The sequence below is a fragment of the Pseudomonas laurylsulfatiphila genome, from assembly GCF_002934665.1.
Taxonomy (GTDB): Bacteria; Pseudomonadota; Gammaproteobacteria; order Pseudomonadales; family Pseudomonadaceae; genus Aquipseudomonas; species Aquipseudomonas laurylsulfatiphila.
This window is the reverse complement of record NZ_NIRS01000003.1, coordinates 631,722-688,248: the sequence shown is the minus strand read 5'-3', so window position 1 is coordinate 688,248 and position 56,527 is coordinate 631,722. Positions and strand designations below refer to the sequence as shown.

52 protein-coding genes (1 of these 52 running past the window's edge) are annotated in these 56,527 nt (G+C 60.5%); 26 read left to right on the top strand and 26 right to left on the bottom strand.

All coding sequences use genetic code 11. The features are described from left to right. The 6 genes from CD175_RS13570 to metG all read right to left on the bottom strand — a co-directional run. A protein-coding gene (locus CD175_RS13570; protein WP_104449289.1) for an Rnf-Nqr domain containing protein crosses the window boundary here: on the bottom strand, positions 1–57 show its beginning. The gene continues 528 nt to the left of window position 1, outside the view; the window shows 57 of its 585 coding nt (coding positions 1–57); its start codon is at positions 55–57; its stop codon lies off the left edge, out of view. Then, a complete protein-coding gene (locus CD175_RS13565) occupies positions 50–661 on the bottom strand; it encodes an RnfABCDGE type electron transport complex subunit G (RefSeq protein WP_104449288.1) in 612 nt (203 codons plus the stop codon). The genes CD175_RS13570 and CD175_RS13565 overlap by 8 nt, the downstream gene beginning before the upstream one ends. After that, a complete protein-coding gene (locus tag CD175_RS13560; RefSeq protein ID WP_104449287.1) occupies positions 658–1,644 on the bottom strand; it encodes an RnfABCDGE type electron transport complex subunit D in 987 nt (328 codons plus the stop codon). Before CD175_RS13560 ends, CD175_RS13565 begins: the two co-directional genes overlap by 4 nt. Further along, positions 1,631–2,644, bottom strand: a complete 1,014-nt coding sequence (rsxB, locus tag CD175_RS13555; protein WP_104449286.1) for an electron transport complex subunit RsxB — start codon at positions 2,642–2,644, stop codon at positions 1,631–1,633. The genes CD175_RS13560 and rsxB overlap by 14 nt, the downstream gene beginning before the upstream one ends. Continuing rightward, positions 2,641–3,210 carry an electron transport complex protein RnfA gene (locus CD175_RS13550; protein WP_104449285.1) on the bottom strand — a complete coding sequence of 190 codons (570 nt, stop codon included), beginning with the start codon at positions 3,208–3,210 and terminating at the stop codon, positions 2,641–2,643. Before CD175_RS13550 ends, rsxB begins: the two co-directional genes overlap by 4 nt. 229 nt (positions 3,211–3,439) lie before the next feature. Continuing rightward, the gene (gene metG, locus CD175_RS13545; protein WP_104449284.1) at positions 3,440–5,491 is read right to left on the bottom strand and encodes a methionine--tRNA ligase; all 2,052 of its coding nucleotides are present in this window, start codon (positions 5,489–5,491) and stop codon (positions 3,440–3,442) included. Positions 5,492–5,712: 221 nt separating this feature from the next. Between metG and apbC the strand changes: the two genes are divergently transcribed. Beyond that, on the top strand, positions 5,713–6,807 hold the full coding sequence (apbC, locus tag CD175_RS13540; RefSeq protein WP_015096679.1) for an iron-sulfur cluster carrier protein ApbC: 1,095 nt from the start codon (positions 5,713–5,715) through the stop codon (positions 6,805–6,807). A gap of 95 nt (positions 6,808–6,902) precedes the next feature. Here the strand turns inward: apbC and CD175_RS13535 are convergent, their stop codons facing one another. Then, positions 6,903–7,661 (bottom strand): SDR family oxidoreductase, encoded by a 759-nt coding sequence (locus CD175_RS13535; protein WP_104449283.1) that lies wholly within the window; start codon positions 7,659–7,661, stop codon positions 6,903–6,905. Between the two features lie 166 nt (positions 7,662–7,827). On the opposite strand from CD175_RS13535, the gene CD175_RS13530 reads away from it, so the two are divergent. The 4 genes from CD175_RS13530 (at position 7,828) to groL (ending at position 11,340) form a co-directional block, all read left to right on the top strand. Then, complete coding sequence (locus tag CD175_RS13530; protein WP_104449282.1) at positions 7,828–8,559, top strand: HugZ family pyridoxamine 5'-phosphate oxidase; 732 nt, start codon at positions 7,828–7,830, stop codon at positions 8,557–8,559. 66 nt (positions 8,560–8,625) lie between these two features. Continuing rightward, complete coding sequence (locus tag CD175_RS13525) at positions 8,626–9,102, top strand: FxsA family protein (protein ID WP_104449281.1); 477 nt, start codon at positions 8,626–8,628, stop codon at positions 9,100–9,102. A gap of 248 nt (positions 9,103–9,350) precedes the next feature. Beyond that, positions 9,351–9,644 carry a co-chaperone GroES gene (locus CD175_RS13520; protein ID WP_007985847.1) on the top strand — a complete coding sequence of 98 codons (294 nt, stop codon included), beginning with the start codon at positions 9,351–9,353 and terminating at the stop codon, positions 9,642–9,644. 49 nt (positions 9,645–9,693) lie between these two features. Further along, entirely contained in the window at positions 9,694–11,340 is a 1,647-nt protein-coding gene (gene groL, locus CD175_RS13515) for a chaperonin GroEL (RefSeq protein ID WP_104449280.1), read from the top strand. 190 nt (positions 11,341–11,530) lie between these two features. On the opposite strand, the gene CD175_RS13510 is transcribed toward groL, so the two are convergent. Both CD175_RS13510 and CD175_RS13505 read right to left on the bottom strand, forming a co-directional pair. Continuing rightward, on the bottom strand, positions 11,531–12,274 hold the full coding sequence (locus CD175_RS13510; RefSeq protein WP_104449279.1) for a phosphatase PAP2 family protein: 744 nt from the start codon (positions 12,272–12,274) through the stop codon (positions 11,531–11,533). 54 nt (positions 12,275–12,328) lie between these two features. Then, a complete protein-coding gene (locus CD175_RS13505; protein ID WP_104449278.1) occupies positions 12,329–14,278 on the bottom strand; it encodes an LTA synthase family protein in 1,950 nt (649 codons plus the stop codon). A 202-nt stretch (positions 14,279–14,480) separates the two neighbouring features. On the opposite strand from CD175_RS13505, the gene colR reads away from it, so the two are divergent. The 5 genes from colR (at position 14,481) to CD175_RS31725 (ending at position 18,198) form a co-directional block, all read left to right on the top strand. Further along, the gene (colR, locus tag CD175_RS13500) at positions 14,481–15,164 is read left to right on the top strand and encodes a two-component system response regulator ColR (RefSeq protein WP_007978572.1); all 684 of its coding nucleotides are present in this window, start codon (positions 14,481–14,483) and stop codon (positions 15,162–15,164) included. Next, complete coding sequence (locus tag CD175_RS13495) at positions 15,154–16,428, top strand: sensor histidine kinase (RefSeq protein WP_104449277.1); 1,275 nt, start codon at positions 15,154–15,156, stop codon at positions 16,426–16,428. The genes colR and CD175_RS13495 overlap by 11 nt, the downstream gene beginning before the upstream one ends. 153 nt (positions 16,429–16,581) lie before the next feature. Then, a complete protein-coding gene (locus CD175_RS13490) occupies positions 16,582–17,250 on the top strand; it encodes a class I SAM-dependent methyltransferase (RefSeq protein ID WP_104449443.1) in 669 nt (222 codons plus the stop codon). Positions 17,251–17,254: 4 nt separating this feature from the next. Beyond that, entirely contained in the window at positions 17,255–17,968 is a 714-nt protein-coding gene (locus CD175_RS13485; RefSeq protein ID WP_104449276.1) for a lipopolysaccharide kinase InaA family protein, read from the top strand. Positions 17,969–17,970: 2 nt separating this feature from the next. Further along, positions 17,971–18,198, top strand: a complete 228-nt coding sequence (locus CD175_RS31725) for a hypothetical protein (RefSeq protein ID WP_104449275.1) — start codon at positions 17,971–17,973, stop codon at positions 18,196–18,198. Between the two features lie 192 nt (positions 18,199–18,390). Here the strand turns inward: CD175_RS31725 and CD175_RS13475 are convergent, their stop codons facing one another. The 7 genes from CD175_RS13475 to CD175_RS13445 form a co-directional block, all read right to left on the bottom strand. Then, positions 18,391–21,417 (bottom strand): multidrug efflux RND transporter permease subunit, encoded by a 3,027-nt coding sequence (locus tag CD175_RS13475; RefSeq protein WP_104449274.1) that lies wholly within the window; start codon positions 21,415–21,417, stop codon positions 18,391–18,393. A 13-nt stretch (positions 21,418–21,430) separates the two neighbouring features. After that, positions 21,431–22,579, bottom strand: a complete 1,149-nt coding sequence (locus tag CD175_RS13470) for an efflux RND transporter periplasmic adaptor subunit (RefSeq protein ID WP_104449273.1) — start codon at positions 22,577–22,579, stop codon at positions 21,431–21,433. Positions 22,580–22,814: 235 nt separating this feature from the next. Beyond that, entirely contained in the window at positions 22,815–23,915 is a 1,101-nt protein-coding gene (locus tag CD175_RS13465) for a DUF1513 domain-containing protein (protein ID WP_104449272.1), read from the bottom strand. Positions 23,916–23,929: 14 nt separating this feature from the next. Further along, a complete protein-coding gene (locus tag CD175_RS13460; protein WP_104449271.1) occupies positions 23,930–24,994 on the bottom strand; it encodes an imelysin family protein in 1,065 nt (354 codons plus the stop codon). A 25-nt stretch (positions 24,995–25,019) separates the two neighbouring features. After that, complete coding sequence (locus tag CD175_RS13455; RefSeq protein WP_104449270.1) at positions 25,020–26,447, bottom strand: di-heme oxidoreductase family protein; 1,428 nt, start codon at positions 26,445–26,447, stop codon at positions 25,020–25,022. A gap of 292 nt (positions 26,448–26,739) precedes the next feature. Beyond that, positions 26,740–28,083 carry an imelysin family protein gene (locus tag CD175_RS13450; RefSeq protein ID WP_104449269.1) on the bottom strand — a complete coding sequence of 448 codons (1,344 nt, stop codon included), beginning with the start codon at positions 28,081–28,083 and terminating at the stop codon, positions 26,740–26,742. Between the two features lie 233 nt (positions 28,084–28,316). After that, entirely contained in the window at positions 28,317–30,368 is a 2,052-nt protein-coding gene (locus CD175_RS13445; RefSeq protein WP_104449268.1) for a putative bifunctional diguanylate cyclase/phosphodiesterase, read from the bottom strand. Between the two features lie 1,372 nt (positions 30,369–31,740). Between CD175_RS13445 and CD175_RS13425 the strand changes: the two genes are divergently transcribed. Then, on the top strand, positions 31,741–32,004 hold the full coding sequence (locus CD175_RS13425) for a DUF6124 family protein (RefSeq protein WP_104449442.1): 264 nt from the start codon (positions 31,741–31,743) through the stop codon (positions 32,002–32,004). Positions 32,005–32,183: 179 nt separating this feature from the next. On the opposite strand, the gene CD175_RS13420 is transcribed toward CD175_RS13425, so the two are convergent. The 3 genes from CD175_RS13420 to CD175_RS13410 all read right to left on the bottom strand — a co-directional run bounded on the left by CD175_RS13420 (position 32,184) and on the right by CD175_RS13410 (position 33,955). Then, positions 32,184–32,780, bottom strand: coding sequence for a superoxide dismutase (locus tag CD175_RS13420; RefSeq protein WP_008022038.1), 597 nt, complete (start codon positions 32,778–32,780; stop codon positions 32,184–32,186). 164 nt (positions 32,781–32,944) lie between these two features. Further along, positions 32,945–33,547: a LysE/ArgO family amino acid transporter gene (locus tag CD175_RS13415; RefSeq protein WP_015096661.1), complete on the bottom strand. Its 603-nt coding sequence runs from the start codon at positions 33,545–33,547 to the stop codon at positions 32,945–32,947. Between the two features lie 6 nt (positions 33,548–33,553). Continuing rightward, entirely contained in the window at positions 33,554–33,955 is a 402-nt protein-coding gene (locus CD175_RS13410) for an ACT domain-containing protein (RefSeq protein WP_104449266.1), read from the bottom strand. Positions 33,956–34,051: 96 nt separating this feature from the next. Between CD175_RS13410 and CD175_RS13405 the strand changes: the two genes are divergently transcribed. The 4 genes from CD175_RS13405 (at position 34,052) to CD175_RS13390 (ending at position 37,924) form a co-directional block, all read left to right on the top strand. Beyond that, a complete protein-coding gene (locus CD175_RS13405; protein ID WP_007978530.1) occupies positions 34,052–34,945 on the top strand; it encodes a LysR family transcriptional regulator ArgP in 894 nt (297 codons plus the stop codon). A 54-nt stretch (positions 34,946–34,999) separates the two neighbouring features. Continuing rightward, a complete protein-coding gene (locus CD175_RS13400) occupies positions 35,000–35,992 on the top strand; it encodes an NAD-dependent epimerase/dehydratase family protein (RefSeq protein ID WP_104449265.1) in 993 nt (330 codons plus the stop codon). Positions 35,993–36,108: 116 nt separating this feature from the next. Further along, complete coding sequence (locus CD175_RS13395; protein ID WP_104449264.1) at positions 36,109–36,981, top strand: ATPase; 873 nt, start codon at positions 36,109–36,111, stop codon at positions 36,979–36,981. A gap of 94 nt (positions 36,982–37,075) precedes the next feature. Beyond that, a complete protein-coding gene (locus CD175_RS13390) occupies positions 37,076–37,924 on the top strand; it encodes a cache domain-containing protein (protein ID WP_104449263.1) in 849 nt (282 codons plus the stop codon). Between the two features lie 104 nt (positions 37,925–38,028). Here the strand turns inward: CD175_RS13390 and CD175_RS13385 are convergent, their stop codons facing one another. Further along, complete coding sequence (locus tag CD175_RS13385) at positions 38,029–39,546, bottom strand: MDR family MFS transporter (protein ID WP_104449262.1); 1,518 nt, start codon at positions 39,544–39,546, stop codon at positions 38,029–38,031. 78 nt (positions 39,547–39,624) lie between these two features. After that, positions 39,625–40,818: a 4-hydroxybenzoate 3-monooxygenase gene (pobA, locus tag CD175_RS13380; protein WP_104449261.1), complete on the bottom strand. Its 1,194-nt coding sequence runs from the start codon at positions 40,816–40,818 to the stop codon at positions 39,625–39,627. A gap of 182 nt (positions 40,819–41,000) precedes the next feature. Between pobA and CD175_RS13375 the strand changes: the two genes are divergently transcribed. Continuing rightward, on the top strand, positions 41,001–41,897 hold the full coding sequence (locus CD175_RS13375) for a helix-turn-helix domain-containing protein (protein ID WP_104449260.1): 897 nt from the start codon (positions 41,001–41,003) through the stop codon (positions 41,895–41,897). A 9-nt stretch (positions 41,898–41,906) separates the two neighbouring features. On the opposite strand, the gene CD175_RS13370 is transcribed toward CD175_RS13375, so the two are convergent. Both CD175_RS13370 and CD175_RS13360 read right to left on the bottom strand, forming a co-directional pair. Then, a complete protein-coding gene (locus tag CD175_RS13370) occupies positions 41,907–42,128 on the bottom strand; it encodes a hypothetical protein (protein WP_057713469.1) in 222 nt (73 codons plus the stop codon). 150 nt (positions 42,129–42,278) lie between these two features. Then, on the bottom strand, positions 42,279–43,184 hold the full coding sequence (locus CD175_RS13360) for a LysR family transcriptional regulator (protein ID WP_205886334.1): 906 nt from the start codon (positions 43,182–43,184) through the stop codon (positions 42,279–42,281). Between the two features lie 222 nt (positions 43,185–43,406). Here CD175_RS13360 and CD175_RS13355 point away from each other — a divergent pair, with 222 nt between their 5' ends. Next, positions 43,407–44,291, top strand: coding sequence for an MBL fold metallo-hydrolase (locus CD175_RS13355; protein WP_104449258.1), 885 nt, complete (start codon positions 43,407–43,409; stop codon positions 44,289–44,291). Between the two features lie 207 nt (positions 44,292–44,498). Further along, complete coding sequence (locus tag CD175_RS13350; protein WP_104449257.1) at positions 44,499–45,113, top strand: NAD(P)-dependent oxidoreductase; 615 nt, start codon at positions 44,499–44,501, stop codon at positions 45,111–45,113. Positions 45,114–45,216: 103 nt separating this feature from the next. Here CD175_RS13350 and CD175_RS13345 read toward each other — a convergent pair whose 3' ends face one another. Then, positions 45,217–46,098 carry a LysR substrate-binding domain-containing protein gene (locus CD175_RS13345; RefSeq protein WP_007978506.1) on the bottom strand — a complete coding sequence of 294 codons (882 nt, stop codon included), beginning with the start codon at positions 46,096–46,098 and terminating at the stop codon, positions 45,217–45,219. 159 nt (positions 46,099–46,257) lie between these two features. On the opposite strand from CD175_RS13345, the gene CD175_RS13340 reads away from it, so the two are divergent. The 6 genes from CD175_RS13340 (at position 46,258) to CD175_RS13315 (ending at position 53,774) form a co-directional block, all read left to right on the top strand. Continuing rightward, entirely contained in the window at positions 46,258–47,895 is a 1,638-nt protein-coding gene (locus tag CD175_RS13340; protein WP_104449256.1) for a 5-guanidino-2-oxopentanoate decarboxylase, read from the top strand. Beyond that, positions 47,892–49,340, top strand: coding sequence for an aldehyde dehydrogenase family protein (locus CD175_RS13335; protein WP_104449255.1), 1,449 nt, complete (start codon positions 47,892–47,894; stop codon positions 49,338–49,340). Before CD175_RS13340 ends, CD175_RS13335 begins: the two co-directional genes overlap by 4 nt. A gap of 297 nt (positions 49,341–49,637) precedes the next feature. Then, on the top strand, positions 49,638–50,741 hold the full coding sequence (locus CD175_RS13330) for an ABC transporter substrate-binding protein (RefSeq protein WP_104449254.1): 1,104 nt from the start codon (positions 49,638–49,640) through the stop codon (positions 50,739–50,741). 205 nt (positions 50,742–50,946) lie between these two features. Then, positions 50,947–51,855: an ABC transporter permease gene (locus CD175_RS13325; protein ID WP_104449253.1), complete on the top strand. Its 909-nt coding sequence runs from the start codon at positions 50,947–50,949 to the stop codon at positions 51,853–51,855. Next, positions 51,852–52,700: an ABC transporter permease gene (locus CD175_RS13320; protein WP_007986104.1), complete on the top strand. Its 849-nt coding sequence runs from the start codon at positions 51,852–51,854 to the stop codon at positions 52,698–52,700. The genes CD175_RS13325 and CD175_RS13320 overlap by 4 nt, the downstream gene beginning before the upstream one ends. A gap of 18 nt (positions 52,701–52,718) precedes the next feature. Then, positions 52,719–53,774 carry an ABC transporter ATP-binding protein gene (locus tag CD175_RS13315; protein ID WP_007978493.1) on the top strand — a complete coding sequence of 352 codons (1,056 nt, stop codon included), beginning with the start codon at positions 52,719–52,721 and terminating at the stop codon, positions 53,772–53,774. A gap of 147 nt (positions 53,775–53,921) precedes the next feature. Here the strand turns inward: CD175_RS13315 and CD175_RS13310 are convergent, their stop codons facing one another. Beyond that, complete coding sequence (locus CD175_RS13310; protein WP_104449252.1) at positions 53,922–54,851, bottom strand: AraC family transcriptional regulator; 930 nt, start codon at positions 54,849–54,851, stop codon at positions 53,922–53,924. Between the two features lie 363 nt (positions 54,852–55,214). On the opposite strand from CD175_RS13310, the gene CD175_RS13305 reads away from it, so the two are divergent. Then, a complete protein-coding gene (locus tag CD175_RS13305) occupies positions 55,215–55,568 on the top strand; it encodes a putative quinol monooxygenase (RefSeq protein ID WP_104449251.1) in 354 nt (117 codons plus the stop codon). A gap of 41 nt (positions 55,569–55,609) precedes the next feature. After that, complete coding sequence (locus CD175_RS13300) at positions 55,610–55,840, top strand: hypothetical protein (protein WP_102698409.1); 231 nt, start codon at positions 55,610–55,612, stop codon at positions 55,838–55,840. On the opposite strand, the gene CD175_RS13295 is transcribed toward CD175_RS13300, so the two are convergent. Continuing rightward, entirely contained in the window at positions 55,841–56,470 is a 630-nt protein-coding gene (locus CD175_RS13295; protein WP_095965424.1) for a flavin reductase family protein, read from the bottom strand. Positions 56,471–56,527: the final 57 nt, after the last annotated feature.

The following is a 56,527-nucleotide window of genomic DNA, read 5'->3' as shown; positions in this document are numbered from 1 at the left end:
GGCGCCGATCAGCGGCGTCAGCATCAGGGCGTTGCGCAGCGTCGATGAGTTATCCATGGGCAGGGTTCCCGAGCAATTGTTGCCGGTGTTCATCAAAGTAGCGCAAGGCATCGTGCACGGCATTGATCACTGATCTTGAAGTGATGGTCGCGCCTGCGATCTGATCGAACTGCCCCTGATCCTTTTTCAGCGCCCAACCGCTGTCACCGGGTTCTGTTCGGGATTTTCCGGAAAAAATCTGCAGCCAGCCATTGGGCCAGTCGGCGATCCGTGCCCCCAGCCCAGGTGTTTCCGACTGTTTGAGGGTTTTGACACCCAGCAACCTGCCATTGGCATCGACAGCGATCAGTAGCTCGATGGCACCCGTGTAGCCGAGGGTTTGACTGCGCAGCAACACGGCGACGGGTTGGTCGCCCCGGGTCGCCAGATAGCCACCCAGCAAGGTGCTGTTTGCCAGGGTGGTTGTTTTGATCCTGATGGGGTGGTCGAGTGGTTGATTGTCGTAGCTGTCTGCCGGTATCAGGTCGAGCAGATTCCGGCTGTCGAGCTGGCGCTGTTCCGCTGCAATGCGCGGCGCGCTGCCGAGTTGCACGAAGTACGTCACGCCCATGCCCAGTGCGGCCAACACCACCAGAAGCGTGATGCTTGATGTCCGGCTCATTGCACCTCCGGCTGTAGTCTGGCCGCCACCAACCGCTCCAGCGCCGGCACGCACAGGTTCATCAACAGCACGGCAAAGGCGATGCCGTCCGGATAACCGCCCCAGGTACGAATCAGATAAGTCAGGAGCCCGACGCCGACGCCGAACAACAATTTCGCGCCAGGGCTTCTGGCGCCGGACACCGGTTCGGTAATGATGAAGAACGCCCCCAGCATGGTCGCACCGGTCAGCAGGTGAAACAGCGGCGAGCCATGGGAGTCGGAGCCCGACCCGTTCCAGCACAGCAGGCTGATGACGAACAGGCTGGCCAGCATGCCGACCGGTGCATGCCAACTGATCACTCTTCGTTGCAGGAGAAACATTCCGCCCGCCAGAAACGCCAGGTTCACCCACTCCACACCGCGTCCGCCGTAGTGGCCGAATGCCGGATTGCCGGCAAACAGTTCATCCATGGTCAGGCTTTTGTTGATCCGCAGGCTGTCCAGCGCCGTGGCCTGCACCCACGCATCCGGTGCCTGGCCGAATCCGAACACTTGCTGCAAGCCACTCAACAGGTCCATGCCATGGGGCGATGGCCAATGGGTCATGGGTTGGGGAAAGGTCACCAGCACCAGAGCAAATCCGAGCATCGCCGGATTGAAGGGGTTTGAGCCAACGCCGCCATATAAGTGCTTGCCGAAAATCATCGCAAAAGCGGCTGCGCTGAGGGGCAGCCACCATGGGCAGTAAGGCGGCAGCGCCAGCGCCAGCAAGGTGGCACTGACCAACGCGCTACCGTCACTCAGGGTTGGCCTCAGCGGTCGTTTGCGCCATTGCACGACGGTAGCTTCAACGGCCAGCGCAGCAGCGGCCGCCAGAACCAGGTTGATCAACACGCCCCAGCCGTATAGCCAGAACGCGGCGAGCATTCCCGGCAGCGTGGCCAGAAGCACCAGCTTCATGGCCTGCTGCAGGCGCTCATCAACGGTTTCAAGGGCTGGCATGGGCGTTCACCTGGCGTTCGGCTTCGCCGAGTGCGCGCTCCAGGGCTTCGATGTGCTCCGCCGGTGCTTCGTTGGCCTGAGCCTTCTTGAGTTCGGCACGGCGCATGGCCAACTGAATCTTGGCCCGTTTCAGATCGGCATCATTTGACGACACCGTTGCGACTGTCGGCGCAGGGGCGGGTGGCGCGGCGCTTTCCAGTTGCGCCAGGTTTTGTTCGGCGTCTTCGAACTGCTGTTGCAGGACAATCAACTGCGATTGCTGTTCGAAGGTCGGTGGATGTCCGAAGGCTTTCAGCGACTTGTGCAACTGTGCCCGACTCATCGCCACATCGATCTTCGCCTTTTTCAGCGCGGCATCGGCAGTGGCGGCTTTCTGTGGGCGGACGCGCTCGAGGGCGGCCTGTACCGGGTCGACTGCCGCTTCGCTAGGTTGCGCGGCACGTTGCCGGGCCTGGCGTTCGGCGATTTTCTGTTGCTCTTCGCGCTGCAAGCGGGCATTGCGCTGTTCGAAGCGGCGCCGCGCGTGATCGCGCTTGAGGGCTCGGGCCTGCTGCGCTTGCGGTGTGAGGGCCAGCCCCCCGACAACCGGTAATACGGTGTCCAGCGGCAGCGGGCGCATTTCGATGCAGTCCACCGGGCAGGGTGCTACACAGAGGTCGCAACCGGTGCACTCATCGATGATCACCGTGTGCATCAGTTTGGCCGCCCCGACGATGGCATCGATCGGACAGGCCTGAATGCACTTGGTGCAACCGATACACTCGGCTTCTCGGATATAGGCGATCTGTGCAGGTGCCGAGCCGCGAGTGATGTCCAGCTCCAGCACCGGCACCTTCAGCAATTCAGCCAGGGCCGCGATGGTTTCGTTGCCGCCGGGTGGGCACTTGTTGATTGGCTCGCCGCTGGCAATGCCTTCGGCGTACGGCTTGCACCCGGGGTGGCCGCACTTGCCGCATTGGGTTTGCGGCAAGAGTGCGTCGATGAGTTGAATCAGACTCATGTTTTGATCAGTCCGCTGAATCCGAGAAAAACCACTGCGATCAGGCCGGCACCGATCAGGTCGATCGGCAGGCCGCGAAAGGGCAGGGGCACATCGTTGTCGGCCGTGCGTTCACGCAAATCAGTGAACAGGCTCAGCACCAGCCAGAAGCCCAGTCCTGCGCCGAGGCTCAAGGCTGTGGCGTGAAACAAGCCTTTGTCCTCCTGAGCGTTGAGCAAGGCCACGCCGAGTACGCCGGCATTGCCCAGCAGCAACGGCCAGAGGCCTTCGAAAGGCAGTGTCGAAAACACCCGCGCCAGCAGCTTCAGCAACGGGCCGATCAGCAGCACGCTCAATGGCAGAAACACAAACAGACGCAGCGCCGTCAATTGCTGCGGCATCAGCAGCCAGTGATAGAGCGCGTAGCCGAGCATGCCCACGATCAGCATCAGGCATGTCGTCGCAATGCCCAAGGCATGGACCTGACGGCGCTGGCCAGCCAACAGCGGATCGACGCCCAGCGGCCAGTGCAACACGAGGTTGTTGATCAGGGCTGCACTGATAAGCGTAAGCAGGATTTCGGTCATTGTTCGTGCCGGCAGTTTTGTAGGAGCGAGCTTGCTCGCGATGGACTCAAGAGCGCTGCGTTCAATCTATGGACACGCGTAATCGTTAACGACCATCGCGAGCGAGCTCGCTCCTACAGGAGACGCTCTAAAAAGAGTAGGCATTATCCGGCAAGGCGGGAGGGGGGGCCAGACATGAAAATCCCACAGTCGCGCCAGGCACGACTGTGGGATCGATTTGCCGCAGATCTTACTTGATGCGCTGACCCGGCTTGGCGCCGCTGTCTGGGCTGAGCAGGTAGATTTCTTCACCGCCAGGACCGGCAGCCATCACCATGCCTTCGGAGATGCCGAACTTCATTTTCCGTGGCTTGAGGTTGGCGATCATCATGGTCAGGCGGCCATCGAGCTTGGACGGGTCCGGGTAAGCGCTCTTGATCCCGGAGAACACGTTGCGTTGCTCGTCACCGATGTCCAGGGTCAGGCGCAGCAGCTTGTCGGCGCCTTCCACGTGTTCGGCCTTGACGATCAGCGCGACGCGCAAATCGACCGCCGCGAAGGTGTCGAACTCGATTTCCGGCGACAGAGGATCCTTGGCCAGTTCGCCATTGCCGGCAGGTGCGGCTTCACCGGTGTCGGTCTGGCTGGCGGTCAGGTCTTCTTTCGAGGCGTCGGTCATGGCTTGTACCTTGACCGGGTCGATGCGGGTCATCAGCGGCTTGAACTCGTTCAACTGATGGTTGGCGAGCAAGGTCGCGTGGTCGTTCCAGGTCAGCGGCGCGACGTTGAGGAACGCCTCGGCGTCGGCGGCCAGCAGCGGCAGCACAGGCTTGAGGAAGATCACCAACTGGCGGAACAGGTTGACGCCGGTGGCGCAGATGGCCTGGACTTCATCCTGCTTGCCTTCCTGCTTGTTCAGCGACCACGGAGCCTTGTCGGCGATCCACGCGTTGGCGCGGTCGGCCAGGCCCATGATCTCGCGCATGGCGCGGGCGAAGTCGCGGGCTTCGTAGGCGTCGGCAATGCCAGGCGCGGCGGCCAGGAATGCTTCGGTCAACTCAGGCGCGGCGTTGGTGTCGACCATCACGCCGGCATTGCCTTTGTGAATGAACCCGGCGCAACGGCTGGCGATGTTGACGACCTTGCCCACCAGGTCGGAGTTGACCTTCTGCACGAAGTCCTCGAGGTTCAGGTCGAGGTCGTCGACGCCACGGCCGAGCTTGGACGCGTAGTAATAGCGCAGGTATTCCGGCGACAGGTGATCCAGGTAGGTGCGGGCCTTTATGAACGTGCCGCGGGACTTGGACATCTTCTGGCCGTTGACGGTCAGGTAGCCGTGCACGTTGATCCCGGTCGGCTTGCGGTAGCCGGCGCCTTCGAGCATGGCTGGCCAGAACAGGGCGTGGAAGTTGACGATGTCCTTGCCGATGAAGTGGTACAGCTCGGCGGTGGAGTCCTTGCCCCAGAACGCGTCGAAGTTCAGTTCCGGCGTGCGGTTGCACAGGTTCTTGAAGCTGGCCATGTAGCCGATCGGTGCATCCAGCCACACGTAGAAGTACTTGCCCGGTTCGTCGGGGATCTCGAAACCGAAGTACGGCGCATCGCGGGAGATGTCCCACTGTTGCAGGCCGGCATCCAGCCATTCGGCGATCTTGTTGGCCACGGCATCCTGCAGCGTGCCGCTGCGGGTCCAGGTTTGCAGCATTGCCTGGAAGTCCGGCAGCTTGAAGAAGAAGTGCTGGGAATCCTTCAGCACCGGGGTGGCGCCGGAGATCGCCGATTTCGGATCCTTCAGGTCGGTCGGCGCGTAGGTCGCGCCGCATTTTTCGCAGTTGTCGCCGTACTGGTCTTCGGTGCCGCATTTCGGGCAGGTGCCCTTGATGAAGCGGTCGGCCAGGAACATTTTCTTTTCCGGGTCGAAATACTGGGTGATCGAGCGCGTGGCGATGTGCCCGGCGTCACGCAGTTTCAGGTAGATCTGGCTCGACAGCTCACGGTTTTCTTCGGCGTGAGTGGAGTGGAAATTGTCGAAGTCGACCAGGAAGTCGGCAAAGTCGGCGCTGTGTTCAGCCTGGACGTTGGCGATCAGTTGTTCCGGGGTGATGCCTTCCTTTTCCGCGCGCAGCATGATCGCCGAACCGTGGGCGTCGTCGGCGCAGACATAGATGCATTGATTGCCGCGGTGCTTCTGGAAGCGCACCCACATATCGGTCTGGATGTATTCCAGCATGTGGCCAAGATGGATCGAACCATTGGCATAGGGCAGGGCGCTGGTGACGAGGATCTTGCGTGGCTCGGACATGGGGCTCGGCTACTTGATGAAACGGAGGTCGGCCACTATAAAGCGCCAGCGCATATTTTTCATCCTGTGAGCCTGTTTCATTGGATGAGCAGCTAAAAAAGATCGCAGCCTTCAGCAGCTCCTACAGGGAATCGGCGTACATCTGCAGGAGCTGCCGAAGGCTGCGATCTTTTGAGGTACGATACCCATCATCTTTTCCAGTCCTGTTTTCGGAGTTGCCCATGAGCGCCGTCAATCGCGCAGCGGTGGAAGCCGTCCTTCGCCAATACACCGACCCTTACCTGAACCAGGACCCGGTCAGCGCCGGGTGCGTGCGCAACATCGACATCCAGGGCGACCGCGTCAGCGTCCAGCTCGAATTGGGGTACGCCGCCGGCCTGTTCAAGAGTGGCTGGGCGCAGATGCTGGAAATGGCCATTCAAGGTCTGGATGGCGTTTCGAGTGCCAAAGTTGATATCACCAGCGTGATTGCCGCGCACAAGGCCCAGGCGCAGATCCCGGGGCTGGCCAACGTCAAGAACGTCGTGGCCGTGGCGTCCGGCAAGGGTGGCGTGGGCAAATCCACCACCGCGGCCAACCTGGCCCTGGCCCTGGCCCGCGAAGGCGCCAAGGTCGGGATTCTCGATGCGGACATCTACGGTCCGAGCCAGGGCATCATGTTTGGTATCCCGGAGCGCACCCGACCTGAGGTCAAGGATCAGAAGTGGTTCGTTCCGCTCAAGTCCCATGGCGTCGAAGTGATGTCCATGGCCTTCCTCACCGATGACAACACACCGATGGTCTGGCGCGGTCCGATGGTCTCCGGCGCCTTGCTGCAACTGGTGACCCAAACTGCGTGGGGCGACCTGGATTACCTGGTCATCGACATGCCGCCGGGTACCGGTGACATCCAGCTGACCCTGGCGCAGAAAGTGCCGGTGGCTGGTGCAGTCATCGTGACCACTCCGCAGGACCTGGCCTTGCTGGACGCGCGCAAGGGTGTGGAGATGTTCCGCAAGGTCAACATTCCGGTGCTGGGCGTGGTGGAGAACATGGCCGTGCACATCTGCTCCAATTGCGGACATGCCGAGCATCTGTTCGGTGAGGGCGGTGGCGTGAAGCTGGCCAACCAGTATGGCGTCGAGCTGCTGGCCTCGTTGCCGCTGTCGATGGTCATCCGCGAACAGGCCGATGGCGGCAAGCCGACGGTGATCGCCGAGCCTGACAGTCAGATCGCCATGGTTTACCAGGAGCTGGCGCGTCATGTCGGTGCGCGGATCGTATTGCAGGAAGCTTTGACGCCGGCGATGCCGAATATCAGCATCAGCGACGATTGATCCCTGTTAAAAGATCGCAGCCTGCGGCAGCTCCTACACGGGATTGATGTTCACCCTGTAGGAGCTGCCGCAGGCTGCGATCTTTTGATCTTGCCTTAGATCCGCAACCCGCCATCCATCTCCAGAATCCGACCGGTGTAATAGTCGTTCTCAAAGATGTACGCCGCCGAATGGGCGATCTCTTCCGGCTTGCCCATGCGCTTGAGCGGAATGCCGGCGGTCATCTTCTCCAGCGCTTCAGGCTTCATGCCCAGGGTCATCTCGGTTTCGATGAAGCCCGGTGCAATGCCGGCCACGCGAATGCCGTAGCGCGCCAGTTCCTTGGCCCAGGTCACTGTCGCCGCAGCGACACCGGCCTTGGCCGCCGAGTAGTTGGTCTGGCCGACGTTGCCGGCACGGGAAATCGACGAGATATTGATGATCGCGCCGCTGTTGTTCAGCTCGACCATTTTCGCCGCGACTTCACGGGTGCACAGGAACACGCCGGTCAGGTTGACGTCGATGACCGCCTGCCACTGGGCCAGGCTCATCTTGGTCATTTCGCCATCCTTGACCTTGAGCAGCAGGCCGTCACGCAGGATCCCGGCATTGTTGATCAGGCCGTGGATCGCGCCGAAATCTTCGGCGACCTGGGCGACCATGTGGGTCACTTGCTCTTCATTGGCGACGTTGCACAGGTAAGCGCGGGCTTCGACACCCTTGGCCTTGCAAGCCGCGACGGCGGCGTCGAGTTTTTCCTGATTGAGGTCGACCAGGGCCAGTTTCGCGCCCTTGTCGGCGAAATACTCGGCCATGGAACGACCTAAACCCTGGCAACCGCCAGTGATAATGATTACTTTGTCAGTGAGTTGCATTCGCATGTCCCCCGGTAGCAGGTCTGAGTGGTTTCCTTGTAGAGAGCCTCTCGATCTGCGCCTGACGTGGCCCGGCTGCACATGAGAACTGCCCCCGATGGCGTGCTGGGACTTTCACCAGCAGCTTGTCCGTTTTTATGACGGATTCTATTTAAGGAGTCATAAATTGAGCGTTGAAGCGGCTAAGCATGCACGAGAATTGCTCCTCAAGGAATACCGTGGCGTGCTCTCGACGCACTCCAAGTCAATGCCCGGTTTTCCGTTCGGCTCCGTCGTGCCGTACTGCCTGGACGAGCAGGGCCGGCCGCTGATCCTGATCAGCCGCATCGCGCAGCACACGCATAATCTGCAGAAAGATCCGAAATGCTCGCTGTTCGTGGGCGAACGTGGAGCCGAGGATGTGCAAGCCGTTGGTCGCCTGACCTACCTGGCTGAAGCGCAGCAACTCGAAGACGAAGCCGCCATCGAAGCCGCTTCCGAGCGTTACTACCGCTACTTCCCGGAGTCGCAGGGTTATCACCAGGCCCACGATTTCGACTTCTGGGTGCTCAAGCCGGTGCGCCACCGTTACATCGGCGGTTTTGGCGCGATTCATTGGGTCAACGACCTGACCCTGGCCAACCCGTTCGCCGGCAAGGCCGAAGTGAGCATGGTCGAGCACATGAACGCGGATCACGCCAAGGCCATTGCCCATTACGTCGAGCTGGCCGGGCTGCCGAACAATGTGCCGGCGCAAATGGCCGGTATCGATACCGAAGGCATGCACCTGCGTATCGGCCAAAGCCTGTACTGGTTGCCGTTTCAAGCGCCTTGTAATACGCCGACACAAGTCCGCGAAGCCTTGGTTTCTCTGGCTCACGCCGAACATTGGCCGAAAAATGAAGTGGCCGACGCTTGAATTCACGAAACGGCGACGTCATCTAAGGTGGACTGGCAAGGCATTCTTGCGTTGAGGAACCATTTGATGCGCCCTTTTTTGTTGCTCTTTCTGCTGTTCCCGGTGTTGGAGCTGTTCGTATTCGTCAAGGTGGCAGGGTCTATCGGGTTTTTCCCGGCCCTGCTGCTGATCATTCTCGGCTCGATGTTCGGTGTGTTCGTGCTGCGCATCGCCGGCCTGGCCACGGCCCTGCGTGCCCGTGAAAGCATGAACCGCGGCGAGTTGCCGGCCCAGACCATGCTCGAAGGCCTGATGCTGGCATTGGCCGGTGGCCTGCTGATTCTTCCGGGTTTCATCAGCGATGTGATCGGCCTGTTCATGCTGCTGCCGTTCAGTCGCCGTCTGCTGGCGGGCAAGATGCGCCAGCGCGCCGAAGAGCAGGCCATGCGTCAGCGAGCGTTCGCCGACGACCTCCAGGCCCGTGGCGGCCCGGCACCTCGCGAACCGCTGGGCCGCGAGCCCAACGTGATCGAAGGCGAGTTCGAACACCGCGATACCAAGTAATACGCCCATCGACACGGCACCTTCGGGTGCCGTGTTCGTTTGCGGGGCATCGAGCTGAAAAATTTTCGCTACCCGCCCTTGTAATAAGCTTATGCGCCCTTATGTAACGGTCACCGCAAGGTTTCTGGCGAACACGCCAGACAGACTTCCGCGGTTCGCTTGACGAACCGCAACCGGCACCGCCGGCCTTTGTTAAACCCGCCGGGACTACACCGGCCGATGAAAACCACAATTAGGAGAGATCGACAATGAAGCTTCGTCCTCTGCATGACCGCGTCGTCATCCGTCGCAGCGAAGAAGAAAAGAAAACCGCTGGCGGTATCGTCCTGCCAGGTTCGGCTGCTGAAAAAGCCAACAGCGGCGAAATCCTCGCTGTCGGCACCGGCCGCGTACTGGAAAACGGTGAAGTGCGTGCACTGTCCGTGAAAGTGGGCGACAAGGTTGTGTTCGGTCCTTACTCCGGCAGCAACACTGTGAAAGTCGACGGCGAAGACCTGCTGGTAATGAGCGAGAACGAAATCCTCGCTGTTATCGAAGGCTGATTACCCGCTCATTTTCCCGCTACTTCAAAGTATTTAAGGAATATCGATCATGGCTGCTAAAGAAGTTAAATTCGGCGATTCCGCCCGCAAGAAAATGCTCACCGGTGTCAACGTCCTGGCTGACGCAGTAAAAGCGACCCTGGGCCCGAAAGGCCGTAACGTGATCATCGAGAAGAGCTTCGGCGCTCCGACCATCACCAAGGACGGCGTTTCCGTAGCCAAAGAAATCGAACTGGAAGACCGTTTCGAAAACATGGGCGCGCAGCTGGTCAAAGACGTTGCCTCCCGTGCCAACGATGACGCAGGCGACGGCACCACCACCGCTACCGTTCTGGCTCAATCGATCGTCAACGAAGGCCTGAAAGCCGTCGCTGCCGGCATGAACCCGATGGACCTCAAGCGCGGTATCGACAAAGCGACCATCGCGATCGTCAAAGAGCTGAAAGCCCTGTCCAAGCCATGCGCTGACACCAAGGCTATCGCTCAGGTAGGTACCATCTCCGCCAACTCCGACAACTCCATCGGCGACATCATTGCCGAAGCCATGGAAAAAGTCGGTAAAGAAGGCGTGATCACCGTTGAAGAAGGCTCGGGCCTGGAAAACGAACTGTCGGTTGTTGAAGGCATGCAGTTCGACCGTGGCTACCTGTCCCCGTACTTCGTCAACAAGCCAGAGACCATGGTCGCTGAGCTGGACGGCCCGCTGATCCTGCTGGTCGACAAGAAGATCTCGAACATCCGCGAAATGCTGCCAGTGCTGGAAGCCGTTGCCAAAGCCGGCCGTCCACTGCTGATCGTGGCCGAAGACGTTGAAGGCGAAGCCCTGGCGACTCTGGTTGTGAACAACATGCGTGGCATCGTCAAAGTCGCAGCCGTCAAGGCTCCAGGCTTCGGCGACCGTCGCAAGGCCATGCTGCAGGACATCGCCGTTCTGACCGGCGGTACCGTGATCTCCGAAGAGATCGGCCTGAGCCTGGAAAGCGCAACCCTGGATAACCTGGGCAGCGCCAAGCGCGTGACCCTGTCCAAGGAAAACACCATCATCGTTGACGGTGCTGGCGTACACGGCGACATCGAAGCACGCATCACCCAGATCCGTGCCCAGGTTGCCGAGACCTCCTCGGACTACGACCGTGAAAAACTGCAAGAGCGCCTGGCCAAGCTGTCCGGCGGCGTTGCAGTGATCAAGGTTGGCGCTGGTTCCGAAGTTGAAATGAAAGAGAAGAAAGCCCGCGTTGAAGACGCCCTGCACGCTACCCGTGCAGCCGTTGAAGAAGGCGTGGTACCTGGCGGTGGCGTGGCCCTGATCCGTGCTCTGGAAGCACTGACCGAACTGAAAGGCGACAACGCCGATCAGGACGTGGGTATCGCTGTTCTGCGTCGCGCTGTTGAAGCACCACTGCGCCAGATCGTTGCCAACTCCGGCGACGAGCCAAGCGTAGTCGTCGACAAGGTCAAGAACGGCGAAGGCAGCTTCGGCTACAACGCTGCGACTGGCGAATACGGCGACATGATCGAAATGGGCATCCTGGACCCAACCAAGGTTACCCGTTCGGCTCTGCAAGCTGCAGCCTCGATCGGCGGTCTGATCCTGACCACCGAAGCTGCTGTTGCTGATGCACCGAAGAAAGACGGCGGTGCTGGCGGCGGTATGCCAGACATGGGCGGTATGGGCGGCATGGGCGGCATGATGTAAGCCAGCTTACCCCTGTACGAAAAAACCCCGCCTGCGAAAGCAGGCGGGGTTTTTTATTGCCCGGACTTTGAAGCCCGTATCCGTTCATTGTGGGAGCGAGCCTGCTCGCGAAAGCAATGTATCAGTCAACATCATCGTTGAATGTTGAACTGCTTCGCGAGCAGGCTCGCTCCCACTTTTGATCTGTGTTTCAGACGGCTACAGGTTCTGCGCTGGCCTCGCGTTCAGCCCTCAAGGCCGGCCGATACAGAATCCAGTAATACGACCCCAGGCAAATCAGCCAGCAGAACACCGCCGTCCACACGTTATGTGAGAAAAAGTGCGCCCCCTGCAGCATCCGCCCGATGGAAAACACCGAACCCAGGGCAAATGCAAAGACAAATGCCGCACGAGCCATGCGCGGACGACGGTCACGCAGTACGAAAAACAGGGCAAACAGGGTGAAGCCGGTGGCCGCATGGCCGCCGGGCCAGCAACGTCCCGGTTTATCGGTATGCGGGCGAGGGCTCAACAGTTCGCTGTAGGTCTCATGACCGCCGAATTGCTCAAGGCTCCAAGGGCATTGCACCGCGGTCACCGCTTTCATCGGCGTGACAAAGGAGGTCGCCAGGCCCAGGGACAACACCAGGCAACCCAGTTCCCGCTTGAACGGTTTGAGCCTGACCATGAAAAACGAGGCGATGAAGCCGAGGACGGCAAACACCGAGAAGGCGATGACGACTTGCTTGGCGCGATCGTGCAGGATGTTTTCCAGGAAGTAACTGTGCCGTCCGATGAAGTCACCCGCGACCGGGTCGTAGAACAGCTTGGCAAGGTCCATGTCCAGTGAGGTCAGTTCGAGCAACACCAGAATGATCGCCGCAACGGCGGGAACCCCCAGGCACACCCAGAAGTTGAGCGGGCGCGGGGCAGGGCGGACAGCGGTTGATGACATGGTGGATCCTGAACAAAGGAAAAAGCCCCGGGGCATCAGCCCGGGGCGATTCGGTTAACGTTCGCCGACTTGACCGGCACCCTCCTTGGGCGCCTTCCAGCCAAGCAGCTGTTGCTTGAAGCCATAACTGGCGGTTTGGTAATAAGTGATGGCGCGGGTGATCAACGGGTCATTGGCGGTCGACCGGGACTCGCGGCTTTCGGTCAGCGCGTCATCGTGACGACGCAATCCCTGGCGAGGGCTCAAAATCGCCAGGTCCTTGCCGTCGAACAACCCCAGGTGCTGGTAGTTACCGACCACCACCCGTGGCGGCAGCGGGTTATCCTGCAACAGGTTACGTCCAAAGAATGTCGATTCATAATCCAGATTGAGCAGGCCGAGCAAGGTCGGCGCCAGATCGATCTGGCTGGCCAATTGTGCAGTTTCCCGAGCCTCGATCAACTTGGGTGCATAGATGAACAGCGGAATCTGATAGTTGGCGATGGGCAAGTCTTCCTTGCCGGCGCTGCCTGCGGTGTGGTCCGCGACAAAGACGAAGATTGTGTTGTCAAACCAGGGTTTCTGACGCGCCTGTTCGAGAAACTGGCCGATGGCGTAGTCGGTGTATTTCACCGCGCCGTCACGGCCGTTGCCGGACTTGATGTCGATCCGGTTGTCGGGATAGGTGTAAGGGCGATGGTTGGACGTCGTCATCAGCTGAAGCAGGAATGGCTGCTGTTTGGCATAGTCGGCATCGGCCAGTTTCAGTGTCTGATTGTAGAGATCTTCGTCTGCCATACCCCAGGCATTCTTGAAGTGAATCTCCGACTCCTCGACGCTGCTCTGGTCCACGACGCGATAACCATTGCCACTGAAGAACGCATTCATGTTGTCGAAATAACCGCGGCCACCATAGACAAACACGCTGTCATAACCTACGGCATTGAGTTGCTGGCCCAGGCTGGCAAAACCGCTTTCACGACCCACGCGCTTGACGATCGAGCGACCGGGCGTTGGCGGAATCGCCAGGGTAATGGCTTCCAGGCCGCGATCGGTGCGGGTGCCGGTGGCGTAGAAGTTATTGAAATACAGGCTCTGCTGGCGCAAGGCATCAAGGTAGGGCGTCAGATTGCGGGTGTCGCCGTTGCTGCCCATGTATTTGGCACTGAAGCTTTCAATGGTGACCAGCACGATATTGGGCTTGCGCGGTGTGCCAGGGTTATCGATTTGCCGACGGATGTCCTGCGGGTCCTGACCCACGAAGCGGGCATCGGGTTCTGCCAGTTCGGCGCGAATCTGCTGGGCAACCACTTCCGCCGGCAGCGTGCTGTAGAACTGTGGGTAGTCCAGTTCGTTGTTACGGAACGCGGCGAAGAATTGGTAGGGACCGTTGCTCGCCAGTTCGTTCTGATAGGCGTTGCCGCCTTGGGCGCGCGGGGCGTCCTGGCTGAGCAGTTGCAGGCTCAGGCCGGCGATGATCAACAAACCGAGAGCATTCAGCAGGCGGCCACGTAGCGGCGGTAACGGCGCATCGAGTGCAGCGTTGAAAGCTTTACGCAGTACAAGACTCAGGACCACGGCCAGCACGGCGAGGATGCTCAGCAGCGTGCCGATCGGGTACGACTCCAGGAGGTTGTTCAGTACTTCGTCGGAATACACCAGGTAGTCGACGGCGATGAAGTTGAAGCGAACGCCGAATTCATCCCAGAACAGCCACTCGGCCACCGCGGTGAACAGCATCGCGAACAGGCTGACGGTCAGCAGGCCTTGAAGAAACCAGCGATGGCCACGGGTGCGCCAAAGGGCCGGCGGGCACAGCAATAGATAGAGCCCCATGGGCAGTGCCGCGTAGGCAATGAAACCAAGGTCGTAGAGCAGCCCGATACCGAACACCGACAGAAATCCGCTGCCGGCCTCATCCAGATAAGTGAGGAGCAGGACTGTTCGAGTCAGAAAAAATATCGCCAGCCAGGTGCCGCTGACCAGTAACAAAAAGCGCATGGGGGCTGTCTTCAAATAGTCCATTTTCTTTATTCCTTATTATCAATCGCGTGACAGTCTTCACCGGCCGCTGTTGTCAGCGTGTGAATCGATAGTGAAAAACTTGTCAATCATACATTCTGGTTGAGCAAATTGATTCACCCACAGCCTTCCCCTAGCCGTGAGCCACACTTGGCCTTAAGCTGCGCGGGCCACGACGGCCGTTACTGTGGACGGAGAGATACCCATGCGAATTCTATTGGTTGAAGACAACCGCGATATCCTGGCCAACCTGGCCGATTACCTGGGGCTCAAAGGCTATACCGTGGATTGCGCGCAGGATGGTCTGTCGGGCCTGCATCTGGCGGCCACCGAGCATTACGACTTGATCGTGCTCGATATCATGCTGCCCGGCATCGATGGCTACACCTTGTGCAAGCGCCTGCGCGAAGATGCCCGCCGCGAAACGCCGGTGATCATGCTCACGGCTCGCGATCAATTGGATGACCGTCTGCAGGGCTTCAAGTCCGGCGCCGATGACTACCTGATCAAACCGTTCGCCCTGTCGGAACTGGCAGCGCGTATCGAAGCCGTCATGCGCCGGACCCAGGGCGGCGGGCGGCGGACCTTGCAGGTCGGCGACCTGAACTATGACCTCGACACCCTGGAAGTCACCCGCGAAGGCCGATTACTGAAACTCAACCCGGTCGGCCTGAAGTTGCTGGCCGTGTTGATGCAGAAAAGCCCTCATGTGCTGCGCCGTGAAATTCTTGAAGAAGCGCTCTGGGGCGATGACTGCCCGGACAGCGACAGCCTGCGCAGCCATGTCCACCAACTGCGCCAGGTGATCGACAAGCCGTTCGCCAAGCCATTGCTGCAAACCGTGCACGGTGTGGGGTATCGCCTGGCCGAGGGCCGTGATGGAGTTTAAGCAGAGCCTTGCTCAACGCATCATCATTGCCTTTGCGCTGATGAGCGCACTGGTGGCGGGCGCCTTTGCCATGGGCATCGTGGCGACCGTGCACCTGGTGGAGGAAAAGCTGATTTCCGCCGGTCTGGGCGGCGATTTGCAGCGCCTGTTGCTGATGGACAATGTCACGGACTGGAGCCATCGCCCCGAACCGGACCAATTGTTCTACTTCAGCAGCGGGCCAGGTGATTTCAGGTTGCCCAAGGATTTGCGGCATCTGGAGCCGGGTTTCCACGAAGTGTTCCGTGAAAACCTGTCGTACCATGCCATGGTCGAAATCGTCGACGGCCGACGTTACGTGCTGTTGCAGGACCAGAGCGACTTTGAAGAGCGTGAACGGGTGCTGTTTGCCGTGGTGCTGGTGGGTTTCGTGCTGAGCCTGGCACTGGCGGTATTTCTCGGCTGGGTGCTGGCGCGCAAGGTCATGGCGCCGGTGGTGCGGCTGGCCCGCCAGGTACGCCATCGCGATCAACTGCTGGGTTTGGCTCCCCCCTTGGCTCCGGATTATGCCGCCGACGAAGTGGGCGAGCTCGCCGTGGCCTTCGACGCCACCCTCGGGCGCTTGCGGCAGGCCCTGACCCGCGAGCGTTTGTTCACCAGCGACGTCAGCCACGAATTGCGTACACCCCTGATGATCCTGGCCAGTTCCTGCGAACTGTTGCTGGAAAACCCAGGTCTCGATCAGCGCGGTCGCGCCCAGGTCGAGCGTATTGCCCGGGCCTGTGAAGAAATGCGTGAGCTGGTGCAAACCTTCCTGATGCTGGCCCGTGCCCAGCGCGAAGACGCCAGCATGTCGCCGCAGCAGTCCTTGGGCCAGGTGGCCGAGGAACTGGTCGGTCTGTGGCGCGAACCTATCGAAAGCAAAGGGTTGGAACTGATCTTCGAACCGGGTGACCCCGAGGCCAAGGGCTACAACGCGACCTTCCTGCATGCGGTAATGGGGAACTTGCTGCGTAACGCCTTGCACTACACCGAACGGGGCTTCATTCGCCTGACACTGACGGGCACGGGATTTCTGGTCGAAGACAGCGGTGTGGGCATTCCCGAGGAAAAACGCGAGGCGATGTTCGAACCCTTCGTACGGGGCACTGAAAAACGCGGAGAGGGCTTGGGTCTGGGGCTTTCACTGGTGCAGCGGATCTGTGAAAACCAGGGCTGGAGCGTCAGCCTGACTACGATGGAGCCCAGTGGCTGCCGTTTTCAGGTGGAGTTGGTCCGAACTTGATCCGTTGAGTCAGGCGCCCGGCAAACCCTGTCAATTTCGTAAAACCCTGTAATACTTCCGGGTTCACCTAACGATATTTTCACAAATGGATGACCAGTCGCCGACACCACAAAATCTAAGGTAGGTGCTATCAGAAGTTCAGGAGACCTGATGATGGACGGCCCGATCAAGCTCGATTTTTCGGAAAAATACGACGACCAACACGCCCAACGCTATTTGCGCAAACATCAGGAGGGGCTCGGCCGTCGATTGTCCCATTGGCGTGACGAACAACTGGCGCGCAAGGCGCTGGCCCTGGTTGGCGAGCCTGGTCTGGTCCTCGATTTGCCTTGTGGTGCAGGGCGTTTCTGGCCTTTGTTGGCGGAAAAATCCAACCGCGTGATCATCGGTGCCGATAATTCGGTGTCCATGCTGAAGATCGCAACCCAGGCGCAACCTGCCGACGTGGTGAAACGGGTACAACCCTTGCACACGTCTGCATTCGACATCGCCTTGCCGGGCAACGCTGTCGACAGCATTTTTTGCATGCGCTTGCTCCACCACATCGGTGAAGCCGAGCATCGCATGGCTATTTTGCGTGAATTCGAGCGGGTTTCCCGCGACAGCGTGATCCTTTCGCTGTGGGTCGATGGCAACTTCAAGGCCTGGAAACGCAAACGTTCGGAGAAAACCCGTGGGCAGGAAGGTTACCAAAACCGGTTTGTGTTACCGGCCGCTACCGTAGAAAAGGAATTTGAGCAGGCGGGTTTCCGCATCCAGGAACAACTGGACTTTTTGCCGCTCTATGCCATGTGGCGAGTTTACGTATTACGCAAGAGGTAACAGGATGGCAGTGCAGTATGCAGCAGAAACGGAAGTCGTTTCCCAGGACCGCTTCGATTACTTCTGGAATCAGCGCGGTGAATGGGTAGAAGAACCCAACGTCCGTCGCGGCGGGGAAAGCGGCGTTCAACGCCTGATGGGCAGTGATGGTCAACTGCTCTACGTCAAGCGCCAGACCGGGCATATCCATCGTAGCTTGCAGCACCCTTTCGGGCGGCCTACGGTAATGCGCGAGCATGCTGCGCTCATCGGTGTGACCGCGCTTGGCGTACGGGTTCCGGAAATCGTTTTCTGTGGCGCACAGCGCGATCCTGTACACAAGTGGCGTGCCTTGCTGGTCACCAAGTCGCTGGATGGCTTCGAGGAAATCGATCGCTGGTACGCCGGTGGCGGTCGCGAGCGTCATGGTGAAGCCATAAACGAACGAGTGCTCAAGGACCTGGCTGAAAACCTGGCTCGCATGCACAAGGGCCGCTGGCAGCACGGTTGCCTGTACGACAAGCACGTATTCGTTCGCGTGACCGGTGAGGGTGAGACGGCCAAGGTCGAAGTGGCCCTGATCGATCTGGAAAAATGTCGACAGCGTTTGACCGCCAATCGCGCAGCTGTCCATGACTTGAAGCAATTGCGTCGCCACTCGTCGTTCAGCGATGCAGACTGGAAAAAGCTCGTCTACTTTTATGAGACGGCGTTTGGCAGCGCTATCAAGGGTTTATAGCGATGAAACTCGAAATTGCACGAGGTTTGTTTCTGGTAGGAGCCTTGGCAGTTGCATCGATCGCGATGGCAACCTGGGAGCAACCACGCCCCCAGGTTCTCAGCTCGGTAAGCGCAGAAGAACATTGTCCGTTGCCACGGGTTGCGAAGGCATCCGTGGCCACTCAACCCGATCATGATTTGTTGCTATTCATGTTCGGACTTTCTCAGGGATTGAGGCCGCAAAGTTGAAACGATTGAAGCCAAAATGAAAGGCCTCGCACTTGCGAGGCCTTTTTTTTGGGGCTTCCACTGGTTTGAGCGTGGGCACACGACCCCTTGTAGGAGCCAGCTTGCTGGCGATGGTCGCTAACGATAACGCGTATGAACTGGATAAACGCGGCGCACTTGAGCCCATCGCCAGCAAGCCGGCTCCTACAAGGTTCATGGCTTATCGGGTTTGGCCAGCATCGTGTAGATGCAAGGCAACACAAACAGGGTGAACAACGTGCCGATCGACATGCCGGTCGCGATGACTGTGCCGATGTCGAACCGGCTGACCGCGCCAGCACCGGTGGCGATGATCAATGGCACCATGCCAAACACCATCGCTGCGGTGGTCATCAACACCGGACGCAGCCGGATGGCCGCCGCTTCCTCCACTGCTTCCCGTGCCGTCAGGCCCTTGTCCTTGCGTAGCTGGTTGGCGAACTCGACAATCAGAATGCCGTGCTTGCTGATCAGCCCGATCAACGTCACCAGCCCGACCTGGGTGTAGATGTTCATGCTCGACCAACCCAGGAACAACGGAATCAATGCACCGCAGATGGACAGGGGCACGGTGACCAGGATCACCAGCGGGTCGCGGAAACTTTCGAACTGGGCCGCCAGCACCAGGAAAATGATTGCCAGTGCCAGGGCAAAGGTGACCCACAGGGCGCTGCCTTCCTGTACGTACTGCCTCGATGCGCCGGCGTAGTCGAAGCCAAAGCCGACCGGTGCCTCTTCCCGGGCGATCTGGCGCACGAGGTCGATGGCTTCCCCCATGCTCACCAGCGGCACGCCGGACAGGATGGCCGAGTTGAGTTGCTGGAACTGGTTCAGTTGTCTCGGTCGGGCACGGTCGGTGACGGTGATCAGGGTCGACAATGCCAACAGCTCGCCCTTGGTGTTTTTCACGTAGTAATTGTTCAGCCAGTCCGGATTGTCGCGGAACGGTCGTTCGACCTGGGCAATGACCTTGTAGCTGCGACCTTCAATGGTGAAACGGTTGATCTCGGCTTCGCCCAGCAGGGTCGCCAGGGTTCCCCCCAGGTCCTGCATGGAAACCCCCATCTGCGCGGCCTTGGCGCGGTCAATATCCACCACTACTTCCGGCTTGTCGAAGGCCAGGTCAACGTCGACAAATGCAAACTTGCCGGATTCCATCGCCCGTTTTTTTACCCGATCGACCACTTGCAGCAGCAGTTCGTAATCGTTGGAAGAGTTGATGACGAACTGGAACGGCAAGCCTTCGCCGGTGCCCGGCAAGGAAGGCAGGTTGAAGCCGAAAATCTGCAACCCGGGGATGCTTTCCAGTTTGCTCTGAACCTCGGGCAGGATTGCCATCTGGGTACGATCGCGCTCGTTCCATGGCTTGAGCAGGAAACCGCCTATGCCCGATTGCACACCGTTGAAACCGTTGATCTGGAACGACGAGTAGTACTCGGGAAACGCCTTGAAGATCGAGATGAACTCGTCGGTGTAGGTGTTCAGATAATCGAGGTTGGTCGGTTGCGGGGCGTTGGCCAGCATGAAGATGATGCCCTGGTCCTCATCCGGTGCGAGCTCCGATTTGGTGAACTTGAGAAACACCGGAATCAGGCACAACACGATCACGGCAAACACCAGCACCACCGGCCGGGTGTTGAGGGTGCCATGCAGCATGCTCTGGTAGCGGCGTTTGAGGCGTTCGAAAATCATGTCCAGGCGATGAGCCAGGCCACTGGGATTTTCATCATGACGCAGCAGGAATGCACACATCATCGGAGACAGGGTCAGGGCGATGACACCGGAAATCACCACCGCGCCGGCCAGGGTCAGGGCGAACTCCTTGAACAGCGCCCCGGTCAAGCCGGTCAGGAAACCGATCGGCGCATACACCGCCGCCAGGGTGATGGTCATCGAGATCACTGGCATGGCGATTTCCCGGGCGCCTTCAATGGCGGCGTCCAGCGGTGTCTTGCCTTCCTCGATGTGGCGATGAATGTTTTCCACCACCACAATGGCGTCATCCACCACCAGGCCGATGGCCAACACCATCGCCAGCAGGGTGAGCAGGTTGATGGAGTACCCCATCATCTGCATGAAGAACATGACGCCGATCATCGACAGCGGGATGGTCACCACCGGGATCACTACCGAGCGCAGGGCGCCAAGGAACAGGAACACCACCACGATCACGATCAGCACCGCTTCGAACAGGGTTTTCACCACTTCGTCGATCGAGGCCTGGATGAACAGGGTGGCGTCGTAGGCGATTTCACCCTTGAGGTTCGGCGGTAGCTGGGCCTCAAGGTCCGGCATGATCTTGCGCACTTCCTTGATCACTTCCAGCGGGTTGGCGCCCGGCGTCGCCTTGATGCCGATGTACACCGAAGGGGTGCCACCGAACGAGCTGATGGAGTCGTAGTTTTCCGCACCCATTTCCACACGCGCCACATCCCGCAGCAGTACACGGCTGTCGCCATCGACCTTGAGCGGAATCGCCCCGAAGGCCTCGGCGGACTTGAGTTCTGTATTGGCGTTGATGCTGGTGACCACGTATTCGCCTTTCACCTCGCCGGCAGCCGAGAGGAAGTTGTACTGGCGCACCGCGTTGGTCACATCGCTGGCGCTGAGGCCGAAACCCGCGAGCTTCACCGGATCCAGCCACAGGCGCATGGCAAATACCTGGTTGCCGAGGATTTCGGCCTCGGCCATGCCGGGCAAGGTCGCCAGTTTGGGCTGGATCACCCGCGACAGGTAATCGGTAATCTGCGGGTTGCTCAATTCCTTGCTGAAGAAGCTCATGTACATCAGCACTGACGCATCGGCAGATTCTTTGCTCAGCACCGGGTCTTCTGCGTCCTGGGGCAGCTGGTTCTTGACCTCGTTGGCCTTGGCCAGCAGTTCGGTAAACAGGCGGTCGCTGTTGGAGCCGACGCGCGCGTAGATCGAGATCACCGAAAAGTTCTGGCGACTGACCGAGGTCATGTAGTCGATACCCTCGGCGCTGGCGAGGCTTTGCTGCATCGGTTGGGTAATGTAGCCCTGGATGGTCTCGGCGTTGGCTCCGGGGTAGGCGGTGGTCACCGTGATCAGGGCGTTTTCCATTTGTGGATACTGACGCAGCGGCAGCTTGCTCCAGGCCTGGAAGCCCAGCAGCACGATCAACAGGCTGACCACGGTTGCGAGAACCGGGCGGCGAATGAACGGATCGGTAAAAGCCATGGGGATTCCTTGATCAGTCCGCGCGAGGCGGGCTGTTCTGCCCGGCCAGGGTCTTGTCGTCGCTGATGGCAATGTGCGCGCCGTTATCCAGTTTGAGCTGGCCGGCGGTCACCACTTTCTCGCCGTTCTGCACGCCTTTGGTGATGATCACTTGCCCTTCGCGGCGTTCGCCGGTCTCGACAAAACGTCGTTCGGCGATCAGCACCGGTTGGCCCTTGTCGTCCTTTACCGGGCTGCCGTCTTCGGCCTTCTTTTGCACGGCCACATACACCGAGTTGCCGTAGAGCGTGTAGGTGATCGCGCTTTCCGGCACCACGATGCGCGGTTGCGGGTCGGGCAGGAGCACCTGGAGGTTGGCGAACATGCCGGGCAGCAACTTGCCATCGGGGTTGGCCAGGGTGGCGCGGACTTGCACGTTACGGGTGCTGTTTTCGACTTTGGGGTTGATTGCGCTGATGTTGCCGGGGAACGTCTGGGTCGGATAGGCCGAGACGATGATCTGTACTGGCTGGCCAATGGCAATCTTCGGCACCGATTGCTCCGGCACGAAAAAGTCGACGTACAGGCTGCTGAGGTCTTGCAGGGTAGCGATCATGGTGCCGCTGGCCACGTAGTCGCCGACGTCCACCTGACGAATGCCGATGGTGCCGCTGAACGGTGCGACGATGCGTTTTTTCTCAAGTGAAGCCTTGAGTTGATTAACCGTGGCTTTGCTCTTTTTCAGGACGGCCGAGAGCCGGTCGAATTCGCCTTTGGAAATGGCCTGGCTGCCCACCAGCTGGCTGCCACGGGTGTAATCCACCTGGGCCAGCCCGAGGTCGGCCTGCGCGGTTTCCAGCAGGGCGGCTTCCACGCCGCTGTCGAGTTGCACGATCGGCTGGCCGGCCTTGACCTTCTGCCCTGACTCGAACTGCACGTCGGTGACGGTACCTGCAATTTCCAGGCTCAGATCGACACCTTGCAGCGCCGTCAGTGTGCCGACCGTAGGCAGACGGGCTTGCCACGGACGCTCGGTGGCGGTAGCCACGGCAACGCTGATGGCCGGTTTAGGCGCAGAGAAGCCTTGAACCATCGTGTAGATCGAGAAGGCTTTGTACGCGGCCAGGACCAGCACAATCAGTAGAACCACACCCAACATGATCAGCATGCGGCGACGCAGCATATTCCAGTTCCTTGGAGAAAATCAGGTGAGACAGCAGTGCACATTACCGGGAGTGTACAGGGTAATCCAACTGCCGTTTATTGGAAGGCTTACGACCCGTAGGAGCCGGCTTGCCGGCGAAGGAGTCGTTGAGTGGGCGGCGGAATTGAGATTGCCATCGCTGGCAAGCCAGCTCCTACAGGGGAATGTTGTACGCCCTGTAGGAGCTGCCGAAGGCTGCGATCTTTTTGGCGTTTTATGCCATCAGATGCAGATGGTTGTCCCAGAGCCCTGCGGGCAGGTCCAGCGGTTTGGCGACCAGGTTTGTCTGGCGGCAGTCATAGTAGCGGCAGCGCCCCTGGCCGGAGGTCACTACAAAACCATCGGCCACGGCGCCGACCCCGGCGCAGTCGGGCAGGGGGGCATCCAGGCGTACTTCACCGCTGTCCAGGTCCCAGATGAAGAAACGGTTGCCCCGCGGCGCAGTCAATGCCACCAGGCGCAAGTCGTTGTGCACTGCGACGCTGGCGGTGTAGTGCCCCATGGCCTGCAACTGGTGCTCGGGCACCGGGAACGCCACGAAAGGCTGGCCGGGACGCTTGATCGCCAACAGCTCCGACGACTCGTGGGCCGCGCCCATGAATTGTTGGCTGGCGACGATGGTGCCGTCGCTGGCGATGGCCAGATGGCGCACGCTGTTCATCTGCTGGGCGAGGGTTTCCTTGCTCAGCAAGGTGCCGTCACGTTGCATCAGGACCAGGCTCGGTTCCATGGCGTTGAGGTTCATTTCCACCCGGCTTTCGGCCTCGGTGCGAATCCCGCCGTTGGCCACCACCAGGGTTTCGCCATCGGGCATCCACGACACCTGGTGCGGACCCAGGCCGTGGGTGGAAATCTCACCGCTGTGCACCAGCCTTTCGCCTTCGAACTTATACACGCCGAGCAGGCCGCGGCCCGGGTCGGTGGTGTCATTTTCGGTGGCGTACAGCCAGTCGCCACTGTGGTGAATGACTGCGTGTCCGTAGAAGTGCCGGTTGGGCTGCGACACCACGGTTTGCAGGAGCGCGCCGTCGCGCAGGTCGATCAGGTAACTCTCGGTGCCCGGACGGCGGGCGACGAACAGTGCAATCGGCTGTGTCGGGTGGTTGATGATGTCGTGGCAACGCTGGCCGACCCGGGTGGCGAACACCTGGGTGCCATCGAGCCGATAACCGACGGCGTAATGCTGGCCATCGGTATCATCCCGTGCCGAAAGCAACAACGGACTCTTGCCCTTTTGCTTGAACAGCGTCCAGCCGCCCAGCGTCACCGCACCCAGCAGCAAACTCCCTAATGTCAGAACCTGGCGTCGCAGCATGGAACTGGCCCTCATCAGTCACCGTCGTTGGCGTTGAAGCCCAGCTGGATGCCCAATGCCTTGGCCAGATCGGCCTCGTGCAGGCGATGGACAACGTTGAGGCTGTCATACAGTTCGCTGAGTTGCTGGCGGCCGGCCTCGTCATTGAGCATGTCGGTCAGCGAACGCTGGTTACCGGCAAACAATTTCAGCGAGGCGGCATAGGCGGCATCGATCTTGTCGGCCAAGGGTTTCTGCTCGCTCGGCAACAGTCCGCGCAGGCCTTTGTTATCCACACCTTCCCAGACCGTTTTGGCGGCCGCGAGGCTGGCTTCGAGGCTGGTCAGGGACGAGTGGCTGCGCCAGGCATCGGCCTGGAACGGTTGCGGCACGCCCTTGCTCTGGCGACCCATCGGCGTGCCGAGTTTTTTCTTCAGGGTGTCGATGGCCGTGACTTGAACCCGCAGCAGATCGGCGATCGCTTCGTGGGAGTCGGCGTAACGCTGGTTCGGGAATTTGCTCATCTGCGCGAGCATGCCGTCGGTGTTGTTCCAGGTTTGCAGAATCTCTTCGGCCAACTGTTTCTGGCGTTCGCCGATGGCGATCAGCAGTGGGCAGTATTTGCTCTTCTGCTCAGCGTTGGCCACGTCAGGCTTGCTGTCGAACAGAATGTATTCGTAGGCCGAGAGGCCCTGCACCACGACACTGGACTTGGCCAGCGCTGCAACATCGATCTGCGGCTGGGCGCTGACCAGTTGCTCGACCTGACGGCCGACCAGGTTTTTCTTGTCCGGCCAGAACTGCACTTGCCACGAACGATTGCCTTCGGCCAACGGCCCGATCAACAGCGGTTGCAGCTCGGCCCAGGCTTTTTGCGCGTGCAGGAAGTCGGCACGGGCGGTTTCCAGGGTTTCCTTGCCTTCGCAATAGGCGAGGGCGCTGACTGCCAATTGACGGTCGGCTTCAACCCAGCGGGTGTAGGTCGGCAGGATCACCGACTTGGCGATGGCCGCCGACGTGACCGCTTGCGGATCCTGGGGCGAGCAGGCGCCCAGGGCGAGGGCGGCAAGGCTGGTGAACAACAGTTTGGGACGGAACATGTCGGGCTCCCGCGTGGAATGCGTGTTAAAGGGAATTCAGGAACGCCAGCAGCGCGGCGCGCTGCTCGGCATTGAAAGACAAAACCTGTTGCTGCGCCGCTGTCGCCTCGCCGCCATGCCAGAGCACGGCTTCGAGCAGGTTGCGGGCGCGGCCGTCGTGCAGGAACTGGGTGTGGCCGCTGACCGCCTGTGTCAGGCCGATGCCCCACAACGGCGGGGTGCGCCATTCGCGGCCACTGGCCTGGAATTCGCTACGGTTGTCGGCCAGGCCATCGCCCATGTCATGCAGCAGCAGATCGCTGTATGGCCGAATCACTTGATTGGCCAGCTCAGGTTCGGCGGCGTTGGCGGCGGTGGTGTATTTCGGTGTGTGACAGGACTGGCAACCGGCCTGATAGAACAGGTTTTTGCCGGCCAGCACTTCAGGTGCGTTGACGTCACGACGGGCCGGTACGGCGAGGTTACGGCTGTAGAACAGCACCAGGCGCAGGATGTTATCGCTGACTTCCGGCTCGCCATCGGGGCCGTTGCCACTGGGTGCCTGTTTGCAGGCCGTTTGCGCGTCCGTGCAGTCATCAAAGGGCCGCAGGCTGGTCGTGAGGCCCATATCGCCCGAAAACGCGTGAACATTCTGTTGATTGAGGTTCGGTTGTCCGGCTTTCCAGCCAAACCTTCCCAAAACCGTCTTTTGCTCGGCGTCATCCCAGACCCGGTTCGGTCTTCCGCTGATGCCGTTGTTCGCCTTGGCCTGTGCCTCGGCGTTGGCCAGGATCGCCTCGTCAGGGATCGCCTCGAGCAGGCCCAGGCCAATCATCGGCGGCGCTACACGCGCCGAAAAACGGGTATCGGGGTGCATCGGGCCGTAGCCCAGTTGAGTGATGTTCAGGCTGGGTTTGCGCAGCTCGACTTCGGTGCCGTCCTTGAAGCGAACCGGCACGGCGGTGTAATCGACCCGCACTTTGCCTTCGGGGGCTACACCGGGTACGGCCATGTCCTGGAACTGACCGCCGTAGACGGGCTCCGGCACCACGCCGATCTGCTCGATGACCTTGGCATACGCCGGGGCGTCGGGAATCGACAGGCGTACGAGCATCGACACGGCGTTCACATCGTCCGCAGTCGGTGGATGACCGCGGCCGTCCTTGATGTGGCAGCCCTGGCAGGCATTGGTGTTGAACAACGGGCCGAGGCCATCGCGCGCGGTCGTCGTCGAAGGGGCAATCACCCAAGGGCTGCGGAAAAAGCTGTTGCCGACGCTGAAATCCACACGCCGTGACGGCGGCAGGTTCGCCGAGGGCATGGAAAACGAATTCTGATCGGTCTTGCGCACCGTCGCACTGCCACCGGAGCGGGCTTCACCGGGTTCGGCCTGGGTGAATTTCGGGGCGTCATCGCAGGCACTCAGGCCCAGGGCCAGAAACAGTGCGGACAAGCGAAGAGGCAGCGGGGGCATCAGGGATCCTGCAAGACGAGCAAAACAAGGGCGCAAAGTCTAACAGGGGATGGGAATTTGAATAAGAGGAATTATCGTTTGCTTGATGTGGGGCAGGGTTTTTCACTTGAGACCGAGGCGCTGCGATCGCTGGCAAGCCAGCTCCTACAGGGATAGGTTGTGTACTCGGGTTTTGCAAACCACCAGAACTGTAGGAGCTGGCTTGCCAGCGATGGGGCCACCAGCATCACCACAAAAGGCAGGCATGAAAAAGGCGACCCGAAGGTCGCCTTTTTCATTCAGCCAGCGTTGATCAGAATTCGTGATCAGCGTTGTCCGGGTTCAGGTCGTTGATGCCCAGTTTGCCAGCGGCGGCTTCGATCGAACCGGTCTGCTTGACCAGGGACGCGATGGCGTCACGGACGATCTGGTTGCCTGCGGTGTTGCCGACAGCGATCAACTGGTCGTAGTGCTCACCCTTGTTGGCGTGGTCGACCATGACTTGAAGCTTGGCTTCGGTAGCGGCCAGGTCGTCTTTCAGCGCGGTGTCGGCAGCCGGGTCGGCCTTGGCCACCAGGGACGACAGGCTGGCGCCGGTCATTTTGGTACCGTCGACACGGGTGTATTCACCCAGGTACACGTTACGGATGCCCTTGGCATCGTAGAAGTGCGAGTTGTGGGTGTTGTCGCTGAAGCAATCCTGTTCGTCTTCCGGGGAGTTGGCTTCCAGGGAAACCTTCATGCGCTCGCCCGCCAGTTCGCCCAGGGACAGGCTGCCCATGCCGAACAGCATTTTGCGCAGGCCGGTTTCAGCCGGTTCCGCTTCCAGGGTGGCGCGGTAGTTGTCGGCCACGTTCGGCTTCCAGTTACCGACCATTTCTTCCAGGTCGCTGATCAGCAGCTGAGTCACGGACTTCAGGTAGGCACGACGACGATCGTTGTGACCGCCGGTAGCTCCTTTGCCTTCCAGGTAGTCCGAAGCCGGACGGTTGCCGGCGCCAGGGCCGGTGCCGTTCAGGTCCTGGCCCCAGAGCAGGAATTCGATGGCGTGGTAACCGGTCGCGACGTTGGCCTCGGAACCGCCCAGCTCGTTCAGGCTGGCGAGTTTTTCCGGGGTGATGTCTTTGACGTCGACCTTGTCTTCGCCGATCTGCACTTCAGTGTTGGCGATGATGTTGGCGGTGGCGCCCGGGTTACCCAGGGCGTGCTCGTAGGACTTGTCGACGTAGTCGATCAGGCCTTCGTCCAGCGGCCAGGAGTTCAGTTGACCTTCCCAGTCGTCAACGATGGTGTTGCCGAAGCGGAACACTTCGCTCTGCAGGTAAGGCACGCGAGCGGCAACCCAGGCAGCCTTGGCGGCTTTCAGGGTGTCATCGTTCGGCTTGGCGAGGAAGGCGTCTACGGCGGTTTGCAGGGTCTTCGCGGTGGATTCGGCATCGCTGTAAACGGCGAAAACGATGTCGGCGTAGTGAGCGACAACGGCTTTGGCGGCGGCTTCGTCGACTTTACCGGCAGCGGCAGGTGCAGCAGCCGGGGCGGCCGCGGTGCTGGCAGCTGGCGCAGGCGCGGCAGCTTTTTCTTTGTCACCTTCGCCGCAACCGGCGAGGGAAATAGCGATGGCCAACAGACTGGCGGTAGCCAGAGGCATACGAATCATGGCGAACATCCTGCTTCGATAGGGGGTGGAGTGGCGCTATGCGCACGCAAAACTGCGACATAATGCAAATCTTTCGCATTATGTGTAAAGGGTTGTAGGTGGAAATATTTCTTATTCACGAATCCCTGTAGGAGCAAGCTTGCTCGCGATGAACCTGAGAACAACGCGCTCATCCAGAGTCAACGCGTTATCGTTCACGACCATCGCGAGCAAGCTCGCTCCTACAGGGGGGGTTACAAAATAGCCGCGTTACTGCGTTGGGCCTGCTTGAGGTAAACGCCCAGTTCCCGCGCCGGCAATGGCTTGCTGTAGTGATAGCCCTGACCTTCGTGGCAGCCTTCGGAAATGATGTAGGCCTCTTGTTCGGCGGTTTCCACACCTTCGGCTATCACCTGCATGCCCAGGCTCTTGCCCAGCTGGATGATGGCGCGAACGATGGTCGCATCGTCGTCGTCATCGAGCAGGTCCTGAACGAAGCTCTTGTCGATCTTGATCTTGTCCAGCGGCAGGCTCTTGAGATAGCTCAAGGATGAATAGCCGGTTCCGAAGTCGTCGATGGCGATCAGCGCACCGGAGCGACGCAGGCTGAGCAAGTGCTGGGCCGCAGTGCTGATGTCTTCCATCAGGCCGGTCTCGGTGACTTCCAGTTCCAGGCTGCGTGGCGGCAGGCGGTACATTTGCAGCAGGTTGTTGACCACCCGTGGCAGTTCCGCGTGGTGCAATTGAACCGTGGACAGGTTGACCGCCATGCGCAGGTCACTGAAGCCCTGGTCGTGCCACTCGCGTAATTGTTTGCAGGCCTGGTCCAGCACCCATTCGCCGATGGCAATGATGGTGCCGTTCTGTTCGGCCAGCGGGATGAACAGGTCTGGCGGTACCAGGCCGTGCTCGGGGTGCTGCCAGCGAATCAGGGCTTCGACGCCCACTACGCGGTTGTCGCGGTAACTGATCTGCGGCTGATAGACGAGATAGAACTGATTGCGGACCAGCGCATCGCGCAGGTCTTTTTCCAGCTCGCGGCGGCGACGCATTTCGGTGTCGACGCTGGCGATATAGAACTGATAGCGGTTGCGCGAGCGGGTCTTGGCCAGCGTCATGGTCTGCTCGGCTTTTTGCAGCAGCTTCTCGGTGCTGTCGCCGTCCTCGGGGAACAGGGTGATGCCGATGGTGGCGCGCAGGCGGATCTCCTGATGGTCGAGGGCAAACGGCGCTTCCAGATCATCGAGAATGCTTTGTGCCAGCTCGGCGGCTTCGTAGGGTTGTTCGATATCGGCCTGGACCAGGGCGAACTGGTCGCCACCGAGGCGGGCGAGGGCGCCCAGGCGACCGCTATGGCCGCGCAGGCGATCGGCCAGGGCCAGCAACAACTGGTCGCCGGTCTGGTAGCTGAACTGCTCGTTGATGCCCTTGAAATCGTCGAGGCCGACACACAACACCGCGACCCGGCGCTGTAACCTGCCGGCGTCGATGAGGATCTTGTCCAGTTGCTGCTGCAATTGCTGCCGGTTCGGCAGCCCTGTCAGGAAATCGTACTGGGACATGCGCAACAGGCTGTTTTCCGCCTCGTGGCGCAGATGGGTGTTGCGTTCGATGGACTCGAGCAACTGGTTGGCGGTGTTGATCCAGATACCCAGTTCGTTTTTCTCGTGGCCCTTGAGCAGCGGAATCTTGTGTTCGCTGGGACGATCCGGATTGATTTCCGTGAGGTGCTCGATGATCCGCGACAGCGGCTTGGTCAGCAGCCAGTGATAGACCAGATACAGCACCAGCCCCATGGCGAGCGCGCGCAGTACGCCGGAGATGAAGATGATCACCGAACTGACAATGAACCCTTGACCGTAGGTGGCGGTATCGAGGGTGATGCTCAGGTCGCCGTAATACTCGCTGTAAGGCCCGCGACCGACCAGTTGGGTGGTGAAGGTGCGTTCTTGGCCGAGAATCAGGTCGGTCAGCCAGCGGCTGTGGGAGTGCTGCAGTTCGCGGGTTTTTTGCGCGAGCATGGCTTCGTTGGGGTGGCCGATGGAGGCCTTGCGCACGGCGGCGTCCTGAAACAGGCCTTCGATCACCTGCATGCCCATTTCCCGGTCCAGGCTGTAGACGGCCTGGGTCGAGGGGTCGCGAAACATGTCGAGGATGCGTTCGGCATCGCTGGCGACGGCCTGGCGTGTTTTATAGGCATCGAACACAATCTGCGCGCAGCTCAAGACCACGCCGACGATCAATGCCGACAGGAGCACGACCCGAAGCAACTTCACCGACAAGCTGTTCTTGAGTTCCAGCTTCAAAGGGATATTCCTTGTTCCGTGCGGGTAGTATCAAGTTGCCATGAGTATTGGCAATCCCGTGATGGCAGTCAAAGGGACAATCATCCTTGGGGGATTTTGCCTGCAGCTTGGCTGATTTGCAGTTGTCTTGACGAGTTAGCCTATTAGCACTGTGTCGGTTGTCGAGTCCTTCAACTTGAGGGGTGGGGGTGCAGATATTTTCCTTTTGTTTGATGTTAGCCGTCTGTGGCGGTGGGGCAAGGGGCTCGAGGCTTGTTTCGTTGTTGGGTTTTTAACCGGGTACATATCCGTTTCTGCGGTAACGGCGGCTTATGGTTTCGCCCTTACGGCGAGTCCCTTTGGCAAACGCCCCAAAGGAACCAAAGGTCTCGCCCCTTACGTACGGCCCCTCGCTGAGGCTCGGGGTTCCTTCGCTCCGGCATTCATCCGGGGGCATTGCCCTCCGGTCGGCTTCGCTTCGACCTACATGCAATGAGTTCGACTGCGTCGAACGGCGCTGCGCGCCCATCCCCGGATGAACACCTCCGCTCAGCCTGCCGAGGGGGCGGGTGGATCAAGATCAAGAGCGGCAGGCGAGCTAACGCTCGGCCTGATGAGTGGTGAAGAGCGAAGGTGTACGCCGCTCTGCCTTTGCTCTGCTCTTCTGTGGGAGCTGGCTTGCCAGCGATGGCGGCCTGCCAGCCGACCTGAATCTGGCGGATGTACTTTGACCCTGTAGGAGCTGGCTTGCCAGCGATGACGGCCTGCCAGCCGACCTGAATCTGGCGGATGTACTTTGACCCTGTAGGAGCTGGCTTGCCAGCGATGGCGGCCTGCCAGCCGACCTGAATCTGGCGGATGTACTTTGACCCTGTAGGAGCTGGCTTGCCAGCGATGGCGGCCTGCCAGCCGACCTGCATCTGGCGGATGTACTTTGACCCTGTGGGAGCTGGCTTGCCTGCGATGACGGCCTGACAGCCGACCAATCTCCCACGCCTCCAAGCTGATCAATCCCACACGCCCGCGTGGGAGTGATGCCAGGGACGCTCCGCGTTACGTTTCTGCGAGATGGCGCGGTGTAGGAAAGCGCCAGAAGTTTCCCACGCAGTTTTCAGGTTGTCCGTCGGAAGCGGGCTGAATAACCTTTCGTGATCGCTGAAATGCTTCAGCGATCGGGCGTGAGAACCCGCAGAGAGTGTTAATCCAGCGCCAGTACCACCATAATTGCCGCCAGCTTATCCGCTGCCAGCAATGCTTTATGGCGGCTGTGTGCGGGCAGACCTCGGTCTGGCCGGATTGCTCTCTTGCCGGTTTCTCACTCCGCACATAGCTGCCACCTCTTCGCCCGCGTGAGAAACGGCAAGAGATGGCTCCAATCGATAAGGAGCATATTTTGGATAAGTTAATCCCCGATCCCCCCAGCAGCACCACCAAACCCTACAGCCCCCGCACCCTGTTCATGATCGTTCCCGACATGGACACTGAAACCCTTCTTGCCCACGCCTGTGAGTCACTGGCTTCAGCCAATGTCCTGGCGAGTGATTTCGCCACCTACCTGAATGGCCCCCAGCGCAACACAGCGCTGGCCATTTCGCAGATTGTCATGTTGGCGGAGCTAGCAGTGAGTCGCGCGTTGGATAACCTCGATCCGCAGTAGTTGGCAGGCTAACCGCGTCATCGTTCTTCGCGAGCAAGCCCGCTCCCACACTGGATCGGGTCGTATACAGATCAAATGTGGGAGCGAGCCTGCTCGCGAAGGGGCCCAGCCGAACGCTGAAAATCCCGGGCAATAAAAAACCCGGCTGAAAAGCCGGGTTTTTTTGACTGGCGTCGAGCTTAAGCGGTGAAGGTTTTGCCTTCGAACTGCTCAGCCACGAACTTCCAGTTGACCAGGTTCCAGAACGCTTCGACGTACTTCGGACGCAGGTTGCGGTAGTCGATGTAGTAAGCGTGTTCCCAGACGTCGCAGGTCAGCAGCGGGGTGTCGCCGTTGGTCAGCGGGTTGCCGGCGCCGATGGTGCTGGCCAGGGCCAGGGAACCGTCAGCCTTCTTCACCAGCCAGCCCCAACCGGAACCGAAGGTGCCGATGGAAGTCTTGCTGAACTCTTCCTTGAACTTGTCGAACGAACCGAAAGCTGCGTTGATGGCTTCAGCCAGTGCGCCGGTTGGTTGACCGCCGGCGTTTGGCGCCAGGCAGTTCCAGTAGAAAGTGTGGTTCCAGACCTGTGCGGCGTTGTTGAAGATACCGCCCGAGGAAGTCTTGACGATTTCTTCCAGGGTCTTGCCTTCGAACTCGGTGCCTGGCACCAGGTTGTTCAGGTTCACGACGTAGGTGTTGTGGTGCTTGTCGTGGTGGAATTCCAGAGTTTCCTTGGAAATGTGCGGCTGCAGGGCATCGTGTGCGTACGGCAGCGGCGGCAATTCGAAAGCCATGATGATTCTCCTAATCAGGTCAGTTGCGGTGAGCGCAAGGCCGATCACGGGCGGCCAGACAAGCGCCGGGGAGTTTGTACTCTTTGCGGCGCAGGGAGACGGATCATAGCACCGGGGGGGCGGCATAACCACGCAACAACTGTGTGGAATAGAGGTTCCGCGAATCAGATGGCCGCGATCAACTGTAGCGCTACGGCAAACATCATCACCGCCACCAACAGATCGAGAATTCGCCAGGTACCGGGGCGGGCGAGCCAGGGAGCCAGCCATGCCGCACCCAGCGCCAGGGTGAAGAACCACAGCAGCGAGGCACTGGCCGCGCCGACCACATAAGCGCCGGGCTCGGTTTGTTGTGCGCCCAGGGAGCCGATCAGCAAAACGGTGTCCAGGTAGACGTGCGGGTTGAGCAAGGTCACCGCCAGCGCGCTGAGCATGACCGCCCGCAGCGAGCGTACGGTCTGACCCTCGCCCTGCTCAAGGCTCTGTTTCGAAAAGGCCCGGCGCAGTGCCTGGGTGCCATACCACAACAGAAACGCTGCACCGCCCCAGCGGGCGATGGCCAGCAAAGTCGGGTTCTGTGCCAATACCGTCGCCAGGCCGAACACCCCCGCCGCCACCAACAGGGCGTCGCAGGCCACGCAGAGTGCTGCGACTGGCAGGTGATGTTCACGTCGCAGGCTTTGCGCGAGGACAAACGCATTCTGGGTGCCGATCGCCATGATCAGGCCAAAGGCCACCAACAGACCGTTCATATAACTTTGCCACATGATTTTTTACTCCGCGTTGGCTGCCAGATCCCGCAGCACTTGCAGGGCACGGTCGGCGTCGGCCTGGCCGACAAACAAATGGTCGTGGTAGTAGCCGGCAATCACGTTGCAACTGATGCCGGCCTTGCCCAATGCCGTGGCGAATGCGGCGGTCAGGCCAACCGCTTCGAGTGCCGAATGCACGTTCAGGGTGATCCAGGCGGCGATGTAGTCGAAGCTGAACCCGGCTTTTTCGGCGTGGGAGCGTTCGAGAATCACGGTCAGGCCTTCCTGCTCGCGGAAGCTGCCGACAATCTCCAGGCCCGCAGGCAACTGGCCGTCGCGCAGGGTGCAGAACACGTATTCGCCGGCATTGAGTTGCGGGCTCATGCTGCGCAGCAGCGTTGCCAATGAAGTTTCGCCAGCCATGTGGGTGATCCTTGTTCAAGAGTTCTTGCTGGTCATTGTCCCTGTGAAGGCTGTATAAGAAAAACCAATCTTGCTGATCGCTCATTAGGAAAACTGATGTTCGACTATAAATTGCTTTCTGCCCTGGCCGCCGTGGTCGAACAGGCCGGTTTTGAACGGGCAGCCCAGGTGCTGGGCCTGTCGCAATCGGCGATATCCCAGCGCATCAAACTGCTGGAAGCGCGGGTTGGCCAGCCGGTGCTTGTGCGGGCCACGCCGCCGACGCCGACGGAAATCGGTCGGCGCTTGCTCAACCACGTGCAGCAGGTGCGCTTGCTTGAGCGGGATTTGCAAAGCCTGGTGCCGGCACTGGATGAAGAGGGCCTGCCGGAACGCCTGCGGATCGCCCTGAACGCCGACAGCCTGGCCACCTGGTGGGCGCAGGCGGTGGGGGAGTTTTGCGCGCAACAGCATCTGTTGATGGATCTGGTGGTCGAAGACCAGACCGTCGGCCTCAAGCGCATGCGCGCCGGCGAGGTGGCAGCCTGTGTCTGCGCCAGCGAGCGTCCGGTGGCGGGCGCGCGCAGCGTGCTGCTGGGGGCCATGCGTTACCGTGCGCTGGCCAGTCCGGCCTTTATTGCCCGGCATTTTCCGCAAGGCGTACGCGCCGATCAGTTGGCCCGCACCCCGGCGCTGGTGTTTGGCCCGGACGATTTCCTGCAGCATCGGTATCTTGCGTCCCTCGGCGTCGAGGGTGGTTTCGAACACCATTTATGCCCGTCGTCGGAAGGTTTTATTCGATTGACTGAAGCCGGCTTGGGCTGGGGCCTGGTTCCGGAACTGCAGGTACGCGAGCAACTTGAAAGGGGCGTGTTGCGGGAGTTATTGCCAGATAAGCCGATCGATGTGCCGCTGTACTGGCATCATTGGCGTAATGGCGGTCAGTTGCTGGGGCTGCTCACCGATCAATTGGTCAGCGCATCGAAACAATGGCTGGTGCCCTTGGACTGACGCGCAGCGTCAAGACCTCACGTAATACGCAAAACGAAATATTCGGAGCAATACATGAAAATTCTGGTTACCGGCGCAAGCGGCTTCATCGGCGGACGCTTTGCGCGTTTTGCCCTGGAGCAGGGCCTGGGCGTGCGGGTCAACGGTCGCCGGGCCGAAAGTGTGGAGCATCTGGTTCGCCGCGGAGCCGAATTCATCCAGGGGGATTTGAGCGACCCGGAACTGGCGCGCGAACTGTGTTCGGACGTCGAGGCCGTGGTGCATTGCGCCGGTGCCGTCGGTTTGTGGGGGCGTTATCAGGATTTCCATCAGGGCAACGTCCAGGTCACCGAGAACGTGGTCGAAGCCTGCCTGAAGCAACGGGTACGGCGGCTGGTGCATTTGTCCTCGCCGTCGATCTATTTCGATGGTCGAGATCACCTGGGCCTGACCGAAGAGCAGGTGCCCAAGCGCTTCAAACACCCTTACGCCGCCACCAAGTACCTGGCCGAGCAAAAAGTCTTTGGCGCCCAGGAGTTCGGTCTCGAAACCCTGGCCCTGCGCCCGCGTTTCGTGACCGGGGCCGGCGACATGAGCATCTTCCCGCGCCTGTTGAACATGCAGCGCAAGGGGCGCCTGGCAATCATCGGCAACGGTCTGAACAAGGTTGACTTCACCAGCGTGCAAAACCTCAACGAGGCGTTGCTCAGCAGTTTGCTGGCCAGCGGTTCCGCGCTGGGCAAGGCTTACAACATCAGTAACGGCACGCCGATTCCGTTGTGGGACGTGGTCAATTACGTCATGCGCAAAATGGACGTCCCACAGGTCACCCGCTACCGCTCCTACGGCCTGGGCTACAGCGTGGCGGCGCTCAACGAGGGCGTGTGCAAGATGTGGCCGGGGCGCCCCGAACCAACGTTGTCGCGCCTGGGCATGCAAGTCATGAACAAAAATTTCACCCTGGACATCAGCCGCGCCCGGCATTATCTGGATTACGATCCCAAGGTCAGCCTCTGGGCGGCGCTCGATGAGTTCTGTGGCTGGTGGAAGGCGCAGGATATTCGCTGAGGCTCGAACACCGTGCCATTTCTGAACCGGATACGGGCTTCAGGGTCAATGGTTGCGGCTGTGGGGTTTATACTGCGCGGCATAAAGCCATTATGTGATTCACTAAGGTTGATTCAATGTCCATGCGAAACGATGCCAACGACGACTTCGACGATGTACCGAGCTTGCGTGCAGACGTTCTCGATGACGATTATCCGCCCACTGTTCGTACGGTCGTGCATTCGCGCACGGCGCCGGTGGTGAAGGTCAAGGCGGCGAGTACCGGTCCCCTGTGGGCGTTGGTCGGGGCGTTGTTCTTTGCGTTCGCGGGCCTGGCCTGGTGGAGCTTTCAGCAGATCTCCCTGATGGAACAGCAACTGGTGGCGACCCAGGAAAGTTTCGCCCGGATCAGCGAGGAAGCGGCAGGGCGCCTGCAGGATATTTCCGGAAAGGTTGTGGCCAGCCAGACCAGTGTCACCAGCGACAGCGAGGCCTTGAAGCTGCAAATCCGCCAGCTGGAAGGCAAGCTCCAGGACCAGAGCACCCAGCAGCAAGGTGTGGCCGGCCAGGCCTCGGACCTGGACAAGCGACTGGCGCAAATGACCGCGCAAACCACCGAAGTGGACAAGCGCCTTGCACAGATGACTGCCCAGGACACCGAACATCAGGCGGTCAATACGCAGTTGCAGGCCGAGGTCAAAGCCTTGAGTGCTGAAGTGGCCGCCCTGAAAAGTGCCCCGTCCGACTCGGAAAAATTCGATGCACAGTTGAAAAGCCTGGGGGCCGACATCGTCGCTCTGAAGAAACAAGGCAACCCGAGCGCTGCCATCGAGCGTCTCGAGCAAGACATCGTCGTGCTCAAAAGCGTGCAGGACAACCGTCCGGCCGCCGCACCGGGCGCGACCAACACCGCCGAGTTCGATGCCTTCCGCAGCCAGGTCACCCGCAACATCAATACCCTTCAGGCGCAGATCCAGAACCTGCAACAGCAGTTGCGCGCCCGGCAGTAATCGACTGCCTCAGGCAGATCGGGGTTCCTGAAATCCATGCCTCCCCCATTGCCGTCTACGCTCTTGAAACACCATCAGGAACGAGGGATGCGCAATGGGGTTTCTGCATAAGTCCGCCTTGCTATGCGGCATGTTGTTACTGTGCCTGGGCCAGGCACAAGCCGCCGGGACGGAAAAGGACGACAGCAAGGCGGCCATCGCCCTGCTGGAAAAAGCCTTGGCCTACTACCACCAGAACGGTGACAAGGCCTTTGCGGCGTTCAGTCGCCAGGGCGAGTTTGTCGACAAGGACCGTTACGTCTTTGTGCTCGACACCAAGGGCGTGATGCTTGCCAGCGGCGGACCGTCGTCGGCATTGATTGGCCGGGACGTGTCGGAAGTGCTTGGGCCGGACTTGCAGAAAACCTTCAAGGACGCCCTGAAAGTACCGGAGGGCAATGGCATTCAGCAGGCGGAGTATCGCTGGCAGAACTGGAACGACGGCAAGGTCGAGCGCAAGCATGTCTACTACCAGCGCATCGGCCAACGGATTCTGGCGGTCGGTTATTACCTGCCCCGGGCCTCCGCTGAACAGGCCATGGCCCTGCTGAATAAAGCGGCAACCGATCTGGCCAAGGATGAGAAGGGCACCCTGACGGCGATCAATTCCCTCAAGGGCGGCTACCTGCAGGATGACCTGTATGTGTTTGTCGTCGACCTGGACACCCGGCGTTATGTGGCCCACGGCACCAACCTGCGGCTGATCAATACCGACTTCAGCAAGATCGAAGACCCGGAAGGCAAACCGGTGGGCGAGCCGATCCTGGCGTTGATGGCCAAACAGGATTACGGCGAATACGAATACCGCTGGAAAAACCCGGTGACCGGCAAGGTGGAGAACAAGCATGCCTACCTGAAAAAGGTCGGGCATCTTCTGGTGGCTGTGGGGTATTACAGTCCTTGATTTTGAGTTGATTGAAAGGGCGTCTTCGCTGGCAAGCCAGCTCCTACAGGGTCGGGTAATTCTGTAGGAGCTGGCTTGCCAGCGATGGCCGCAACGCGGTCTACCTATCGAACCTTGTCCTCACGCCCGCGCAACAACATGTTCGGCATGGCAATCGCCGCCACCAGCCCCAGCAACGACACCACCGCACTGACCGTCAGCAAGTGCCGGAACGTCAGCAGCAATTCTGCACGCAATGCGTTCTGCGCCTCACCCGGTGCGGCGTTCAACCCGTCGAGCAGCACATTCCCCGAACTGCCTTCGGCAATCAGCGACGAGCCGGCCAGGTGCGCAAAACTTGAATCCTGCAACAGGGCCAGCAGCAGCGCCGACATCAACGCCACACCCACGGCACCGCCCAGCGAACGGAACAGGTTGGTGGTGCTGGTGGCGACGCCGATGTCCCGCTGGTCCACCGAGTTCTGCGTGCCGACCAATGACGTCGGGAACTGCATGCCCGAGGCAATCCCGCAGAGCAGCATGAACAAGCTGCTCACGACGAACGCCTGCGGCGGGCTGAACGCCATGCCGATAATCGCGATGGGCATCAGCGCGGCACCCGTGAGGATCATTGGTTTGTAGCGCCCGGTCACCGAGGTGCGGCGGCCGGCGAAGTACGCGCCCATCGGCAAGCCCATGGCCAGCGGCAGCAGATGCAGGGCGGCGCTGTCGGCCCCGGCGCCGGTGACACTCTGGAAGCGCAACGGCATCAATACGATCAGCGAGATGGCCTGGAAACTGGTGAAAAAAATCGTGCACCAGCACAGGATCGCATGGCGGTTGGCGAACAGATGCATGGGCAGCAACGGCTCCCGTGCCCGCCGCTCGTGAATGACAAACAGCCCCAGCACCAGTACCGCACAAGCGAGCAGCGCCAGCACTTCGGCACTGCGCCAGGAATGACCCTGACCGACCTGCGTGATGCCCAGCAACAATGCCGTCAGCCCGATGATCATCAACACGGTGCCCAGGTAATCGATGACCGGTTTGCGTTGCGGAACCGGCAGGCCCACCAGCGTGCGATGGGCCACCAGCCAGGCACCCAGGCCCAGCGGCAGGTTGATCAGGAACACCCAGCGCCAGGACAGGTATTCGGTCATGTAGCCGCCGAGCACCGGGCCGGCCACACTGGCCACCGCGTACATGCTGCTGAAATAGCCCTGATAACGACCGCGTTCCCGTGGCGGCACGATGTCACCGATGATCGCCTGGCTCACCGAAATCATCCCGCCGGCCCCGATGCCCTGGAAGATCCGCGCCAGAACCAGTTGCTCCATGCTCTGGGCCATGCCGCAGAACACCGACGCCAGGGTGAACAGGCCCATGCCGAACAGCATCAACTTGCGCCGCCCGTACAGGTCGCCCAGTTTGCCGTAGATCGGCACCGCCACGGTCATGGCCACCATGTAGCCAGAAATCACCCAGGCCAGCAGGCTGACGTCCTTGAACTGTGCGGAGATGGCCGGCATCGACACGGCGACGATGGTCTGGTCCAGCGCCCCGAGGAAGATTGCCAGCATCAGCGCGATCAGCACGCTGCGGATGGCGGGTTTGGGCGTTTCAGGCTGATGGAGATTGGTCACGGGAAAACCTGCGGGCATTGATTGACCCGCACGAGGCAAGGCGAGCGGGAATGCTCGCCAGTGTAAGTCGATAGCAGGCTATTCGATAGCCTCATAAGGAAGCCCGACGTAGTTTTCCGCGATGGTTTTTCGACCCGCCTCGGAGTCGATGAAATACTCCAGTTCCGACTCGGCAATGCGCTGGCTGAAGGCATCGTGCTCATCGAAACGGTGCAGCATCGAGGTCATCCACCAGGAAAACCGCTCGGCCTTCCACACCCGGCGCAGGCAGATTTGCGAGTATTTCTCCAGCAGATCAAGGCGGTTTTCACGGTAAACCTTGAGCAGGATATTGAACAGCGTACTCACATCGCTGGCTGCCAGGTTCAGGCCCTTGGCGCCGGTGGGCGGAACGATGTGCGCGGCATCGCCGACCAGGAACATCCGCCCGTATTGCATCGGTTCGACCACGAAGCTGCGCAGCGGCGCGATGCTTTTTTCGATGGACGGGCCGGTCACCAGTTTGTCTGCCAACGCCTGTGGCAAACGCGTCTTGAGTTCATCCCAGAAGCGTTGATCCGACCAGTGATCGACATGATCGCTGGTGGGCACTTGAAGGTAGTAACGGGTGCGTGTCGGCGAGCGCATGCTGCACAGGGCAAAACCGCGCTCATGGCGGGCGTAGACCAGTTCGTCGTGGACCGGTGGGGTATCGGCCAGGATCCCGAGCCAGCCGAAGGGGTAGATCCGTTCGAAGACTTTCAGGCTGTCGGCGGGAATCGATTGCCGCGCCACCCCATGGAAGCCGTCGCAACCGGCGATGTAGTCGCAATCGAGTCGCCAGGTTTCACCCTCTTTCTCAAAAGTGACAAAGGCTTCGTCGGTTTTCATTCCGTGAGGAACGACGTTGGTTGCCTGGTAAATCGTTTGCGCGCCGGCCTCCCGACGGGCGGCCATCAGGTCGCGGGTGACCTCGGTCTGGCCGTAGATCATCACGGTTTTGCCACCCGTGAGGGCGTGCAGATCGATGTGCACCTGGCGCCCGTCGAGGGCCAGTTCGAAGCCGCCATGCACCAGTCCCTCGGCGTCCATGCGCTGACTCACGCCGGCCTGACGCAACAGCTCTACCATGCCTTGTTCAAGCACGCCGGCGCGGATTCGGCCGAGTACATAGTCCGGCGACTGACGTTCGAGAATGAGGGTGTCGATACCGGCGTTGTGCAGCAATTGGCCGAGCAACAAGCCTGAAGGGCCGGCACCAATGATGGCGACTTGGGTTTTCAGCGTTTTCATTGTTTTTATGACTCGCAAGCTTCACGCGACCAGGGTCGGTGAATGATTTTTATGGATCGAGTGCTTGCATTTTTCCCTTGCGAGTCTGTCAATTGAAGGTGAAAACTGAGCCGATAGCTGTACATTCTGCCAATCGGTGCGATTATCGCCCGCCATCAAACTCCGAGGCCTGGATTGAAGTGATGAACAAGCCTGACCTGCCTTCGATTCCGGTGTTCAAGCTCTACGGTGAAAGCCTGGATTGGCCGACCCCGGACTTGCTGCACTGTGAAACCATTTCCAAACGCAGCCGCGAACATCATTGGGAAATCAAACCCCACCGCCACGCTGATTTATGTCAACTGCTCTTCGTATTCAAGGGTCAGGCAGAGCTTGAAATCGAAGGCAAACGTACACAACTGGTGGAACCGGGGATCCAGATCCTGCCACCGCTGTCGGTGCATGGCTTTCGCTTTTCCGAAGACGTGGAAGGCTTTGTCGTGACCCTGGCCGCACCGCTGATCGCCCACCTGCAGATGCAGTTGGGCCACTCGGTCAATGCCCTGGCCCAGGCCGAAAGTTACCCGGCAGGCAAGGACGCCGAGTACCTTAACAGCCTGTTCAGTGCCTTGCAGAACGAATACACCAGCCATCAACCGGCGCGGGAAATGCTCATGCATTCCCTGGTCAGCGTGATCGTGGTGTGGGTCAGTCGCCAGGTGATCCAGCGTCGCACCGCCATGGCGCGGCCGCAGCGGGCCCGGGAATACCTCAACGGCTTTATTCAGCTGGTGGAAGAGACTTATCGCCAGCACGTCAAGGTCGAGGATCTGGCGCATCGGCTGGGGATATCCGTGTCGCACCTCAACGGCACCTGCCGTGAGCTGGCGGGGCAACCGGCGTTGCAGATCATGCACGAACGGCAATTGCTGGAGGCCAAGCGCTTGCTGACCTACACCAGCATGACCATTTATGAAATGTCCGACGTGTTGGGGTTTTCCGATCCGACCAACTTCACGCGCCTGTTCCGTCGTCGTGTGGGGATTTCGCCCAAGGCCTTCCGCGACCGCTTGAAGGCCGATCAGGACAACGAAGCCTGACCCCCTTCGTTACCGGAGGGCGTTGAGGGTAGCGTTGTGGGGAATGCAGCGTTCGAAGTTGCAGCTCGCGGCTTCACGGGGCAGGTTGCGCAGTTGCTCGACGCGCCAGGCGGCAGCGCCATACAGCCCGAGCGTGACCGCGCAGGTGATGAAGATCGCGAGGTATCTTCTTGTTCTGATGTTCATGGCGTTGACCTCTGAACGAATACCTTTCGGTACTACTTTGAGCATAGGTCAGCGCCATTGAGTTGCCAGCCATAAGGAGCCATTCAGAACACGAATACCCCTGTAGGAGCTGGCTTGCCAGCGATGGGGGCTTTGGATATTGCGCAGGTCTACAGGACGCCATCGCTGGCAAGCCAGCTCCTACAGAATCGGTGTTTACAGGCCTGCATCCCACTCCGGTTCTTCCGGAAATCTCACCACCAGAAAATCCAGCAAGCTGCGCAGCGCCGCCGGCATGTGCTTGCGTGAGGCATACACCGCATACACGTTCATTTGCCGGGGTTCGGCCGCCGGCAGCAGGCGAATCAATTCGCCGCTGTGAATGTGCACGCCGGCCTGGTACGTGGGCAGCATCGCCACCCCGGCGCCGGCGATCGTTGCACGCAACAGCGTGCTGGCCTCGTTGGCGCTGATGTTGCCTTGCACCGGTACAGAAACCTGCTCGCCGTCCTGCTCGAAATGCCAGAGGCTTTTGCCGAAGTAGGAATGGGTCAGGCAGTTGTGCAGGCTCAGGTCCTCGACCCGTTGCGGCGCCGGATGTTCGCGCAAGTAGGCAGGGGAAGCGCAGATCACCGAACGGCAAACCGTCAGGCGGCGGGCGATCAGGTTCGGGTCCAGATCGTTGCTGGTGCGGATCGCCAGGTCGATGCGCTCGTCCACCAGGTTCACGGTGCGGTCGAGCATCTGCATGTCGACGCTGACGCCGGGGTAGCGCTTGACGTATGCGGCCATGGCATCGGCCAGTTGCGCCTGGCCGAACGAGGTGCTGACGCTGATCCGCAGCAGACCGCGCGGTGCGTCATCCGGTTCGCTGACGGCGGCTTGCATGTCGCTGGACAAGTCGAGCATTTGCCGACAGCGCGGCAGGATCTCGTTGCCGGCGGCGGTCAGGCTCAACTTGCGTGTGGTGCGGTGCATCAGGCGCGCGCCGACCCAATCTTCCAGTTCCGCCAGATACCTCGACACCACCGGCCGTGACAGCTCCAGGTGATCGGCGGCGGCCGACTGGCTGCCGAGGTCGACCACCGTGACGAACACACGCATTGCTTGAAGACGATCCATGATTTGCCCGCTTTCAGAAACAAACTATGTTCAAGCATCGCATTTTTTGTACCGAGTCAGGCAACTAAGCTCTGGGTTCATGTAGGAGCGAGCCTGCTCGCGATGGACTCGCAGACAACGCGAATATCCGATAAGTACGCGTCATCGTTTACGTCCATCGCGAGCAGGCTCGCTCCTACAAAAGGCATCGCCAAATATGGCATCGGGATCACGGAGCAACAAATGATCGGTTTCACCACCCTCAAGCGCGTTTTACTGGGAAGTGCCGCCTTCGGTTTCGCCGCCCATGCAGCCGCCTCGACCCTGACGCTGGATGTCTACAACCCTGGCGAAAAAGCCATTTTCCCGGTGACCTCGGTGCTGGTCAGCGGCGAAAAGGAAGCGATTCTGGTGGATGCCCAATTCGGCAAATCCCAGGCCGAGCAGGTGGTGGAAAAAATCCGCGCCAGCGGCAAGCAACTGACCACCATCTACATCAGTCACGGCGACCCGGACTACTACTTCGGCCTCGACACCCTGACGGCCGCGTTCCCCAAGGCCAGGGTCCTCGCCTCGCAGCCGACCGTTGACCACATCAAGCAAACCGTCGACGGCAAACTGGCCTTCTGGGGCCCGAAAATGGGCGCCGATGTGCCGGCCAAAACCATCGTGCCGGACGTGCTCAAGGGCGACAGCCTGATCCTCGAAGGGCAGAAGTTGCAGGTGCTTGGGCTTGAGGGGCCGCAGCCGGATCGCAGCTTTGTGTGGATTCCGTCGATCAAGGCGGTCGTCGGTGGTGTCGTGGTGGCGCAAAACATCCACGTGTGGATGGCCGACACGCAAACGCCGCAGTCCCATGCCGATTGGTTGGCTACGCTGCATTCCATTGAAACCCTGAAACCGCAGGTCGTGGTGCCGGGGCATTACCTCGGCGAGAGCGGTCGTTCCGTGGCAGCCGTGCAGTTCACCGCCGCTTACATCAAGGCCTTCGACGAAGAAACCGCCAAGGCCAGGGATTCCGCTGAACTGATTGCGGCAATGAAAAAACGCTTCCCGGCCCTGGGTGATGAAAGCTCCCTGGAGCTGAGCGCCAAAGTCGCCAAGGGCGAGATGAAGTGGGGGGAGTGACTCTTTGAAATGAGCGGGGGCTTTTGTGGCGAGGGAGCTTGTCGGATCGCCGCACCGTCCCGCTGGAGTGCGAAGCACTCCCCCCCGCATTCCTTCAGGTACCTCATAGACACAGGTATTACGACTGCTGCGCAGCCGAGCGGGAGCAAGCTCCCTCGCCACAAAAGGCTGAAATGCTTTTCACTTTGTTATCCACAGGAGTACGTCATGAGCAACATCGCAATCATCGGTGCCACCGGTCGTGCCGGTAGCCAACTGCTGGAAGAAGCCCTGCGTCGCGGTCACAGCGTTACCGCGATCGCCCGCAACACGGCGAAAATCGGCCAGCGTGCCGGTGTGGTCACGCGCAACGTCGACGCTCTGGATGCCCGTGCATTGCAAGCGGCCATCGAAGGGCATGACGCAGTCATCAGCGCCGCACATTTCGCAACGCTGCCTGCCAGTGCCGTCATCGGGCCGGTGAAGAAGGCCGGGGTCAAACGCTTGCTGGTAGTCGGCGGTGCGGGTTCGCTCTTGTTGCCCGATGGCACTCGAGTGATCGATAGCGAAGGTTTCCCTGAGGCTTACAAGGCAGAGGCCAGCGCCGGTGCCGAATTCCTCGCAGACTTGCGTGAAGAGCGGGATCTGGACTGGACCTTCCTGTCGCCTTCGGCCGAATTTGTCGAAGGCGAGCGCACCGGGACATTCCGCCTCGGCCAGGATGATTTGCTGGTGAGCAGCGAAGGGCGTAGCTGGATAACCTTTGCCGACTATGCGATTGCAATGCTCGACGAAGTGGAAGCACCGAAGCATTCGCGGCAGCGGTTTACCGTCGGGTATTGATAGCTTCGCTGAATTCATCGCCGGCAAGCCGGCTCCTACAGTGGATCTGTGTTGCGACGCCAATCTTTGTAGGAGCCGGCTTGCCGGCGATGCGTTTCAAGTTTTACCGCGACTGCGCCTGCTCCACCAACCACCCCATCAATTCACGTAACTTCGGCGAAGGTCCGGGTTTTTCGGGGAACACCAGGTAATACGCCAGCCCTGTGGTGACCTTCAATTCGAATGGCATGACCAGCCGTCCGGCATTCAGGTCATCGCCGATCAGCGACCAGTCGCCAATCGCCACCCCCGTTCCCTGGGACGCCATCGACATCGCCAGGTCCAGTGTTTCGAAGTGCTGGCCCTTGCCGACATTGGTCAAATTCACATCCGCGGCCTTCAACCAGGCCTTCCAGTCCCGTTCATCGCGGGTCGGGTGCAGCAGCAGGTGTTGTTGCAGATCGGCAGGTGTCTGCAGGGGCATGGGGCCTTCGAGCATCGGTCTGGAACACACCGGCGTGAGTTGCTCGTCGAAGAGTTTTTGCGACATCAATGAATTGTCTGGCGGTGCGCCGTACATCACCGCCGCATCGAACTGTTCGAGATGAAAATCCACGCCGTGCTTGACCGTGGTGGTCAGTTCCACCGGCACGTCCGGGCGTTCCCTTTGCCATTGCAGCAGGCGCGGCAGCAACCAGCGCATGACGCAGGTCGGTGCCTTGAGTTGCAGGGTTTCGCGCTTCTCGCCGATCTGCTCCACGGCCTCGTCGATCAGGCCGAAAATCTGCTGCACCCGTGGCAGCCACTCCCGTCCTTCGGCGGTCAGGTCCAGGCCTCGGGCCTGGCGAATGAACAGCTCATAACCCAGGTGATCTTCCAGCCCGGCGATCTGCCGGCTGACCGCGCCCTGGGTAATGTGCAGTTGTTCGGCAGCCCGGGTGAAATTGCAGCACTGCGCGGTAATCAGAAAAGTGTGCAGCGCCGGCAGGGGAGGCAGTCGTTTCATTGGGATCCAAGGTATGACGTGAGGACATGGCTAGTATGACTTTTTATCCATTGTTGCGGCTACGTGTCGCCCGTTCCAATGAGGCCATTCCCGGGCCTGCCAATCCATCATAAACACAGCGCATGCCCGGCGTCTCAAACGAACAAAAAGGGCAAAGACATGGCGACGTGCGGCGAAGTATTGGTCAAGTTACTCGAAAACTACGGAGTCGAGCAGGTGTTCGGCATTCCGGGAGTTCATACCGTGGAGCTGTATCGCGGGCTGGCCCGTTCGAGCATCAACCACGTGACGCCGCGCCATGAACAGGGCGCCGGCTTCATGGCCGACGGCTACGCCCGCACCAGCGGCAAACCGGGCGTGTGCTTCATCATCACTGGCCCAGGCATGACCAACATCACCACCGCCATGGGCCAGGCCTACGCCGATTCGATCCCGATGCTGGTGATCTCCAGCGTGCAATCGCGCAGCCAGTTGGGCGGCGGTCGCGGCAAGCTGCATGAACTGCCGAACCAGGGCGCACTGTGCGCAGGTGTCGCGGCGTTCTCCCACACCCTGATGTCGGCGTCGGAATTGCCGGTTGTGCTGGCTCGCGCCTTTGCGCTGTTCCAGGCAGGCCGTCCGCGTCCGGTGCACATTGAAATTCCATTGGACGTGTTGGTCGAAGACGCTGACGAGCTGCTCAGCAGCCTGCCGGTCAACATCGACCGCGCCGGTGCTTCGCCGAGTGCCGTGTCGCGCATGACCGAATTGCTGGCCAACGCCAAGCGTCCGCTGATTCTCGCCGGTGGCGGTGCCATCGACGCGGCGGCCGAGCTGACTGAGCTGGCCGAGCTGCTGGACGCGCCGGTCGCACTGACCATCAATGCCAAGGGCATGCTCGCCTCCGGCCACCCGCTGCTGATCGGCTCGACCCAGAGCCTGGTTGCCACCCGTGCGCTGGTCGCCGAGGCCGACGTGGTCCTGGCCATCGGCACCGAACTGGCCGAGACCGACTACGACGTGACCTTCGCCGGTGGCTTCGAGATTCCTGGCAAGTTGCTGCGCGTGGACATCGACCCGGACCAGACCGTGCGCAACTACCCGCCGCACGTGGCATTGGTGGCCGACTCGCGCAACGCTGCCCAGGCTTTGCTCAGCGCCTTGTCGCACAAATCCCTGGCCGAGCGCCGCAACGATTGGGGCCAGGTACGGGCCGCCCGTCTGCGTGAAGACCTGGCCGCGACCTGGGACGCACCGACCCTGGCCCAGACCCGTTTCCTCGAAACCGTCCTGCACGAGCTGCCGGACGCGGTGTTCGTCGGTGATTCGACCCAACCGGTCTACACCGGCAACCTGACGTTCAACCCGGAGCGCCCGCGTCGCTGGTTCAACTCGTCCACCGGTTACGGCACCCTCGGTTACGCCTTGCCGGCGGCGATTGGCGCCTGGCTCGGCGGCAGCACTGAAAGCGGCAGCCGCCCACCCGTGGTGTGCCTGATCGGTGACGGCGGCCTGCAGTTCACCCTGCCGGAACTGGCCAGCGCCGTTGAAGCGCGCACGCCGGTCATCGTGCTGCTGTGGAATAACCAGGGCTACGAAGAGATCAAGAAATACATGGTCAACCGTGCCATTGAGCCGGTGGGCGTGGACATCTACACCCCGGACTTCATCGGTGTGGCCAAGGCCTTGGGTTGCGCGGCCGAAGCCGTCAGCAGTGTCGAGCAATTGCGCGGCGCATTGCGTGTGGCCAACGATCGCCAGGGCCCGACCCTGATTGAAATCGATCAGGCCGAGTGGATGAAGGCGGTGTCCAAATGACTTTCCCGACTACCCTGGATGGCCTGTACATCAACGGCCAATGGTCGGCCGGCAATGAACACCTGCGCGTCATCAACCCGGCGACCGAAGCCCTGTTGACCACGGTCAATGGCGGCGATGAGCGTGCGGTTGATCAAGCGGTGAGCGCGGCGACCCAGGCGTTCGCCGGCTGGTCGAAAACCACCGGCGCCGAACGCGCTGCCATCCTGCGCAAAATCGCCACGGGCGTGCAGGCCAACCGTGAAAAACTGATGCACTTGCAGTCGAGCAACAACGGCAAGCCGCAATTCGAAGCCGCGATCGACGTCGATGACGTGATCGCCACGTTCGAGTATTACGCCGGTCTGGCCGAAGGGCTGGACGCGAAGCAGGACAGCGCCATCGAACTGCCGAGCGACGACTTCAGTGCGCGCCTGCGCCGTGAGCCGTGCGGTGTGGTCGGCCTGATCGTGCCGTGGAACTTCCCGATGGTCACCACCGCGTGGAAACTCGCCCCTGCCCTGGCCGCCGGTTGCTGCGTGGTGCTCAAGCCTTCGGAAGTGACGCCGCTGCCGGAGCTGGAACTGGCAACGATCATTGCTGAAGCCGGCTTGCCGGCGGGCGTGTTCAACCTGGTGTGTGGCACTGGCCTGGCCGTTGGCGCGCCATTGTCGGCGGATCCGCGTATCGCGAAAATTTCCTTCACAGGCAGTAATGCCGTTGGTGTGCAGGTCATGCAGCGGGCGGCGGAAACCGTCAAAGGCGTGAGCCTGGAACTGGGCGGCAAATCATCGCTGCTGGTGCTGGCCGATGCCGATCTCGACCTGGCGGTGGAAGTGGCTTGCGGCGGTGGTTTCTTCAACGCCGGGCAGATGTGCTCCGCCACCAGTCGCGTGCTGGTCGCCGATGAACTGGCCGATGAATTCCTCAGCCGCGTTAAGGCCCGTGCCGAAGCGATTCGCGTGGCCGACCCGTTCGACCCGAACGTGGAAATGGGCGCGCTGGTCAATCAGGCGCAATACCAGCGTGTCCTGGGTCACATCGATCGTGGTTTGAGCGCTGGCGCCAAACTGGTTTGCGGTGGCAATCGCCCGGCGGACCTGCCGCGCGGATATTTTTTGCAGCCGACGGTTTTCACCGAAGTGCCCCTCGACAGTGCGCTGTGGTGTGAAGAGATTTTCGGCCCGGTGATCTGCGTGCGCAGTTTCGCCTCTGAAGCCGAGGCGATTGCCCTGGCCAACGACAGCCAGTTCGGCCTGGTCGCCAGTGTGGTCACGCGCAATGCCGAGGCAGCCGACCGCGTCGCCAACGCTTTGCAGGCGGGGCTTGTGTGGATCAACGCACCGCAGGTGATCTTCCCGCAGACCGCCTGGGGCGGCTACAAGCAGAGCAGCATCGGCCGCGAATTGGGGCCGTGGGGCTTGCAGGCTTTCCAGGAAATCAAACACGTGATCCGGGCCGTCTGACACCGATCACTGTGTAGGAGCGAGCTTGCTCGCGATGGACGTCAACGATGACGTGGGGCGCCTGAATGTACGCGGCGCCAGTGCACCCATCGCGAGCATGCTCGCTCCTACATGAGGCATGCGCTGGCGTCATGGCTTCAATGAGTTTTTATCGATAGTCAGCTGTTTTACACAACCTCAGGATGAACTTGCTGGCTCAGCCAACCCCCCGAAAATAGAGGGGCCAACGCTGATCCGGTCGCGCGGATGCAACAGTTTCGACCTGCCTTATACCTACAAAAACAAAGGGAGTCCGTAATGGGCGAGCATGATCTGAACAGACGTCAATTTATCAAGACCGTAGGCGTAGCCTCGGTTGCAGCAGCGGCCATGAGCATGCCGTTCATCAAGGCCAATGCCAGCGACACACGTTTTGCCGGCAAGACCCTGCGTTTGCTGACCTGGTCCGACGACACCGGCCTGGCTGCACTGCGCAACATCGCCGCGACTTTCGAAGACAAGTACGGCTGCAAGGTCATCGCTGACCGCACCGGCAGTACCTCGGAAATGGTCGCCAAACTCAAGGCCGGCGGTGATCGTCCGCAGTACGACATCATTACCCTGGCAGGCGTGGGCGCCGAAGGTCTGGCCGCCGCCAACCTGCTGGAAAAACCCGACCTCAACCGTATTCCCAACCTGGTCGATGTACCGGAGAAGTACCGCACCGGCGCCAATGGCCACGGTATCGGTTACCTGCTGTGGTGCAACAGCCTGGTCTACAGCACCCGCACCCAGAAAGAAGCTCCGACCAGCTACGCGGCCCTGTGGGACCCGGAACTGGCCCCGAACATCTTCCTGCCGCCGCCGAACTGGACCGAGGCCATGGACCTGATCATCATCGCCGCCAAACTGGCCGGTGGTGACGAGCACAACATCGAACCTGGCTTCAAGAAACTCGCCGAGCTGAAAGATCGTGTGGTGACCCTGGGTGAAAACCCGAACCAGATCGCCGAGCTGTTCCGCACCGGTTCCCTGGACATGGGTGGCCTGTACGCACCGGCGTTCTTCCCGAAACAGATCCGCGATCCAAACTACGGTCTGGGCGCGACCTTTGGCATGAAGGAAGGTTTCTACACCGACCTGATGCTGTCGGTGATGCCGAAGAACCGTCCGGGCGATACCGACATGGCCTATGCCTTCATCAACCACTCCCTGGACCCATTGGTGCAGGGCAAGATGGCTGAAGACATCTACAACGGCCCGGTCAACGCCAAGGCGATCATCTCCGCCGAAGCGCGCAAGAGCCCGTACATCCTCACGCCGGAGCAGATTGCCGAGAAGGCGATCATGCACGACAACGCCTTCCTGGCGACTGTGCATGACCAATGGATTCGTCGTTACACGGAAATCTTTTCTTCCTGATCTGAATAGCGGGGAGGTTCTTCGAACCTCATCGCGGCCCAGGTCTGAAGGTTGACCGGATACCCCTGTAGGAGCTGCCGAAGGCTGCGATCTTTTGATCTTCAAAGATCAAGGTCAAAGGATCGCAGCCTTCGGCAGCTCCTACAGGGACCGGTTACCACACCCGCATTCCTGCGCTTGATCTTCCATTGACGAGACCTTTGCTATGGAACACCAACCTCTGACCCATCCGGTGAGTGCCGCCCCCGTGCGCGCCGCTCGGGGTGTTTCGCCAACGACGCGCGCCTGGCTTTTCCTCACGCCGTCGATGCTGTTTCTTGGCGTACTGATTGCCGCGAGCCTCTTGGTACTGCGCATGAGCGTGGGCACCAAAGGCGCGGAATGGTCCGGGTTCAGCCTGGCCAGCTACGCCCAGTTGCTGGAACCCTATTACCTCAAATCCCTGATGCTGACCCTGCGCCTGGCGCTGATCAGCGCAGTGATCGCCGTGATTCTGGCGATCCCGGTGGCCTACACCATGTCGCGCCTGACCTCGCCGTTCGTGCGACGGATCTTCCTCGCGGCGGTGTTGCTGCCATTGCTGGTCAACCTGCTGCTGCAAAGCTACGGCTGGCTGGTAATACTCGGTCCAGGCGGCATGCTCAACCAGACCCTGATGGGCCTGGGCCTGATCAAGCGCCCGATCATGCTGTTGTACAACCAGAACGGCGTGTTGATGGGCCTGGTGCAAACCGCCTTCCCGCTGGCCGTGTTGCCGATCGCCAGCGCCATGCGCGGCGTCGCCCGTAGCTACGAAGAAGCCGCTGCCACCCTCGGCGCCAGTCGCTTCCAGGTGTTCCGCCAGGTGGTGTTGCCGATGAGTCTGCCGGGGATCATTACCGGTGCGACCCTGGTGTTCGCCTACAACGCCAGCAGTTTCGTGGTGCCCTTGCTGCTTGGTGGCCGGCGCGTGCCGATGCTGGCGGTGATGGTGCATGACCAGATCGCCCCGCTGATGAACTGGCCCGCCGCGTCCGCTGCCGGTGTGGTGTTGATCGTCACTACCCTCGCGATCATGACCTTGTCCGAATACATCACTGGCCGTCGTCGGCGCATGCTGGAGGCTTCCCAATGAGCACCCTGACCAAGAAACGTTATGGACTGTTGCCCGGCGAGACCGGCAAGTTCGCCGGCATTCTCTCGGGCTTCATCCTGCTGCTGGCGGTATTGCCGATCCTGACCATGATCGTGATGTCGTTCAGCGGCGCGTCGAACCTCGACTTCCCGCCGAGCAGCTACAGCCTGCAATGGTACAAGGCCGCCTGGCACACCTTCGTGTCACCGGACGCCAGCGATGTGCTGAGCCTGGGCAAAGCCATGACCACCAGCCTGATGGTGTCCTGCCTGACCATGGTGTTCGCGACCATTATCGCCGTACCGGCGGCGTATGCCCTGACCCGTTGCGAGTTCCGTGGCAAGGCCGTGGCCCTGCAACTGATGTCGTTGCCACTGGTGTTCCCGATGGTGGTGTTGGGGCTGGCATTGCTGCTGGTGTTCGACAGCCTGCCGTTCCAGATGACCACCTCGCGCCTGGTGATTGCCCACGTGATCCTGGCGCTGCCATTCGTGGTGAAGAACTGCACAGCCGCGATGCTCTCCATCGGCAGCGAAGTCGAGGAGGCCGCGCAGATGCTCGGCGCCTCACCATTGCGGGCGATTGTCGATGTGGTGGTGCCGTTGATGAAGTCGGGGATCCTGGCGGGCATGCTGCTGGCGTTCATCGTCTCGTTCAACGAGTTCACCGTGACCTATTTCCTCTACACCATCGATGTGATGACCGTGCCGATCTGGATGTACAGCCGCACCGTGTCTTCGCTCGACCCCACCGTATTTTCGTTTGCCGTGCTGATCGTGCTGATCGACTTCGTCCTGATCTGGGCGCTGGAGAAGCTGGTTGGTGAAGGTGGCGTTTCGTTCTGATTTCTTGAGGTACTTCAAATGTCTGGTCTGATTCTGGAAAACGTCGAGAAACATTACGGCTCGGCCTGCGCGGTAACCGATGTGAACCTGCATTTGCCCGAGGGCAAACTGGTGTGTTTCCTCGGCCCTTCGGGCTGTGGCAAAACCACGCTGCTGCGCATGATTGCCGGCCTTGAAACCCTGACCGGCGGCGAGATCCGCCTGGACGGTGAAGACATCGGCCACACCCCGGCGCACCTGCGCAACTTCGGTATGGTGTTCCAGTCCCTGGCGCTGTTCCCGCACATGACCGTGGGTGAGAACATCGCCTATCCGCTGAAACTGCGCGGGGTCAGCAAGGCTGACCAGCAGGCGCGGGTGGTGGAGTTGCTGGAGCTGATCCAATTGCAACCGATGATCGATCGTCCGGTGGCCAAGCTCTCCGGCGGACAACGCCAGCGCGTGGCGATTGCCCGGGCGATTGCCAATCACCCGAAAATCCTCCTGCTCGACGAACCGTTGTCGGCGCTGGACGCCAAGCTGCGTGAATCGATGCAGGTGGAAATCCGTCAACTGCAACAGCGCCTGAACATCACCACCATCATGGTGACCCACGACCAGCGTGAAGCCATGACCATGGCCGATATCGTGGTCGTGCTGGGTGAACACCGGGTGCAGCAGGTCGGCACGCCGATTGAAATCTACCGGCACCCGGCCAACGAGTTTGTCGCCGACTTCATCGGTTCGGGCAACATCTTCCCGGCCACGGCGCTGGGCAACGGCAAGGTCAGCCTGCCGGGTGGCGATGCGCTGCAAGTGCCGATCTGCACGAGCGTTGCGGCAGGGGAAAAGGTGAAGATGCTGATTCGCCCGGAAGACCTGCAACTGTCGGCGCCGCAGGCGACGGCGGGCAACCGTTTGCTGGGCAAGGTGACCTTCGTGCGCGATATCGGCGCGACCATCGAGACCACGGTTGAGTGTTCCGGGGTGTCGTTTACCGCGCTGAGCACGCCGTGCCAGGGCTTTGGTCTGAGCGTCGGCCATCCGGTGTCGGTGACCTTGCCGGCGGAGGCTTGCCGGGTACTTGGGGCCTGATTTTCAGGGGCTGCTGTGCAGCCCATCGCTGGCAAGCCAGCTCCTACAAGGGCCGTCGGTGTTCACACAATTGGGTGTTCACCAATATTCCCCTGTAGGAGCTGGCTTGCCAGCGATGGCGCCATCCGCAACACCACACCCTCCTGATCAGACCGTCAACCGCAACCGCGCCAGATCCCGCAACGGCGGCGCGCCGAACAACCGGCTGTACTCCCGGCTGAACTGCGACGGACTTTCATACCCAACGCGATACCCCGCCGCCGAAGCTTCCAGCCCTTCGGCCAGCATCAACCGCCGTGCTTCCTGCAGGCGCAACTGCTTCTGATACTGCAACGGACTCATCGCTGTCATTGCCTTGAAGCGGTGATGCAGGGTGGATACGCTCAGGTTCACTTCCTTCGCCAGATCATCGATGCGCAACGGCTGTTCGAAATGGCCATTGAGCCATTTGATCGCCTGGCTGACGCGATGGCTCTGACTGTTGGCGATGGCGATTTCGTACAGCCGATGTCCCTGTTTGCTGCGCAACAGGCGATAGAGGATCTCCCGGCGAATCAGCGGCGCGAGCATGGCGATGTCTTTCGGCGTGTCCAGTAGCCGTGCCAGGCGCAGCACAGCATCAAGCATGGCCGTGTCGAGCCGCTCGACGTACAGCCCGCGCCCGGTCGGTCGGGTGGGCACGCCGAGGGGGCCGGCGTCGGCGATCAGCGCGGTGATTTCCGCCGGATCGATGTCCAGGCGCAGGGCCAGGATCGGTTCCTCGGCCGAGACATCCACCACCCGTCCACTGAGCGGCATCGAGACCGAGACCACCAGGTAGTTCAACGGGTCGTAGTTGAAGTACTCGTTGGCCAACTGAACTTCCTTGCGCCCCTGGGCCATGATGCACAGTGCCGGTTGCGCGAGCACCGGGGCAAACTCGTGGGACTGGCTGTGGCGTGACATGAACAGCGAGCTGACGGCCGTGGCATAACTGCCATCTTCGGCGGTGTTACGGCGGATGATCGCCGCCAGTTCCGCGCGCTGCTTTTCCATGTCGGTGTCCAGCGGGGCTTGAAAGTGATCGAGCGACGTCATGCGCGGCATCCTCGGCAGGCATGGAGGGAATGGAGCAGAGCATATGTTTGTGCAAGTGGCAGCGGTAGACACATCCTGCAGGATGCTTGCCTGATTCTGCCGGGGGTGACTTCCATGCCAGTGCATCAAAGGCAGTCCCTGCCACCCACCAACCCCTGTAGGAGCTGCCGAAGGCTGCGATCTTTTGATCTTGAAAACAGGATCAAAAGATCGCAGCCTTCGGCAGCTCCTACAGGAAGTTTCGCAGGATCGTGCAATGCACCGGCAGGAATCGACTAACGGCACCCGGGCGGTGGCCCTTAACCTTTGATCCTGTCGCAGCCCGTCCCACGGCTGCCACGCGACTCCCCGGGAGGGTTGAACATGTCCAAGCAGATCCCCGTCAGTCATATGGCCTTCGTTCGGGCGCGCGCCGGGCGCTCGACGGAACTCGGTGTGCGCCTCAGCGCCCTGATCGAACCGTCCCGCGCAGCGCCAGGCTGCCTGAGCTTCGCCTTGCAGCATTCGCAGTGCGATCCGGAACTGTGGCTGGTGTCCGGTTTCTGGAGCGATCAAGAGGCCATGACCGCCTACTTCAGCACGCCGGCGATGGAGATTTTTGCCGAGCTGGTGCAGGAACTGGTGGTCAACAGTCTGGATTTCCACACCTTCAAGGAGGTGTCGGCGGCGCAGGCCCTCGGTCAGTCCGGACTGACGGTACACAAACTGGCCGGTTGAGGGTTTAATGACGGCATTCTCAACCAGCCAGGATTCGCGACATGGCACGTAAAGCCTTTGATCACTTCGAAGCTGTTTCCGCTGTAGTACCGGGCGAGGGCGGCTACCACGCCGCTATCGCCGTCAAAGCGCTGGGTGGTGCCGGCGCCCCGCGGTTTCACAAAGTGCTGGAAGGCCAGACCTTCAAGACGGCCCACGAGGCCGATGATGCGGCCGCCAGGGAGCTGACCCGCCTCAAGGACGTCAAGGAAAACACCGACCTGCTCTGGTGATCACTTGACCGCCCCCGGGCGGTACATCTTGAACAACGCCTCAGGCCCCAGCTGGAAATAATCCGCCGGCCCGCCGCCGCGCAGAATCGGTTCTGCCGCGGCGGTGTCGTATACCCCATCCTTTAACAGCCATTTGGCGATATGCACGGCGACCACTTCGCCGAGGATCAGCCAGCTCGGCACCACATTGCCGTCCGCCCGCTGCAACTGGATGATCTGCGTGACCTTGCACTCGAAGGACACCGGGCTTTCGGCCACCCGTGGCACCTGAATGACCTTCGAGGCAACGGTCGTCAGGCCGGCCAGTTCGAATTCGTTGACCTCAGGCCTGACCATGGCGCTGCTCTGGTTCATCTGCTCGGCCAGCGGCCGTGTGGCCAGGTTCCAGGCGAACTCGCCGGTTTGTTCGATGTTGTTCAGGCTGTCTTTGCGTCCGACGCTGGAAAAACCAATGATCGGCGGGATGTAGTTGAAGGCGTTGAAGAAGCTGTAGGGCGCCAGGTTCAAGCGGCCCTCGGCATCCTGTGAAGAGATCCAGCCGATGGGGCGCGGGCCGACGATGGCGTTGAACGGATCGTGGGGCAGGCCGTGGCCGTTGGCGGGTTCGTAGAAGTGGATGTCGTCGGGCATTGGGCTGTGTTCCAGAGCGTGCGGGAACGTTCATGGTGCAGTCATGCGCTGCAGAAT

What these genes read in the sequence shown, in the direction of transcription:
- CD175_RS13320 (WP_007986104.1), top strand. Translation starts at nt 51,852, where the DNA reads ATGAGCACCCTGACCAAGAAACGTTATGGACTGTTGCCCGGCGAGACC.
- CD175_RS13520 (WP_007985847.1), top strand. Translation starts at nt 9,351, where the DNA reads ATGAAGCTTCGTCCTCTGCATGACCGCGTCGTCATCCGTCGCAGCGAA.
- CD175_RS13310 (WP_104449252.1), bottom strand. Translation starts at nt 54,851, where the DNA reads ATGACGTCGCTCGATCACTTTCAAGCCCCGCTGGACACCGACATGGAA.
- CD175_RS13490 (WP_104449443.1), top strand. Translation starts at nt 16,582, where the DNA reads ATGGACGGCCCGATCAAGCTCGATTTTTCGGAAAAATACGACGACCAA.
- CD175_RS13375 (WP_104449260.1), top strand. Translation starts at nt 41,001, where the DNA reads ATGAACAAGCCTGACCTGCCTTCGATTCCGGTGTTCAAGCTCTACGGT.
- CD175_RS13475 (WP_104449274.1), bottom strand. Translation starts at nt 21,417, where the DNA reads ATGGCTTTTACCGATCCGTTCATTCGCCGCCCGGTTCTCGCAACCGTG.
- CD175_RS13400 (WP_104449265.1), top strand. Translation starts at nt 35,000, where the DNA reads ATGAAAATTCTGGTTACCGGCGCAAGCGGCTTCATCGGCGGACGCTTT.
- CD175_RS13450 (WP_104449269.1), bottom strand. Translation starts at nt 28,083, where the DNA reads ATGATTCGTATGCCTCTGGCTACCGCCAGTCTGTTGGCCATCGCTATT.
- CD175_RS13565 (WP_104449288.1), bottom strand. Translation starts at nt 661, where the DNA reads ATGAGCCGGACATCAAGCATCACGCTTCTGGTGGTGTTGGCCGCACTG.
- CD175_RS13455 (WP_104449270.1), bottom strand. Translation starts at nt 26,447, where the DNA reads ATGCCCCCGCTGCCTCTTCGCTTGTCCGCACTGTTTCTGGCCCTGGGC.
- CD175_RS13330 (WP_104449254.1), top strand. Translation starts at nt 49,638, where the DNA reads ATGGGCGAGCATGATCTGAACAGACGTCAATTTATCAAGACCGTAGGC.
- CD175_RS13525 (WP_104449281.1), top strand. Translation starts at nt 8,626, where the DNA reads ATGCGCCCTTTTTTGTTGCTCTTTCTGCTGTTCCCGGTGTTGGAGCTG.
- CD175_RS13550 (WP_104449285.1), bottom strand. Translation starts at nt 3,210, where the DNA reads ATGACCGAAATCCTGCTTACGCTTATCAGTGCAGCCCTGATCAACAAC.
- CD175_RS13535 (WP_104449283.1), bottom strand. Translation starts at nt 7,661, where the DNA reads ATGCAACTCACTGACAAAGTAATCATTATCACTGGCGGTTGCCAGGGT.
- CD175_RS13390 (WP_104449263.1), top strand. Translation starts at nt 37,076, where the DNA reads ATGGGGTTTCTGCATAAGTCCGCCTTGCTATGCGGCATGTTGTTACTG.
- CD175_RS13560 (WP_104449287.1), bottom strand. Translation starts at nt 1,644, where the DNA reads ATGCCAGCCCTTGAAACCGTTGATGAGCGCCTGCAGCAGGCCATGAAG.
- CD175_RS13335 (WP_104449255.1), top strand. Translation starts at nt 47,892, where the DNA reads ATGACTTTCCCGACTACCCTGGATGGCCTGTACATCAACGGCCAATGG.
- CD175_RS13420 (WP_008022038.1), bottom strand. Translation starts at nt 32,780, where the DNA reads ATGGCTTTCGAATTGCCGCCGCTGCCGTACGCACACGATGCCCTGCAG.
- CD175_RS13370 (WP_057713469.1), bottom strand. Translation starts at nt 42,128, where the DNA reads ATGCTCAAAGTAGTACCGAAAGGTATTCGTTCAGAGGTCAACGCCATG.
- CD175_RS13300 (WP_102698409.1), top strand. Translation starts at nt 55,610, where the DNA reads ATGGCACGTAAAGCCTTTGATCACTTCGAAGCTGTTTCCGCTGTAGTA.
- CD175_RS13465 (WP_104449272.1), bottom strand. Translation starts at nt 23,915, where the DNA reads ATGCTGCGACGCCAGGTTCTGACATTAGGGAGTTTGCTGCTGGGTGCG.
- CD175_RS13295 (WP_095965424.1), bottom strand. Translation starts at nt 56,470, where the DNA reads ATGCCCGACGACATCCACTTCTACGAACCCGCCAACGGCCACGGCCTG.
- CD175_RS13395 (WP_104449264.1), top strand. Translation starts at nt 36,109, where the DNA reads ATGTCCATGCGAAACGATGCCAACGACGACTTCGACGATGTACCGAGC.
- CD175_RS13460 (WP_104449271.1), bottom strand. Translation starts at nt 24,994, where the DNA reads ATGTTCCGTCCCAAACTGTTGTTCACCAGCCTTGCCGCCCTCGCCCTG.
- CD175_RS13405 (WP_007978530.1), top strand. Translation starts at nt 34,052, where the DNA reads ATGTTCGACTATAAATTGCTTTCTGCCCTGGCCGCCGTGGTCGAACAG.
- apbC (WP_015096679.1), top strand. Translation starts at nt 5,713, where the DNA reads ATGAGCGCCGTCAATCGCGCAGCGGTGGAAGCCGTCCTTCGCCAATAC.
- CD175_RS13350 (WP_104449257.1), top strand. Translation starts at nt 44,499, where the DNA reads ATGAGCAACATCGCAATCATCGGTGCCACCGGTCGTGCCGGTAGCCAA.
- CD175_RS13485 (WP_104449276.1), top strand. Translation starts at nt 17,255, where the DNA reads ATGGCAGTGCAGTATGCAGCAGAAACGGAAGTCGTTTCCCAGGACCGC.
- CD175_RS13340 (WP_104449256.1), top strand. Translation starts at nt 46,258, where the DNA reads ATGGCGACGTGCGGCGAAGTATTGGTCAAGTTACTCGAAAACTACGGA.
- CD175_RS13410 (WP_104449266.1), bottom strand. Translation starts at nt 33,955, where the DNA reads ATGGCTGGCGAAACTTCATTGGCAACGCTGCTGCGCAGCATGAGCCCG.
- CD175_RS13315 (WP_007978493.1), top strand. Translation starts at nt 52,719, where the DNA reads ATGTCTGGTCTGATTCTGGAAAACGTCGAGAAACATTACGGCTCGGCC.
- CD175_RS13355 (WP_104449258.1), top strand. Translation starts at nt 43,407, where the DNA reads ATGATCGGTTTCACCACCCTCAAGCGCGTTTTACTGGGAAGTGCCGCC.
- groL (WP_104449280.1), top strand. Translation starts at nt 9,694, where the DNA reads ATGGCTGCTAAAGAAGTTAAATTCGGCGATTCCGCCCGCAAGAAAATG.
- metG (WP_104449284.1), bottom strand. Translation starts at nt 5,491, where the DNA reads ATGTCCGAGCCACGCAAGATCCTCGTCACCAGCGCCCTGCCCTATGCC.
- pobA (WP_104449261.1), bottom strand. Translation starts at nt 40,818, where the DNA reads ATGAAAACGCTGAAAACCCAAGTCGCCATCATTGGTGCCGGCCCTTCA.
- CD175_RS13305 (WP_104449251.1), top strand. Translation starts at nt 55,215, where the DNA reads ATGTCCAAGCAGATCCCCGTCAGTCATATGGCCTTCGTTCGGGCGCGC.
- colR (WP_007978572.1), top strand. Translation starts at nt 14,481, where the DNA reads ATGCGAATTCTATTGGTTGAAGACAACCGCGATATCCTGGCCAACCTG.
- CD175_RS13505 (WP_104449278.1), bottom strand. Translation starts at nt 14,278, where the DNA reads ATGGACTATTTGAAGACAGCCCCCATGCGCTTTTTGTTACTGGTCAGC.
- CD175_RS13510 (WP_104449279.1), bottom strand. Translation starts at nt 12,274, where the DNA reads ATGTCATCAACCGCTGTCCGCCCTGCCCCGCGCCCGCTCAACTTCTGG.
- CD175_RS31725 (WP_104449275.1), top strand. Translation starts at nt 17,971, where the DNA reads ATGAAACTCGAAATTGCACGAGGTTTGTTTCTGGTAGGAGCCTTGGCA.
- CD175_RS13415 (WP_015096661.1), bottom strand. Translation starts at nt 33,547, where the DNA reads ATGTGGCAAAGTTATATGAACGGTCTGTTGGTGGCCTTTGGCCTGATC.
- CD175_RS13345 (WP_007978506.1), bottom strand. Translation starts at nt 46,098, where the DNA reads ATGAAACGACTGCCTCCCCTGCCGGCGCTGCACACTTTTCTGATTACC.
- CD175_RS13325 (WP_104449253.1), top strand. Translation starts at nt 50,947, where the DNA reads ATGGAACACCAACCTCTGACCCATCCGGTGAGTGCCGCCCCCGTGCGC.
- CD175_RS13470 (WP_104449273.1), bottom strand. Translation starts at nt 22,579, where the DNA reads ATGCTGCGTCGCCGCATGCTGATCATGTTGGGTGTGGTTCTACTGATT.
- CD175_RS13360 (WP_205886334.1), bottom strand. Translation starts at nt 43,184, where the DNA reads ATGGATCGTCTTCAAGCAATGCGTGTGTTCGTCACGGTGGTCGACCTC.
- CD175_RS13495 (WP_104449277.1), top strand. Translation starts at nt 15,154, where the DNA reads ATGGAGTTTAAGCAGAGCCTTGCTCAACGCATCATCATTGCCTTTGCG.
- rsxB (WP_104449286.1), bottom strand. Translation starts at nt 2,644, where the DNA reads ATGAGTCTGATTCAACTCATCGACGCACTCTTGCCGCAAACCCAATGC.